The sequence below is a fragment of the Nocardia sp. NPDC051756 genome (assembly GCF_040681495.1).
GTDB lineage: Bacteria > Actinomycetota > Actinomycetes > Mycobacteriales > Mycobacteriaceae > Nocardia.
This window is the reverse complement of the sequence record NZ_JBFAYV010000007.1, coordinates 342764-398057: the sequence shown is the minus strand read 5'-3', so window position 1 is coordinate 398057 and position 55294 is coordinate 342764. Positions and strand designations below refer to the sequence as shown.

General features: G+C 66.4%; 56 protein-coding genes and 1 pseudogene (2 of these 57 cut by a window edge). 20 read left to right on the top strand and 37 right to left on the bottom strand.

From position 1 onward, the window contains the following. From AB0M22_RS32000 to AB0M22_RS31990, 3 genes are all read right to left on the bottom strand, one after another. Positions 1-51, bottom strand: partial view of a DUF5933 domain-containing protein gene (locus AB0M22_RS32000; RefSeq protein ID WP_364734835.1) — the 5' portion only. The gene continues 1314 nt to the left of window position 1, outside the view; 51 of the gene's 1365 nt are visible here — the first part of the coding sequence; its start codon is at positions 49-51; its stop codon lies off the left edge, out of view. A gap of 84 nt (positions 52-135) precedes the next feature. Further along, positions 136-273, bottom strand: a complete 138-nt coding sequence (locus AB0M22_RS31995) for a hypothetical protein (protein WP_364734833.1) — start codon at positions 271-273, stop codon at positions 136-138. Between the two features lie 84 nt (positions 274-357). After that, the gene (locus AB0M22_RS31990; protein ID WP_364734831.1) at positions 358-1878 is read right to left on the bottom strand and encodes a catalase; all 1521 of its coding nucleotides are present in this window, start codon (positions 1876-1878) and stop codon (positions 358-360) included. Between the two features lie 252 nt (positions 1879-2130). On the opposite strand from AB0M22_RS31990, the gene AB0M22_RS31985 reads away from it, so the two are divergent. Then, positions 2131-2643 carry a hypothetical protein gene (locus tag AB0M22_RS31985; protein ID WP_364734829.1) on the top strand — a complete coding sequence of 171 codons (513 nt, stop codon included), beginning with the start codon at positions 2131-2133 and terminating at the stop codon, positions 2641-2643. Between the two features lie 56 nt (positions 2644-2699). Continuing rightward, on the top strand, positions 2700-2924 hold the full coding sequence (locus AB0M22_RS31980; RefSeq protein ID WP_364734827.1) for a CDGSH iron-sulfur domain-containing protein: 225 nt from the start codon (positions 2700-2702) through the stop codon (positions 2922-2924). Here AB0M22_RS31980 and AB0M22_RS31975 read toward each other — a convergent pair. Both AB0M22_RS31975 and AB0M22_RS31970 read right to left on the bottom strand, forming a co-directional pair. Then, a complete protein-coding gene (locus tag AB0M22_RS31975) occupies positions 2880-3929 on the bottom strand; it encodes an iron-containing redox enzyme family protein (RefSeq protein WP_364734825.1) in 1050 nt (349 codons plus the stop codon). The genes AB0M22_RS31980 and AB0M22_RS31975 overlap by 45 nt on opposite strands. 103 nt (positions 3930-4032) lie before the next feature. After that, positions 4033-4791: a DeoR/GlpR family DNA-binding transcription regulator gene (locus AB0M22_RS31970; protein WP_364734823.1), complete on the bottom strand. Its 759-nt coding sequence runs from the start codon at positions 4789-4791 to the stop codon at positions 4033-4035. Between the two features lie 74 nt (positions 4792-4865). Here AB0M22_RS31970 and AB0M22_RS31965 point away from each other — a divergent pair, with 74 nt between their 5' ends. Both AB0M22_RS31965 and AB0M22_RS31960 read left to right on the top strand, forming a co-directional pair. Further along, positions 4866-6074 (top strand): MFS transporter, encoded by a 1209-nt coding sequence (locus AB0M22_RS31965; protein ID WP_364734821.1) that lies wholly within the window; start codon positions 4866-4868, stop codon positions 6072-6074. A 59-nt stretch (positions 6075-6133) separates the two neighbouring features. Further along, positions 6134-7054 carry an SDR family NAD(P)-dependent oxidoreductase gene (locus AB0M22_RS31960; RefSeq protein WP_364734819.1) on the top strand — a complete coding sequence of 307 codons (921 nt, stop codon included), beginning with the start codon at positions 6134-6136 and terminating at the stop codon, positions 7052-7054. A 4-nt stretch (positions 7055-7058) separates the two neighbouring features. Here the strand turns inward: AB0M22_RS31960 and murJ are convergent, their stop codons facing one another. After that, positions 7059-8735 (bottom strand): murein biosynthesis integral membrane protein MurJ, encoded by a 1677-nt coding sequence (gene murJ, locus AB0M22_RS31955; protein ID WP_364734817.1) that lies wholly within the window; start codon positions 8733-8735, stop codon positions 7059-7061. 323 nt (positions 8736-9058) lie between these two features. On the opposite strand from murJ, the gene AB0M22_RS31950 reads away from it, so the two are divergent. Beyond that, the gene (locus AB0M22_RS31950) at positions 9059-9262 is read left to right on the top strand and encodes a cold-shock protein (RefSeq protein ID WP_107655522.1); all 204 of its coding nucleotides are present in this window, start codon (positions 9059-9061) and stop codon (positions 9260-9262) included. A 63-nt stretch (positions 9263-9325) separates the two neighbouring features. Here the strand turns inward: AB0M22_RS31950 and AB0M22_RS31945 are convergent, their stop codons facing one another. Continuing rightward, a complete protein-coding gene (locus AB0M22_RS31945) occupies positions 9326-10144 on the bottom strand; it encodes an SDR family oxidoreductase (RefSeq protein ID WP_364734814.1) in 819 nt (272 codons plus the stop codon). A 175-nt stretch (positions 10145-10319) separates the two neighbouring features. On the opposite strand from AB0M22_RS31945, the gene AB0M22_RS31940 reads away from it, so the two are divergent. Together AB0M22_RS31940 and AB0M22_RS31935 are read left to right on the top strand one after the other, a co-directional pair. Beyond that, the gene (locus AB0M22_RS31940; RefSeq protein WP_150407349.1) at positions 10320-10511 is read left to right on the top strand and encodes a hypothetical protein; all 192 of its coding nucleotides are present in this window, start codon (positions 10320-10322) and stop codon (positions 10509-10511) included. An 87-nt stretch (positions 10512-10598) separates the two neighbouring features. Next, a complete protein-coding gene (locus AB0M22_RS31935; RefSeq protein ID WP_364734811.1) occupies positions 10599-12005 on the top strand; it encodes an amidase in 1407 nt (468 codons plus the stop codon). Here AB0M22_RS31935 and AB0M22_RS31930 read toward each other — a convergent pair. From AB0M22_RS31930 to AB0M22_RS31890, 9 genes are all read right to left on the bottom strand, one after another. Further along, complete coding sequence (locus AB0M22_RS31930; RefSeq protein WP_364734809.1) at positions 11995-14046, bottom strand: phosphocholine-specific phospholipase C; 2052 nt, start codon at positions 14044-14046, stop codon at positions 11995-11997. The two genes, AB0M22_RS31935 and AB0M22_RS31930, sit on opposite strands and share 11 nt — an antisense overlap. 409 nt (positions 14047-14455) lie before the next feature. Next, positions 14456-15283 (bottom strand): LLM class F420-dependent oxidoreductase, encoded by an 828-nt coding sequence (locus AB0M22_RS31925; RefSeq protein WP_364734807.1) that lies wholly within the window; start codon positions 15281-15283, stop codon positions 14456-14458. Positions 15284-15327: 44 nt separating this feature from the next. Next, entirely contained in the window at positions 15328-15840 is a 513-nt protein-coding gene (locus tag AB0M22_RS31920; RefSeq protein ID WP_364734805.1) for a hypothetical protein, read from the bottom strand. 1 nt (position 15841) lies between these two features. Next, positions 15842-19489 carry a CHAT domain-containing protein gene (locus AB0M22_RS31915; protein WP_364734803.1) on the bottom strand — a complete coding sequence of 1216 codons (3648 nt, stop codon included), beginning with the start codon at positions 19487-19489 and terminating at the stop codon, positions 15842-15844. After that, positions 19490-20671 (bottom strand): hypothetical protein, encoded by a 1182-nt coding sequence (locus AB0M22_RS31910; RefSeq protein WP_364734801.1) that lies wholly within the window; start codon positions 20669-20671, stop codon positions 19490-19492. It lies immediately after the preceding gene. 51 nt (positions 20672-20722) lie between these two features. Further along, the gene (locus AB0M22_RS31905; RefSeq protein WP_364734799.1) at positions 20723-22576 is read right to left on the bottom strand and encodes a glycosyltransferase; all 1854 of its coding nucleotides are present in this window, start codon (positions 22574-22576) and stop codon (positions 20723-20725) included. Then, a complete protein-coding gene (locus tag AB0M22_RS31900) occupies positions 22576-23322 on the bottom strand; it encodes a hypothetical protein (protein WP_364734797.1) in 747 nt (248 codons plus the stop codon). Before AB0M22_RS31900 ends, AB0M22_RS31905 begins: the two co-directional genes overlap by 1 nt. Then, positions 23319-24158 carry a DUF692 domain-containing protein gene (locus tag AB0M22_RS31895; RefSeq protein WP_364734795.1) on the bottom strand — a complete coding sequence of 280 codons (840 nt, stop codon included), beginning with the start codon at positions 24156-24158 and terminating at the stop codon, positions 23319-23321. Before AB0M22_RS31895 ends, AB0M22_RS31900 begins: the two co-directional genes overlap by 4 nt. Next, positions 24151-24291 (bottom strand): hypothetical protein, encoded by a 141-nt coding sequence (locus AB0M22_RS31890; protein ID WP_191094371.1) that lies wholly within the window; start codon positions 24289-24291, stop codon positions 24151-24153. Before AB0M22_RS31890 ends, AB0M22_RS31895 begins: the two co-directional genes overlap by 8 nt. A 237-nt stretch (positions 24292-24528) precedes the next feature. On the opposite strand from AB0M22_RS31890, the gene AB0M22_RS31885 reads away from it, so the two are divergent. Beyond that, a complete protein-coding gene (locus tag AB0M22_RS31885; protein WP_364734793.1) occupies positions 24529-25245 on the top strand; it encodes a response regulator transcription factor in 717 nt (238 codons plus the stop codon). A 147-nt stretch (positions 25246-25392) separates the two neighbouring features. Next, positions 25393-25725: a hypothetical protein gene (locus AB0M22_RS31880; protein ID WP_364734791.1), complete on the top strand. Its 333-nt coding sequence runs from the start codon at positions 25393-25395 to the stop codon at positions 25723-25725. Positions 25726-25795: 70 nt separating this feature from the next. Here the strand turns inward: AB0M22_RS31880 and AB0M22_RS31875 are convergent, their stop codons facing one another. Next, positions 25796-26131, bottom strand: coding sequence for an Lsr2 family protein (locus AB0M22_RS31875; protein WP_150407356.1), 336 nt, complete (start codon positions 26129-26131; stop codon positions 25796-25798). Between the two features lie 135 nt (positions 26132-26266). Here AB0M22_RS31875 and AB0M22_RS31870 point away from each other — a divergent pair, with 135 nt between their 5' ends. Continuing rightward, the gene (locus AB0M22_RS31870; RefSeq protein WP_364734788.1) at positions 26267-27328 is read left to right on the top strand and encodes a low specificity L-threonine aldolase; all 1062 of its coding nucleotides are present in this window, start codon (positions 26267-26269) and stop codon (positions 27326-27328) included. A gap of 4 nt (positions 27329-27332) precedes the next feature. Here AB0M22_RS31870 and AB0M22_RS31865 read toward each other — a convergent pair whose 3' ends face one another. Next, positions 27333-27812, bottom strand: coding sequence for a DoxX family protein (locus AB0M22_RS31865; RefSeq protein WP_364734786.1), 480 nt, complete (start codon positions 27810-27812; stop codon positions 27333-27335). Between the two features lie 211 nt (positions 27813-28023). Here AB0M22_RS31865 and AB0M22_RS31860 point away from each other — a divergent pair, with 211 nt between their 5' ends. Continuing rightward, complete coding sequence (locus AB0M22_RS31860) at positions 28024-28626, top strand: GNAT family N-acetyltransferase (RefSeq protein WP_364734784.1); 603 nt, start codon at positions 28024-28026, stop codon at positions 28624-28626. Positions 28627-28650: 24 nt separating this feature from the next. Here the strand turns inward: AB0M22_RS31860 and AB0M22_RS31855 are convergent, their stop codons facing one another. Together AB0M22_RS31855 and AB0M22_RS31850 are read right to left on the bottom strand one after the other, a co-directional pair. Continuing rightward, the gene (locus tag AB0M22_RS31855; protein WP_364734782.1) at positions 28651-29652 is read right to left on the bottom strand and encodes a hypothetical protein; all 1002 of its coding nucleotides are present in this window, start codon (positions 29650-29652) and stop codon (positions 28651-28653) included. 164 nt (positions 29653-29816) lie between these two features. Next, positions 29817-30134, bottom strand: a complete 318-nt coding sequence (locus AB0M22_RS31850) for a hypothetical protein (protein WP_150407361.1) — start codon at positions 30132-30134, stop codon at positions 29817-29819. A 363-nt stretch (positions 30135-30497) separates the two neighbouring features. Between AB0M22_RS31850 and AB0M22_RS31845 the strand changes: the two genes are divergently transcribed. After that, entirely contained in the window at positions 30498-30818 is a 321-nt protein-coding gene (locus AB0M22_RS31845) for a hypothetical protein (protein WP_364734779.1), read from the top strand. Here the strand turns inward: AB0M22_RS31845 and AB0M22_RS31840 are convergent. Then, a complete protein-coding gene (locus tag AB0M22_RS31840; RefSeq protein ID WP_364734777.1) occupies positions 30801-31478 on the bottom strand; it encodes an HAD family hydrolase in 678 nt (225 codons plus the stop codon). The genes AB0M22_RS31845 and AB0M22_RS31840 overlap by 18 nt on opposite strands. Positions 31479-31658: 180 nt before the next feature. Between AB0M22_RS31840 and AB0M22_RS31835 the strand changes: the two genes are divergently transcribed. Together AB0M22_RS31835 and AB0M22_RS31830 are read left to right on the top strand one after the other, a co-directional pair. After that, positions 31659-31880 carry a hypothetical protein gene (locus AB0M22_RS31835; RefSeq protein WP_364734775.1) on the top strand — a complete coding sequence of 74 codons (222 nt, stop codon included), beginning with the start codon at positions 31659-31661 and terminating at the stop codon, positions 31878-31880. 120 nt (positions 31881-32000) lie between these two features. Next, the gene (locus tag AB0M22_RS31830) at positions 32001-32603 is read left to right on the top strand and encodes a chitinase (protein ID WP_364734773.1); all 603 of its coding nucleotides are present in this window, start codon (positions 32001-32003) and stop codon (positions 32601-32603) included. Positions 32604-32608: 5 nt separating this feature from the next. Here AB0M22_RS31830 and AB0M22_RS31825 read toward each other — a convergent pair whose 3' ends face one another. The 3 genes and pseudogenes from AB0M22_RS31825 to AB0M22_RS31815 all read right to left on the bottom strand — a co-directional run bounded on the left by AB0M22_RS31825 (position 32609) and on the right by AB0M22_RS31815 (position 35028). Continuing rightward, a complete protein-coding gene (locus tag AB0M22_RS31825; RefSeq protein WP_364734771.1) occupies positions 32609-32974 on the bottom strand; it encodes a VOC family protein in 366 nt (121 codons plus the stop codon). Then, a complete protein-coding gene (locus AB0M22_RS31820) occupies positions 32925-34103 on the bottom strand; it encodes a hypothetical protein (RefSeq protein WP_364734769.1) in 1179 nt (392 codons plus the stop codon). The genes AB0M22_RS31825 and AB0M22_RS31820 overlap by 50 nt, the downstream gene beginning before the upstream one ends. Further along, positions 34100-35028 (bottom strand): annotated as a pseudogene (locus AB0M22_RS31815) (metal-dependent hydrolase). The gene AB0M22_RS31820 and the pseudogene AB0M22_RS31815 overlap by 4 nt, the downstream one beginning before the upstream one ends. Before the next feature lie 148 nt (positions 35029-35176). Between AB0M22_RS31815 and AB0M22_RS31810 the strand changes: the two are divergent. After that, on the top strand, positions 35177-35779 hold the full coding sequence (locus AB0M22_RS31810; RefSeq protein WP_364734767.1) for a TetR/AcrR family transcriptional regulator: 603 nt from the start codon (positions 35177-35179) through the stop codon (positions 35777-35779). A gap of 7 nt (positions 35780-35786) precedes the next feature. Here the strand turns inward: AB0M22_RS31810 and AB0M22_RS31805 are convergent, their stop codons facing one another. The 7 genes from AB0M22_RS31805 to AB0M22_RS31775 all read right to left on the bottom strand — a co-directional run bounded on the left by AB0M22_RS31805 (position 35787) and on the right by AB0M22_RS31775 (position 45780). Next, positions 35787-36767, bottom strand: coding sequence for a LacI family DNA-binding transcriptional regulator (locus tag AB0M22_RS31805; RefSeq protein WP_364734765.1), 981 nt, complete (start codon positions 36765-36767; stop codon positions 35787-35789). Between the two features lie 66 nt (positions 36768-36833). Next, positions 36834-38084: an alpha-hydroxy acid oxidase gene (locus AB0M22_RS31800; protein ID WP_364734763.1), complete on the bottom strand. Its 1251-nt coding sequence runs from the start codon at positions 38082-38084 to the stop codon at positions 36834-36836. After that, positions 38084-39538 (bottom strand): rhamnulokinase family protein, encoded by a 1455-nt coding sequence (locus AB0M22_RS31795; RefSeq protein ID WP_364734761.1) that lies wholly within the window; start codon positions 39536-39538, stop codon positions 38084-38086. The genes AB0M22_RS31800 and AB0M22_RS31795 overlap by 1 nt, the downstream gene beginning before the upstream one ends. After that, entirely contained in the window at positions 39535-41571 is a 2037-nt protein-coding gene (locus AB0M22_RS31790) for a bifunctional aldolase/short-chain dehydrogenase (RefSeq protein WP_364734759.1), read from the bottom strand. Before AB0M22_RS31790 ends, AB0M22_RS31795 begins: the two co-directional genes overlap by 4 nt. Positions 41572-41623: 52 nt before the next feature. Then, entirely contained in the window at positions 41624-42781 is a 1158-nt protein-coding gene (gene rhaI / locus AB0M22_RS31785; RefSeq protein WP_364734757.1) for an L-rhamnose isomerase, read from the bottom strand. Beyond that, positions 42781-44103, bottom strand: coding sequence for an MFS transporter (locus AB0M22_RS31780; protein ID WP_364734755.1), 1323 nt, complete (start codon positions 44101-44103; stop codon positions 42781-42783). Before AB0M22_RS31780 ends, rhaI begins: the two co-directional genes overlap by 1 nt. A 228-nt stretch (positions 44104-44331) precedes the next feature. Further along, positions 44332-45780 carry a carotenoid oxygenase family protein gene (locus AB0M22_RS31775; protein ID WP_364734753.1) on the bottom strand — a complete coding sequence of 483 codons (1449 nt, stop codon included), beginning with the start codon at positions 45778-45780 and terminating at the stop codon, positions 44332-44334. A 70-nt stretch (positions 45781-45850) separates the two neighbouring features. On the opposite strand from AB0M22_RS31775, the gene AB0M22_RS31770 reads away from it, so the two are divergent. Together AB0M22_RS31770 and AB0M22_RS31765 are read left to right on the top strand one after the other, a co-directional pair. Continuing rightward, a complete protein-coding gene (locus tag AB0M22_RS31770; RefSeq protein WP_364734751.1) occupies positions 45851-46477 on the top strand; it encodes a TetR/AcrR family transcriptional regulator in 627 nt (208 codons plus the stop codon). A gap of 63 nt (positions 46478-46540) precedes the next feature. Continuing rightward, the gene (locus AB0M22_RS31765) at positions 46541-47623 is read left to right on the top strand and encodes an ABC transporter substrate-binding protein (protein WP_364734749.1); all 1083 of its coding nucleotides are present in this window, start codon (positions 46541-46543) and stop codon (positions 47621-47623) included. 40 nt (positions 47624-47663) lie between these two features. On the opposite strand, the gene AB0M22_RS31760 is transcribed toward AB0M22_RS31765, so the two are convergent. Continuing rightward, on the bottom strand, positions 47664-47840 hold the full coding sequence (locus tag AB0M22_RS31760) for a DUF6011 domain-containing protein (RefSeq protein ID WP_364734747.1): 177 nt from the start codon (positions 47838-47840) through the stop codon (positions 47664-47666). A gap of 158 nt (positions 47841-47998) precedes the next feature. On the opposite strand from AB0M22_RS31760, the gene AB0M22_RS31755 reads away from it, so the two are divergent. From AB0M22_RS31755 to AB0M22_RS31745, 3 genes are all read left to right on the top strand, one after another. Then, entirely contained in the window at positions 47999-48868 is an 870-nt protein-coding gene (locus AB0M22_RS31755; RefSeq protein WP_364734745.1) for an AraC family transcriptional regulator, read from the top strand. Between the two features lie 170 nt (positions 48869-49038). Continuing rightward, positions 49039-49482 carry a GtrA family protein gene (locus AB0M22_RS31750; RefSeq protein ID WP_364735145.1) on the top strand — a complete coding sequence of 148 codons (444 nt, stop codon included), beginning with the start codon at positions 49039-49041 and terminating at the stop codon, positions 49480-49482. Between the two features lie 114 nt (positions 49483-49596). Beyond that, positions 49597-51354: an FAD-dependent oxidoreductase gene (locus tag AB0M22_RS31745; protein ID WP_364734743.1), complete on the top strand. Its 1758-nt coding sequence runs from the start codon at positions 49597-49599 to the stop codon at positions 51352-51354. Between the two features lie 38 nt (positions 51355-51392). On the opposite strand, the gene AB0M22_RS31740 is transcribed toward AB0M22_RS31745, so the two are convergent. The 5 genes from AB0M22_RS31740 to AB0M22_RS31720 all read right to left on the bottom strand — a co-directional run. Next, positions 51393-51707, bottom strand: a complete 315-nt coding sequence (locus tag AB0M22_RS31740; RefSeq protein ID WP_364734741.1) for a hypothetical protein — start codon at positions 51705-51707, stop codon at positions 51393-51395. 190 nt (positions 51708-51897) lie between these two features. Beyond that, positions 51898-52677 (bottom strand): alpha/beta hydrolase, encoded by a 780-nt coding sequence (locus AB0M22_RS31735; protein WP_364734739.1) that lies wholly within the window; start codon positions 52675-52677, stop codon positions 51898-51900. Between the two features lie 98 nt (positions 52678-52775). Beyond that, positions 52776-53957 carry a 4-hydroxybenzoate 3-monooxygenase gene (locus tag AB0M22_RS31730; RefSeq protein WP_364734737.1) on the bottom strand — a complete coding sequence of 394 codons (1182 nt, stop codon included), beginning with the start codon at positions 53955-53957 and terminating at the stop codon, positions 52776-52778. A 159-nt stretch (positions 53958-54116) separates the two neighbouring features. Beyond that, complete coding sequence (locus tag AB0M22_RS31725) at positions 54117-54887, bottom strand: helix-turn-helix transcriptional regulator (RefSeq protein WP_364734735.1); 771 nt, start codon at positions 54885-54887, stop codon at positions 54117-54119. 51 nt (positions 54888-54938) lie between these two features. Further along, positions 54939-55294, bottom strand: partial view of a hypothetical protein gene (locus tag AB0M22_RS31720; protein WP_364734733.1) — the 3' portion only. The gene runs 133 nt beyond the window's last position; the window shows 356 of its 489 coding nt (coding positions 134-489); its start codon lies beyond the right edge, outside the window; its stop codon occupies positions 54939-54941.

Here is a 55294-nt window from a genome sequence, read left to right as displayed (position 1 = left end):
CGTTTGTTCGGCGGGTGGGGGCGGACTTCCCGGTGCGTCGTGAATAAGCATTCGGACATCGTAAACACGATGTGAACACGACCATGCGGCCCGGTGAACCCGCGCCGCTCGGATGCACGTGCAACCCTCTCGGCCTCATAGCATCAGGACCAGCGCGGAGATGAGGCCGAGCGTCGCTGTCGCGGTGGCGCCGACCGAGTTGATGATCACTACCGCGGCGGTGGCGAACACGTGCGGCAGAGACTCGAGCCGGGCTGTCGTTCTCGCAGTCATGGCCCCCGTGCTACCCGGCGATATCGGGCTCAAACGGGACAACCGCAGGGCAAGCCGTGGCTTGCCCTGCGGTTGCCGGAATTGTCAGGCTTTGTCTTGTGCGGAGGAACGGGCGGGGTTCGCCTGCTTCTCCGCCTTCGGATCGAGCTCGTTCTGCTTGGCCTGCACGCCCGCTTCGATGCGGTCGCCGAGACCCTTGTCGACATTGCGCCAGTATTCGAACGCCCGGCTCAGGACCGGCGGCGTCACACCGTTGAGCAGATGCCCGACGATGTTGTCGACCAACCGATCTCGCGCCGCGTCGTCGAGCACGTCGCGGACCATCGTCGTGGCCTGGCTCCAGTCGTCGTCCTCGGCCCGCAATGTGTAAGCGGTGCGGACCATTTCACCGTCGGTGTGCCAGCCCACCGGCGGCCCGGACACCGAGGGATCCGCGTGCGGCCCGCCCTTCGAGTTGGGCACGTACACCGGGTCGCCCGGATTGTGGTGGCGCATCGCGCCGTCCTTCGAGTAGGACCGCGCGGTGGTCGCGTGCGCCGAATTGACCGGCAGCTCTTTGTAATTGACGCCGATCCGGTAGCGGTGCGCGTCCGGGTAGGAGAACCAGCGGCCGAGCAGCATCTTGTCCGGGCTCGGGCCGGTGCCGGGCACCGCGTTGCTCGGTTCGAACGCGGACTGCTCGATCTCGGTGTGGTAGTCGGCGGGGTTGCGATTCAAGGTCATCTTGCCGACCTCGATGAGCGGATAGTCGCCGTGCGGCCACACCTTGGTGAGGTCGAAGGGGTTGTAGCGGTAGGTCTTCGCGTCGTCGAACGGCATGATCTGCATGTGCAGCGTCCAGGTCGGGAAGTTGCCGCCGTCGATCGCCTCCCACAGGTCGCGGGTGTGGTAATCGGTGTCCATCGAGGCCATCTGGTCACCCTCGTCCTGGGTGAAGAACTCGATGCCCTGGTCGGTCTTGAAGTGGTATTTGACCCAGAATCGTTCGCCCGCGGCGTTGTACCAGAGGTAGGTGTGGCTGGAATAGCCGTTCATGTGCCGCCAGGTGCGCGGAATGCCGCGATCACCCATCAGCCAGGTCACCTGGTGCGCGGATTCCGGTGACAGCGTCCAGAAGTCCCACTGCATGTCGTGATCGCGCAGGTTGTTGTCGGCGCGGCGTTTCTGCGAGCGGATGAAGTCCTGGAACTTCATCGGATCGCGGACGAAGAACACCGGGGTGTTGTTGCCGACCATGTCGAAGTTGCCCTGCTCGGTATAGAACTTCAGCGCGAACCCGCGCGGATCGCGCCAGGTGTCCGGGCTGCCACGCTCGCCCGCCACGGTCGAGAACCGGGCGAGCAGCTCCGTCTTCTTGCCGGGTTGGAAGACATCGGCCCTGGTGTAGGCGCTGACATCGTGGGTCACCTCGAAGGTGCCGAACGCGCCGCCGCCCTTGGCGTGCGGCTGGCGCTCGGGCACCCGCTCGCGGTTGAATGCCGCCATCTTCTCGATCAGATACGCGTCATTGAGCAGAATCGGGCCGTCGGGGCCTACCGTCAGCGAATGTTCGTCACTGGGCACCGGGATTCCGGCGTCATCGGTGGTGTAGTTCGGATCAGACATGTCTCTCCTCTTCTACCAGCGGTAAGGAGCGCCCTGCGGCGAGCCGGTCGGAATGCGCCGACGACGGCGGGTGGCTGTGCCCGTCCGTCTCGGTTATCCGGTCGACTTCCCAGGTGCCTGAAGGTCAAACGTATCGCGTGGCGCTGGTTCCGTGGCTGAAACGGTCGATGGCCTGCCCGATCGCCGGCCCGATGTGATCCGCGTATGACTATCCTGACCTGGTTCAAGGCTTGATGATCAAGGTGGGTAGATATGCGGAGTAGGGACATTGAGCTGGCGGCTCGATGGTGGCAGTGGGCCATGGCGATTCCCACCGCCAGGAATCCGGTCAGCGATGAGACCGGGAAGTTCGCGGCCGAGGGGCAGCCTGCCGACGTCTGGTTCCTGGCCGGGACGTTCGGCGGCAAGGTCACCCGGAAGTGTTCCGTGCCGCACGGGCGGTCGATCTTCTTCCCGGCCTTCAATATCCTCCAGCGGGCCTCGCTGTTCGGCCGGCGCGTGCCGGAGGTGCCCACGGCGAGCGGGCACGCGGAGCTGAACGGCGTCACCTTGCCGCTGCGCGAGGTCGCCAACCGCAGCCCGTTTCTCATCGACGCGGATCCGGACGGTCCGTTCGGACCACCCGGGCGCTACCGGGCCAATGCCTGGGGCCTGTGGTGCAGCCTGGACGAGCTCAGCCGCGGCGACTACATCCTCACCCTCGGCGGCGAGTACGAGCCCGGCGGTTTCTGGACCGAGGTCACCTACGACCTCGAGGTCGTGTGAGGTAGTCGCCGGTTTCGTGGCCCGCCACCGGGTATCCGGAGCGCAGGAGGTACGACATGCCTGCACACCTGGAGCCCGCGGACGACGCCGTCGACCGGCGCCGGATCACGTTCGAGGCGGACGGTCCCGCGCTCGTCGAGGGTCCGGTCGAGTTGGTGCGCCCGGACGGGTCCGTGGTGTGTTCGGACCGGTTCCTCGTCGCGCTGTGTATGTGCCGGCGCAGCAAGAACTTTCCGCTATGCGACACCAGTCATCGGAAGCGGTCCCGGCGTACGGATTGAGTCCAGCAACGAGCTGTCGCCCAGCCGCCAGCTGCCGAGCACGTGGTCGGTGAACCGGTCCTCCAGCAGGTTCGTCACCTGGATGCCGAAGACGACCGACTCGGTGAGCGCGGGTTCGCGGGCGAGCAGACCGCCGATGACGTCGTGCCGCATGACCTGTTCGTGCACGGCGTCGGCCTCGACGTGTTCGGTGTAGAACAGCCGGCATTCGGGCGGGGCGCCGAGCTTGTCGAGCGCGGCCACCATGCGGCGCGCGGCCGGTGACGAGGTGATCTCCGCGGTGGCCAACTGACCGACCAGGGCGCCGCGCAGATCACGGTGTAAACCGAACAGCGACATCATGTTCACCAGGGCGAGCATCGGCGCGGGCACCACGTCGAGGTAGTGCAGATAACCGTCGTCCAAGCCGGCGGCGGCGAGCAGTTCGGCGTACAGGCGCGCGTGTACTCGTTCACCGCGGCCGCCGCCGAACTCGTCGTATTCGACCGCGACCAGCGACGCCTTCTCCTGCCCGAACAGGCGCGGAATCACCCAGGCGTGCGGATCGCCTTCTTTGTGGTGATAGATCGAGCGCTGCACGAAGTACTCGCGCAGGTGCCACCACTCGCCTTCGTCGTGCAGGTACCGCGCGATGTCGTTCGGTTCGAGCGGCTCGATCAGCAACTCCGCCAACGTGTGCGCGATGTCGTCGCCGCCCTTGACGTCGCTGTGCAGGGCGCGGCGGAACGCCAGCTCCAGATTTCCGCGGAACCGGAGCAGTTCCGGATCCCACTCCCAGCCGGGGTGGACCGCTTCGAAGCCGTGGTAGTGCAGTTCATAGCAGGTGTGCAGAGCGAGTTGCAGGTCGTCGCCGTACGGATCGGCGGAACCTGTCTCGGGAAACCGGGTCCGGGTGGACGGTGCCGTCCGCAGGATGTCGGTGACCGCGGCGGACAGCTCGCCGCGGGGTCGCGGGAGGACGATCGAGGATCCGGTCGTGACGGGCGGTGCGCTGGATGGGGTCATTGGTGATCACGCTCCCTTCCGTCGCCGCATACCCAGTGCCCGGGCAGCCAATCCACGGTGCGGTGCTGTTCACAGCGACACTCCGGGTCGGCGTCTTACCTGCTCACACCCGTCGCACGAGGACGCCCGCGGCTTCGAGCGCGGCGGTGTCGTCGGGCGCGGCCGACTCGTCGGTGACGATCGCGTGCAGGGCGGCGGCCGGCGCGACGAAAGCGAGTGCGGTATGGGAGAGTTTCGCGGCCTCGGTGACGACGATGACCCGGCGGGACGCGGCGATCGCGGCGCGTTTGACGGCGGCATCGTCGAGGTCGTAGGCGGTGAGCCCCTCGGTGGCGTCGAGTCCGCAGCAGCCGAGGATCGCGGTGTCGAAACGCAGTGCGGCCAGCGAGGCGAGGGTCAATGGCCCGGTCAGTGCGAGTTCGCCGCGGCGAGGTGTGCCGCCGGGGACGAGCAGGGTCAGCTGCGGTGCGCCGGTGAGGACGTTCACCGCGTGCAGAGACAGGGGGAGCACGGTCAGGCGGCGATGTTCGAGGACGCGGGCCACCTCGAGGCAGGTGGTGCCGCTGTCCAGGACGACCGACTCGCCGTCGGCGATCAGCGCGGCGACCTCGATGGCGATGCGGCGCTTGGTTTCCAGTCCCTCGCCGGCCCGCAGTGCGAAGGGTGGTTCGTCGCCGCGCAGCAGGAGGGTGCGCGCGCCGCCGCGATAACGCTCGAGGACGCCCTGACCGGCCAGGGTTTCGAGGTCGCGGCGGATGGTCATCTCCGAGGCGCCGGTGCGTTCGGCCAGTTCGGCTACGCCGATCTCGCCCGCTTCGCGGACGGCATCGGTGATCTGCTTCAGTCGGTCTGCGCTCGCCACACCCGCAATGGAACATCCTTCATGTTCGAAAGTCAATGTTTCGAACAGCAATCCTGTCCGTTATGTTCGTAAGCATGCAGGGATCATTGCGGGCCGCTCGGCTGGCCACGTTCGTCTTCTTCGCGTTGAACGGCTTTCTGATCGGGATGTGGGTCGTCCACATTCCGGTGGTCGAGCGACGGGCCGGGATCGGTCACCCGGCGCTCGGGTGGTTGTTGCTGCTGCTCGGCGCGGGTGCGTTCGTCGGCATGCGGTTGGTGGGGCCGCTCGCGGATCGGTTCGGTGCGCGCATCGTGGTGCCGATCAGTGCGGCGTTGTGTGCGGCCGCGGTGGTTCTGCCTGGCCTGTCCGCGAACATCTGGGCGTTGGGTGTGTCGCTGCTCGTGCTCGGGTTCGGCAACGGGTGCCTGGACGTTGCGATGAATGCGCATGCGGTGCAGGTCGAACATGGTTATCAGCGGTCGGTCATGTCCGCGTTCCATGCCACCTATTCGCTCGGCGGTGTCCTTGCCGCGCTGGTCGGCGCTCGCACGCTCAGCTGGGGTTGGAGCCCGGCGGCCGCGCTCGGTATGGCGGCGTTGCTCGGTCTCGTCTGCGCAGTGGTTGCCGGGCCTGCGTTGCTGCGACCCGAAAGTCCGAGCCTCACTGAGGGTTTCGAGACTTCAGTGCGGCGGACGACGCCGCGGCGGATCTGGTTGCTGGCCGGTCTCGCACTGCTGCTGATGTTGTGTGAGGGTGTGGCGAACGACTGGAGTGCGCTGCATCTGCGTGATGTGCTCGACGCGCCGGCCGCCACGGCAGCCTTGGCGTACGGCGCTTTTGCCACCGCGATGACCGTCGGCAGGCTGCTCGCCGACCGCGTTGCAACCCGCTTCGGGCCGGTGGCGATCCTCCGCTACGGAGCCGGGGTGGCGGCGCTCGGATTGATGATCGCCGCGCTGTCACCGTGGATTCCGTTGGCGCTGTTCGGCTGGACCGTGTTCGGCGCCGGGTTGTCCGGCTGTGTCCCGCAATTGTTCAGTGCCGCAGGGCATGCGGATCGAAATGCCGCGGGCGCCAACGTCGCTCGGGTCGCCGGGCTTGGTTACCTCGGTGTGCTCGCCGGGCCCGCCATCATCGGGCCGCTGACCCACCTCGCTCCGCTGAATGTCGTCCTGCTGCTGCCGGTCGCGTTCTGCGTGGTCGCCGCCGGCGCGGCCAACGTGCTACGCCCCCAGCCTGCTTCGGCGATGTCGACCCCGCAATCGGACTCTGCCGATGACCGTGGTGCGCTACGGTCGTGACCATCGCTGTTATCTGTTACGTGTGGTGACTGATTCTCGCTCGGCCACAACGACCGTCCATGCCGTCGCCACTGGACCGTGAAGGGCTGATTCCCATGGGCAACAACGACACCGACCTCACCGGGAAACGAATCGTCATCACCGGCGCCACCAATGGCATCGGCAAGGAGATCGCGCGGGCGCTGATCCGCCGCGGCGCGAATCTGACGCTGGTGGCGCGCAACGAGTCCAAGGCGGCGGCCACCGCCGAAGAACTCCATCGGGAGCAGGGAGCGACGAGCGTTCCCGACATCGTCACCGGCGACCTCGCCGATCTGGCGTCGGTCCGCCGCGCGGGCGAGGAGATCCGCACTCGCTACCCCAGCATCGACGTGCTCATCAACAACGCGGGCATCCACGCACTGTTCTCCCGCACGACCGTGGACGGTTTCGAATCCATGGCCGCGACAAACCATCTCGGCCCGTTCCTGCTGACCAACCTGCTGCTGGACCAGCTCATCGCGGCCGCGCCGTCCCGGATCGTCATCACCGCCTCCGAGGCTCATCGCAACGGCGGCCGCCCGGACCTCGACCACTTCGCCGAGCCCCGTACCTTCGGCCCGGTGGGTTCCTTCCGCAGTTACGGGCAGTCGAAACTGCTGAACATCCTGTTCACCCAGGAACTCGCCCGCCGACTCGACGGCACCGGCGTCACCGTGAACTGCTTCTGCCCCGGCGCCAATGCCACCGGCCTCATCAGCGACGCCCGCCTCTTCGCCGTGCCCATGAAGGCGTTGGCGCGCACGCGAATCATCAGGCGACCGGAAGTGGGTGCGCGGGCAGGCATCGATCTGACCATCGACCCGAAGCTGGAAACCACTACCGGCCAGTTCGTCACCTCGACGCCCGGCTTGAATCTGCTGCCACCCGTGGCCATTCGCCGCGACACCGACTATCAAGAACGCCTCTGGCTGCGCAGCGCCGAATTGGTCGGCCTGTAACCCGTCAGGCGGCCAGCAGCGCGCGGGCGTTGCGCACTTCCGGTATCCCGATTGCCTTGGCGGCCAAGAGGAATGCCGCGACCCCGATCAGCGTCCCGGCGGCGAGTGTGACGAGGTGCGCTATCCCTGGGTCGGGGACGGCATGGCGGGTGACCACCATGATCGCCAAGCAAGCCCACCCCGCGGTGGCGCTCGCCCAGATGACGCGCGTGAATGTCACCGCGACGTCGGAGAATCCGAGCAGCCCATAGCGTTGGCGCAGCAGCACATACCCCATGATCGCGCCGACCACGTAGGACAGCGAGCCCGCGACGCTGAGCATCACCACGACGGCGTGGTCGGGAAAGACGTTGACGGAGAACACGACCACCGCGACCTTGGTGGCCACCATCGCAACGTTGATGATCGTCGGCGTACGGGTGTTGTTGTTCGCGTAGAAGACTCGCATCTGCAACATGACCAGCGCGAATGGCGCAAGACCGAATGCTGACAATGCGATGGCCGTGCCGATCAACCCGGCCGCCTGCGCATCGACGCGACCGGTGAATACCACGGCGGCCAGCACCGGCCCGAGTAGACCCATGGCCATGGTCATCGGAACGAGCGCGACGGTCAAATACCGTGCGCCCCGGCCGAGATCGGCGATCACGGCATCCTGATCACCTGCTGCTGCCGACCGGGAAATGCGCGGCATCAACACCGTCAACAGCGACGCCGCGAGGATGCCGTACGGCACTTGGAACAGCAGGTCGGCATAGGTGTAGATGGATACGCCGTTGTGGGAGAACGCGACCCGCATCGTCACCGCGACGCCCACCTGGCTGATCGCGGCATACGCCAGAATCCAGCCGAGCACCGGCAGGCCCGCGCGCACCGGACGCCAGGTATACGGCACCGGCCGTACCCGCCACTTCCACTGGAACCCATTGCGGTGCAACGCGAAAATCACCCACACGGCCTGCCCGACGATCCCCATCGTGGTGCCGATCCCGATCGTGAGCACCTGCGCGGCCGTCATCGAGGCGGGCGTCAGCGTGATCGGATCGGGCAGCAGCGCGAAGATTCCGCATGTCGACAACACGATCACGTTGTTGACCACCGGCGCCCAGGCGGCCGCGGCGAAGCTGTCGCGAACATTGAGCACGGCCGTCAGCAAGACCGTCACGCCGTAGAAGAAGATCTCCGGCAGCAGCAGATACGCGAACCAGGTGGTCAGCTGCCGCTGATCGGAATCGCCCACGAAAACCCGCACGATCAGCGGCGCGCACAGCACGGTGACCACCGTGACCACGCCCAGGCCGAGCACGGCCGCCACCAGCACCCGCTGAGTGAATTCCCGCGAGTGCTTGCGTCCGTGCCGCCGTGCCCGGGTCAGCAGCGGCACCACGGCACTGGCGAACACGCTGCCGAGCAGCAGTTCGTAGACCATGTTCGGCAAGTTGTTCGCGCCGGTATAGGCATCGCCCACCGCGGCGGTCCCGAGCAGCGCGGCGAGCACGATCGTCCGGGTGAACCCGGTCAGCCTGCTCACCACACCGGCGAGTGCGACATGACCACCGGCCCGGGCGAGCGCACCTTTCGACGGCCGTGGTTGAACCCCCTTCAACCGCGGCGCTTCCGGAGCCCTCGACATCGTCCGCAGCGGCAACGGCTGCGTGGGTAAATTGCCGTAGTCGGTCATAGTCCTCACTCGCGTCAGCGGGTGGCAGCCCGGATGCCGGCCCCCTCAACAGCTCCCGCCATGATGCCAGCGCCGTTCCGAATCCTGTTCCGGCAGCACGATAACAGCTCGGTATGGTGGTAAAACGCTTGGTGTGCAACATGATTGGGAAGATGCAGGGTCGACGGCGATCGGGTCCGAACGGACCGCGCGAGTGTCGGTTAGCTCACATACTGGGATATTTCGTAGGGATTGCCACCGATCCGTGACATGGTAGTCCAGTGAGATCAAGCTTATCGACGTGATTCGTTTGGCTCATCTACAGAAAAGAAGAAGTAAAAGTAATGGCTCAAGGCAGTGTGAAGTGGTTCAACAGCGAAAAGGGCTTCGGCTTTATCGCACAAGATGGTGGCGGCGCTGACGTGTTCGTTCACTACTCCGCCGTGTCCGGCTCGGGATTCAAGTCCCTTGAAGAAGGACAGCGCGTGGAGTTCGAGGTCGGACAGGGACAGAAGGGGCCGCAGGCCCAGGACGTCCGCGCTATCTGATCGACATAGCGTGAAAGAGCCCCGCACCCTTTGGGTGCGGGGCTTTTGCGTTGGGTCGAACCGTCAGTTGCCTTGTGCGGCAGCGGAGATCGGCTGCCACTTCCGCCACAGCTCCAGCCGCGACTCGTAGTCCCTGGTGGCAATCGCGAGCGGTGCCTCGCCGAGGAAGATGCGCAACGGGGGCTCGTCCGCGTCGACCACGGCCAGGATCGCGTCGCTGGTAGCGGCCGGATCACCACTGCGTACCAACGCGCGCTGTGCCGACCTGGCTTCCCGGGCGGGGTCGTAAGCCGGGTTCGGGGTGGCGTGCTTGGACGACGGGCCCGCCCAGTCGGTGCCGAACCCGCCGGGCTCGATCAGCGTCACGTGCACGCCGAACGGCGCCACTTCCTGTGCGAGCGACTGCGAGAAACCCTCCAGCGCCCACTTCGACGCGTGGTACGCGCCCAGGTTCAGGAAGGCGGAGATGCCGCCGATGCTGGAGACCTGGATGATGTGGCCGCTGCCCTGCTCGCGCAGGATCGGGACCGCCGCCTGGGTGACCCACAGGGCGCCGAACACATTGGTCTCGAACTGCGCCCGCAGCTCTTCCTCGGTGAGCTCCTCGATCATGCCGAACTGCCCGTAGCCGGCATTGTTGACGACCACGTCGAGCCGCCCGAAGCGGTCGGCCGTCTGCTGCACGGCGGCGAAGTCGCCCGCCCGATCGGTGACGTCCAGCCGGATCGGCTGGAAAGTATCGGGGTACTTGGCGACCAGGTCGTCGAGCGTACTCAGGTCGCGTGCGGTGCCTGCGACACTGTCGCCGCGTTCCAGGGCGGCGAGTGCCCATTCGCGGCCGAATCCTCGGGAAACGCCGGTGATGAACCAAACTTTGCTCATGCCTCCACGGTAGCTACCTGGAGTGCACTCCAAGCAAGGGTCGCGGCGCGCGATTTCTCGCTGTGTGAGCCAGTCCACTCGATTTTCCTCCGCGTCGCCCTACGCGCCGGTATCGTCTGCGAATCTGAGGCAAAGCCTCTGCTCGGAACCGCTTTTTCCTGCCGAGGAGGTCGCAATGCGGCGCATCTCTCTCCGCCCGCTGTGGCGTCACGTGCAGCGTGGCCTGATCCTGTGCGGTGCGTGCACCGGTGGATCGGCCCGCTGCTACATCGAGTGGGCGCGGGCCAATCCCGTCGACCCGCCGAAGCAGGAATGCTGGGACTGGTCGGTGCCCCAGCAATGGTACGAGGCGGCACATCGGCACTGATGTAGGCATTCGGGGCGTGCGACCGGCCCGCTCTGCTGGAAGAATCTCCTTGTCGCGGTGACTGTCTCGCGCGCGAGAGGGGTCTCTATGAGTGATCCGGCCGACCTACCTGCCACCGTCATGCGGGCGGGTTACCGCGATCGGACGTTGTCTCCGGTCGAGGTCATCGACGCGGTGCTGGCGCGGATCGAGCGGTGGGAGCCGCATATCAACGCCCTGTACGCCGGTTATGCCGAGCAGGCGCGGGCGGAAGCGGTCGCCAGTGCGGATCGCTGGCAGCGCGGGGAACCGGCGGGTCCACTCGACGGGATCCCGCTCACGCTCAAGGAGAACATCGTCACCGCGGGCTGTCCGACGCCGTTCGGCACCGCCGGATCGGACCTTACGCCGGCGGCAGCGAACAGTCCGACCGCCGATCGGGTGCACGAGGCGGCCGGCATTCTGGTCGGCAAGACCACGATGCCCGACTACGGGATGTCGTCGAGCGGTCAGTCCAGCATTCACGGCGTCACGCGGAATCCGTGGAATCTCGCGCTCAATCCGGGAGGTTCGAGTTCGGGTGCGGCCGCGGCGGCTGCCGCCGGATACGGGCCGATCCACTACGGCACCGATATCGGCGGGTCGATCCGGTTGCCCGCGGGTTGGTGCGGCGTGGTCGGGTTCAAGCCGAGCTTCGGTCTGATCCCGGTGGTTCCGCCCTACCTCGGCCGCACGATCGGGCCGCTGACCAGGACGGTCGCGGATGCCGCGCTCGCGACGTCGGCCGCGGCGATACCGGACAGGCGCGATCACACCGCCGGCCCAGAGCTCGCCACCGATTGGGCCGCGGCTTCCAGACCACTCGCGCTCTCCGGTCTTCGGATCGGTCTGATGACGGACGCGGGCGCCGGATTTCCGGTGGAGCCCGCGGTGAGTGCCGCGGTCGGCGCGGTCGCCGAACTGCTGCAATCCCTGGGCGCCCACGTCGAGAAGGTCGAGCCGATCATGACCGACGACATGCTCGCCGGGCTGAACGACTTCTGGTGCATGCGGCAGTGGTCGGAGATCCGCGGACTGCCCGCGGCCCGCAAAGAAAAGATCGCACCCTTCATCCACGACTGGACCGCCGACGCCGAAAACCTGACCGGGGCGGCGGTTTTCGCCGGCTACTCGCAATTCGACACCATGGCCTTCGCCGCCGACCGCAGGCTCGACACCGTCGACTTCCTCATCACCCCGACCTCCCCGGTCACCACCTGGCCGGTCGAGCAGATCGTCCCCGACAACGATCCGACACTCCCGTTCAAGCACGTCTGCTTCACCATCCCGTTCAACCCCGCCGGCCACCCGGCGGTCTCGATGAACTGCGGCCGGGTCGCCGACGGCACCGCCATCGGCGTCCAGTTCGTCGGCCGCCGCTTCGACGATGTCCGGCTGCTACAACTCGCCGCGGCCTTCGAGGAGGCGCGCCCGGCACAGGCACCGTGGCCGAGCGCGCCGCCGGTCAGCCCGTGACGCTCGGCTGGCCGTTCTCGATGTGGCCGCGGAAGTGGCGCTGGTAGGTGGGGTCGATGTCGACGGTGAGGGAGAGGTCGTACCAGCCCTTGCCGTAGCTGAGGGCGTTCCAGGTGTCGGTGGTGGTCTTGCCGGGGGCGATCTTGAAGGTCCAGGGGCCGTCGGTGCGGTAGCTGTTGGCCTTGACCGTGACGACGGCAGGGGCGGTGCCCTTGTTCGTCATCGTCAGTTGCAGTTTGTTGTCCGCGGAGTACGCGGCAGTTACCTCGAGCGGGGAGGTCGAGGTTCCGTTCATCCGCCAGAGGAAGCGATTGGGGCCGTGAATGGCGATGCCGTATTTCTTGTCGGGATAGCTCTGGACGTTCCAGGTGTCGCTGATCGTGGCACCGGATTTCACGTCGTAGCGCCACGGGCCGTCGGTGCGGCCGTCTGCCCGATATGCGGCTAATTGGATATCGGCGGCGCCGGTGTTGCGGAATGTAGTGGTCAGCGCGCCGCTGGCGAGGAGGGTCGCGTTGGCGACCGGGGCGTAGGGCAGGGCGCGGGCGGGCCGGGTGCCCGATTCCTGCTCCGGCGGGTGCTGGCTGCCGATGGCCGGGGGAGCGGGCTTCGGCAGCTTGCTCTGGGTGGCATCGGCTTGTGCGCGAAGGGCATTGGCGTCGGGCAGCATCGGCACGGTGGTGTTGGGCTTGACGAAATCGAAGCAGCCGGTGAGGTCGCCGCAGATGGAGCGGCGCCAGGCCGAGATGTTGGGTTCGTTGACGCCGGTCCACTTCTCCAGGAAGCGGATAACCGAAGTGTGGTCGTGCACTTGGGAGTTGACCCAGCCGCCGCGGCTCCACGGGGAGATCACCAGCATGGGGACGCGCGGGCCGAGGCCGATGGGCTGACCGTTGACGTATTCGCCCGGTGTGCCGGGTGGCGCCATCGGCGGGGGAACATGGTCGAAGAAGCCGTCGTTCTCGTCGAAGTTGATCAGCAGGGCGGTCGAGTTCCACAGATTCTGGTTGCCCCACAACGCTTTCAGCACGGCCTGGGTGTAGGCGGCGCCGTCGACGGGGCGGGCGGCGGGGTGCTCGGAGTATCCGTAGGGGGCGACGACCCAGGAGACCTGGGGGAGGCGGCCGCCGGAACAGTCGGCGATGAAGTCGGCGAGGACGTGGTCCACCTGCTTGCCCTGACCCGAGTCCGGCTTCCAGTTCTGTGCGCCGAATACCTTTGCTCGCGAAGCCAGTTCGGTGTTCTTCGGATCGTGGTAGGCGTCGAAGAGCCAGAGCGGGTTGTCGCCGTAGTCGCCGACGAAGGGATGGCCACCGTCGTCGCCCACCTCGTCGTTGGCGTAGACCTTCCAGCTGATGCCCTTGTCCTGCAAGCGTTCCGGATAGGTGGTCCACCGGTAGACCGGCTTGTAGTCGGCCGGGTTGCTGATCGCCGGACCGCCGAATTGTCCCGCGGGGTCGATGGTTCCGGTCCAGTGATAAAGCCGGTTAGGGGTGGTCGGGCCGAGGACGGAGCAGTAGTAGTGGTCGCAGACGGTGAACGCGTCGGCGAGGGCGCGATGAAACGGAATGTCCGCGTCGGTGAAGTAGCTCATGGCCATCTCGCCTTTCGCCGCGGTCCAGCCGTCGCTCCAGCCGCCGCGGACCGCGCGATGCTGATCGTCCCAGCCGTGCGGCAGATCGCCGAGGTCCTGACCGTCGACCACCTTGGTGTCGACGTGGAACGGCAGCAGGTAGCCGCCGTCGGATCGGCCCGGATCCGGTTGATAGTAGACATTTCGGCCATCGGCCTTCGTCACGACCGAGGCGTCGGCGAGCCCGCGCACGCCGCGCATCGTGCCGAAATAGTGGTCGAACGAGCGATTCTCCTGCATCAGGATCACCACGTGCTCGACATCGCCGAGGGTCCCCTTGCGGCTGGGCGCCGCGAGGGACTCGGCCATCCCGGCGGGCAATATTTGCAGGCCGCCGCCCAATGCGGCCGCGCCGAGCGCCCCACCGATGAATCGTCGCCTTGGAAAACCCGAACCTATGTGGGGCACAGCATTCCTCTCGATACGACATGAACTGACGTGCAGAGTAAAGAATGTTCGCTTGCTATAACCATCAACGATGTTTTCGGCCGGAGGCAACTGGGCAATGAACAAGCTGTAACTGGGACCCGAATGGGCGGGTACTACGCGGGTTTGGGCAAACATCCCGTTAATTGCCGACGGACGGCAGAAGAATTGATCAGCGCGGTAGTGGCTCCGCCGGCACACCAGCCCTCGACTGACGTAGCCGCCAGGCACTGACCTGCAACACCGTTCCCCAGTCGGAAACTCGGATCCGCATCGCGGAGTCGGGCAAATGGAACGCTCCATGATGTGCCGAGGCCATCTGGCTCGGCACCTCATGGAGCGTCGGTTCCGCACCGCGACCAGCGCGGAGATTCGGTCTAACGCGGCAGCATCAGCCGCGGGACAGGTAGGGATCGGCGAGTTTGGCGAATTCGTCCAGTTTGCGCAGGGTTTCCGATTCGGGGCGGGTGGGCAGGGTGAGGGAGACCCGGCCTACGCCGGCTTCGGCGTAGGCCTCGAGCAGAGCCGGGTCGGGTTGGGCGCCCAGGACGGTGATCGGAAGGTCGTTGCCTTCGAGCAGGGCCAGTTGGGCGGGAATCTCGGTGGGGTCGGACACGGCGAGGGGGACCCAGCCGACGCCGTGGCGGATCGCCCGCTTGGCGGCGGAGTCGCCGCCGCCGATGAAGATCGGCGGGTGTGGCTGCTGGACGGGCTTGGGCCAGGAGTAGATGGGGTCGAAATCGACGAAGCGGCCGTGGTATTCGGCGAGGTCCTTGGTCCAGATCTCGCGGATGGCCTCGAGCTGCTCGTCGACCAGTGCGCCGCGGGTGCGCGGGTCGGTGCCGTGGTTGGCCATTTCTTCCCGGTTCCAGCCGATGCCGACGCCGAAGACGAAGCGGCCGTTCGAGATTCGGTCCAGCGTGGCGATCTGCTTGGCGGTGTGGATGAGGTCGCGCTGAACCAGCAGCGTGACCCCGGAGGCGAGGATCAAGCGCTCGGTCACCGCCGCGACGGCTGCCAGGGTGACGAACGGATCCTCCACCCGGAAGTACATTCGCGGCAGGTCACCGCCGCCCGGATAGGCGGTCTCGCGGCTCGCGGGTATGTGCGAATGCTCAGCGAGGAAAAGGGATTCGAATCCCCGCTCTTCCAACGCCGGGCCAAGCTTCGGACCACTGATTCCCTCGTCTGTGACGAAGGTATTGACACCGATCTCCATGCGCAGACCAACCGAGGACCGGCCGCCGGATATTCCGCGCTACCTCATTCGCCGAGCGATCGGGAACGGAAGAACTGCATCGCGGCCTGCAAGATGCTGCCGAGATCGTTCACCCCGCGTACTTCGAGTTGGACGTCGAGGTCGCTGCTGTTCTTCTTGTTGATCTTGCGCACCGCGATCCGGGGGCGCAGGATCGCCGCCGCGGTGGCGATGGCGAGGATGTCCATCGCGGTGTCCGGGTTGAGCGGCAGGGTGGTACCGGCGGCCACCGTCGCGACGGCCGCTTCGATGACCGGGGCCGTCTCGGGGACGCCCAGCGCCAGCGCGACCACGAGTTCCCTTGTGTCAGGGGTTGTCTCGGTGGAGTCAACCGCGGTGGCAGCTATCAGTTCGTCCAGGAACGCTTGATCGAGGCCGACTTTGACGTCGATCTCGTCCTGCGTGATCGCGGGTTCGGGATCCTCGTCGAAGCGGCTCAGCAAGTGTTGCAGGACTTGGCGAACCTGCTCGTCGTCGAGTTCGCGCAGCGTGGTGGCCAGTGCGGCACCGTCGGTCATATCAGACCCCCGTGAGCTTGAATGCTGCCCAATGGTACATGTGCCGCAAGGCGTTTTCGCCGTCCGCGGCCCGGTACATGTCGCGTTGGGCCTGGGTGAACGCCTGATCCTTGGGCAGGCCGTCGACCAGCCAGGAGGTGTAGAAGCGGGTGATCAGTTCGGTGGAGGAGTGCAGATCCACGTCCCATTGCGGCGCGAGCACGCTGTCCGCGCCGCCGAGCAGTCCGGCGCGGACCGGTCCCCACTGGTCGTCGCCCGCCGAGAGCACCACCCGGCCCATCGAGCAGGCGTGAAAGGTGATGTGCCCGGCGGAGATCGGCTCGGTGAGCAGATCGCGGCCGGTGAGCAGGCTGCGTCCGGTGCCGATGCTGCCGGGAGACAGCGCGAGCCCGGAATCCATGGCCGCGGCGCCGTCGCGGTACCAGCCGTGGGACAGCACGTGCAGCACGTCCGTCTGCCCGAGGACGGACCGTACCTCGCCTGGCGTTGCGTCGTGGCCACGGACCTGGTCGATGTCGAGGCCGGCCGAGTGCAGCGTGTCGACGATGCGGCGGTGGCTGTCGCCGAACAGGGTGTCTTCGGCCGGGTCGCGGCCCGCGGTCACGACGGCGGCCCGGCCGGGTTCGAAGGGGCGGCGGGTGGCTCGGCGGAACAGGTCGGCCGCGACGCCCAGGCTGGGGACGTAGGTGAGGGCGGGGTTGCGGCCGGTGTCCCACAGCGGCGGGAGCAACAGAGCATGGATGGGGATGTTGTGCCAGGCGGCATGCGGCGCGATCAGGATCTGCGGGGCGTCACGCACGAGCGGAATCAGTTGCTGGATGAACCAACCCAGGTCTCGGACGGGTTGCAGCAGCCGGTCGTCGAGGTCGAACGGGTTGGCCGGGTCGATGCGGCCGTACAGCCCGGTGCCGGAGAACCCGGCTTGCAGGGCGAGCGCGGCCCGGTTGAGCGAGCGCAACGGCATGTCGATGCGGAAGCCGAGGGTGCGGTCCGGAGTGACGCACTGGATGTAGGTGCGGTCGCGAGCCGCGTAGAACGAGACCAGCGCTGCGCCTTTCCGTAGATGCTTGCGCAGCTCGGCGGTGCGTAGTTCGGGGAACGCCTCGGCGACTTCGGGGATCGTCAAAATGGCTGGAGAACTTGGGTTTTCATCCGGGGCATCCGGTCTGGCGATGAGTCTTTCGTCGATGCCCTCCTCGATCGAGTCGTGCACGGGGCGGTACCCGATGATGCCTTCGGCGTCGGTGCTCAACCCCTGACGTACATCTCGGCGGAACCAGCGGGACTTGGCGCTCTCGACGGCCATCATGCAGATCCGGAACAGCTCGTCGAGTTCCGGATCCGGTCCGGCGGCTTCGCGCCACTCGTACCAGCGCCGATACAACCGGCCGAGGGTATCGATATCGAGCCAGCCGACATGCCGGTCGCCCGGTCGGGGCAGCCGGACCTGGCCCTGGTCGGCGGCGAGCTGATTCTGATGCGCGGCCAATGCCCACTCGAACGCTTCGGCCGGCTCGCCCCGACGCGCCACCCGGTCGCTGAGCAAGGTGAGATACACGCAGCGACGATCGATGGCGCTGATCTCGTGCTGCTCGTCCAACGTACGGTCGTATCGGTCGTGCCAGGCGGGGTCCTGGTCGGCGAGCTTGCACAGCGCCATCAGCCGAAACACCAACGCGCTCTGCGTCAGTGGTCCGTGCGGTCGCAATGCGGGATCGTCGAGCAGCTCGGTCAGCCCGTCGGCGGCCGCCTCGTGCTCGCCGGCCAGATCGCGCAGCCGCCAGGTGTAGACGGCGATGGCCGATCGGGCCCACGCGCTGGCCTCGACGCTCTCCGCGGCCACCAGGGTTCTGGCTTGCTCGAGATGCTCAGCGGCCCGGCGCAGCAGTTGCGCGGCGACCGGCTCGAACGGTGCTCGGTACAGCTCCTCGGCCTCGTGATCGGCCATCAGATTGAGCGTGGTGGTGACGAAGTCCAGGTGCAGATCGCGCTCCAGCAGCGGCCGCTCGAACGGCTCTTCGAGGCTGAAGGCTTCCGCGTAGTACTCGAGTGCCGTGTCGCGCTGCGTCATCGCCTCGGCGGCAATTGCCGCGTAGCGCAACAGGAAACGATAGGTATCCGCGTCGCCGAACTGCTTGGCGACCGGCAGGGAGCTGGTCGCCGCCCACTCAGCGAGATCGTAAAGGCCACCGTGATAGAGGGTTTCGCAGATGGCGAGCGCGCCGGAGGTCGACCAGCGCGCGGCGTCGGCGGTGTCCGGGCGGTACAGGTGGCGATGCAACGAGAACATGCGAAAGGCGTCACGTCGCTTGCTCTGCTGGGCGAACTCGATCGCCTCGCGGAGGTAGGATTCCGCCGATTCCTGTTGCATCACATCCCAATTCGCCGCCTGCCAGGCGCGCCATTCGGCACTGGGCGGGAAGAATTCGACGGAGCCCACCGACCACGGTTCGTCCGGGTCGCGGCGGCAGTTCACTTGATTGCCGTAGTCGTTGTCGGGGGCTATCCAGCGATAGTTCAGCCCGTCGGCGCGGAAGGTGGTCGCGACGGTGAGGACGGCCGTGGCGAATTCGGACGGGGCGAGATCGGTCGGTTCGTGGGAGGCAAGGGGTTCAGGGTATTCCGGCCATTCGAATGCGGGGACCGGTGGTTCCACGATCCAGTGGCTGCCGATGCGGGCGGAGGGTGCCAAAGTTTGGTAGAACAACGTCCTGGCCAGCAGGTCGTTGATCGCCACCGGGTGCTCGTCGGTGGTGGTGGCGATGGCCATGCGGCGGGTCTGCCCGGAGAAATGGCCGGTGAGGACGTAGGCCACGGCGATCGACCATGGGACGCGGTAGGGGCCGCGGACCTCCACCGGTGTTCCGGTGGCGTGCAGCGCGTCCGCGGCCAGGTCGATGCCGTCCTCGGGTGGCAGGTAGGGGGCGACGAGGAATTCGTCATCGAGTCCCTCGGCGGCGATGACCAGTAGCACCTCGGTGTCCTGATCGGGGTCGGCCTCGCTCCATACAGTCTTGAAGAACGACTTCTCGTCCGGCTCGACGAGACCGGCCGCGCGCTCGTCGGGGGCGATGACTACCAGCCTGCGAGTGCGGCGCAGCGAGGTCGCGGTGAGCACGATGGCTTGCCGGTTGTCGCCGGGCAGCGATACCGCGGGTTCGCGTTGGAGATCGGTGGGGGTGGCGCGCAGCAGCGCGGCTCTTTCCTGCGCCGCGGCCAGGACGAAACCGGGGCGGCCGTCGTTACCGCGTTGGGCGACAGCGGCTTCGGCGATCGAGACGGCGACGATGATGTCGTCGCTGTCGCCTTTCCAGTCGAATCTGGTGACGAGGGTGAAGGCCAGCTCGGTCATCGCGTCGAGGGCGATCGCGTCTTCGTTGATGGCGGCCTGGTCGAGGGTGGTCAGCGCGCGTTCCAAATCGGCTGCGTCCCTGGTGATCTCGGTTGCTCGGCCGAACCAGGCCAGGCCGAGCCGGTAGAGCGCGGCGGTGTCGATCGGGTGGCGTTGCTTGATCATCTGGTCCACGGCGGCCGCCGGGTCGGTGTTGTCTCGCTGTGCTTGTAGGTGCACCGCGCGGTCCAGCGCGTGAGCGTCGCCGGATTCGGCTGCCTCGGTGATCGCTCGGGTTACCCGGCGTTCGGCGAACATTCAGGACCGTCCGGAGGGATGTTCGAGTGCTGCGGTGAGCTGCTCGAGTGATTGCTGTATTGCGTTTCGCCGCCGGTAGTCATCGGGGCCGTCGTCGAGAACCTTTCGGTACCAAGCGATTGCGCTATCGCGATTGCCGCGGTGTTCCTCGATTGCGCCGAATGCCGCCCAGATCTCCACCTGATAGGGGTTGTCGGCGGAGGTGAGGGCGACGTGGCCTGCCGCTGCCGCCTCGTCGAGGTCGGCCGCGGTGCCTCGTGCGGTGAGCAGCACCATCAGTTGGGCCGCGTGCAATGGGCTCATCGCGGGGCCTGCGGCGGGGGTGGCAGACCGGCGGCCGGCGTCGATGGCCTCGTCCAAATACGTTGTGTCGCCGGTGGTCTGCCAGCGCGACCACAGTGCGATGGACAGGTTGTGCAGGCAACCGGCCAGCGGCGGGTCGGATCGGCCCGCCGCTGTGACGGCCGCACGGTTCAGCGTGATCGACCTGTCGAGATCGTCCGGGTTGTCCAGGGCGGCATAGCGTTCCCAGAGGATCAGGCCGAGCCGCGAGAGCAAGACCGCCCGCCCTGGGTGCGTTGGCGCCATCAGTGCCAGGCCCTGTTCGGCCGCTTCGACGGCAAGCCGGAAGTCGTCGGCGTCGCCCATTGCTTGGCGGCGTAGATCCAGCGCGATGGCCAGTTCCGACAGCAGCTCGGGGCGATCCGGGTGGTCGGTCGGCAAGGTGACCAACATGGTTCGCAGCAGGAGTACCGCGACTTCGCCTTGGTCGGCGCCAACAGCCATGATCGCGGTTGCCTCGGCGACCAGCTCGGCGGGTGACAGCACGGCGGGGCTCAGTTCGACGAAAACGTCCTCGATCTCGGCGATCCGACCCCACAGCGCCTCCGGCACGGTAAAGCGATCGGCCCGGTACACCTTGGTGAACAGGCAGATCGCTGCCGTCAGGTCGGCGCCGTCGCGGTGCTGGAGGTTGGTGAGGTGACGTTTCCAGTACAGCCGGCCGGCAGCGGTCAGTGCGGCGATCGCGTCGTCCGGATGTGTTCTGGCGTAATCGAGTAGGTCGGCGGCCGCGCGAATCGTCTCCTGGTCGAAAAGTATTGCGGCATCGCCGGTTTCTTCTACTTCGGCCAGCCCGGATCGGACCGTGGCGAGTGCCTGCTGGTAACTCTGCGGATCCATCGCACTCCCCGGAACTTCGCGGACCTTGTTCAGCGTAAGTCCGAGCGGGAATCAGCGCAGCTGCACGACGTGATCGATGGCGAATTGCCGTAACCGTTCCCGGGCGGCGGTCGGTGCCGCGCCGTGGGCTCGGGCGGCGAGGCCGGCGAGTTCGTCGACCGTTCGGGTGCCGTCGCAGAGGTCGAGCAGGTCACGGGTCGCGGGGGTCAGGCGGAAGATCCGGCCTTTGAGGCTCGGGCGTTTGTGGAACGCGCACAGCCAGGGTTCGCCGTGGACGTACTTGCCGCGGGTTGTCAGGGAATCCATGGCGAGCGTGAATTCGTCTATTCGGAGCAACGAGCTGCGGGTCGGACACAATCGGCCGAAATCGGGGTTGCGTCGTGCGCTCGCTGAGCGGGCGAAGGCCGGGTGGACTGCGTCGTGGTCCGCGTCGACCGCCAGCCACAGGCGGTGTTGCTCGAAGCGGATGATTTCGCGGACGGTGTCCAGTGGGAGGTCGAGGGCTGTGTCCTTGTCGACGGATTCGGCAAGTAGCGCCGCGAAGTCCTGCACGCTCGCGGGAGCGTGCCGGTGTAGGAGTTTCTCTACTCGGCCGTTGAGGATCGCCAAGGTCTGCGGCATGTTCTTGCGCAGCAACGGAAGTACCGCGTCGGCGGTCGGTTGTAGTGGTCTGCCGTTGATGACGGCGTCGAACATCGTTTCGTATGCTGCGCCGAGTTCGTCGTTGTCCGCCAATGGAATCCGTTCGGCGCTCTGTCGTCCGAATTCGACTGCGGCTACCGGGTCCGCGATCACTTCCGCGAGCACCGTGGCCAGCCCGTCGATATCGCGAGGGTCTTCGACGACCTGGGCGTTGTCGCGCAGCTCCGGCCAATAAGGCTGGGTGCGAACCACTTCCGCGGACAGCACCGCGCAGGTTCCACTGCTGAGCAGTTCCATCGGCAGTCCGGGACGGTGTACCTCGACCGGGAAATCCCGTTCCAAGCCGCACACCGCCGTGCAGGCCCGCAGTATCTCGGGAACGCGCCAATGCGGCAGGAAGGGGAGCGTCCACGTCACGTCGGTGAGGCCGAGTTCGGCTACCGCGGTGAGGAAGCGCCGGCGCTCGGTGCCGCCCGACATCACCACGAAGTTGAATCGCATGCCGCGCCGGCGCAATCGGGAGAGCGCCTGGATCAGGTCGTACGAGCCCTTGGTGACACCGAGCTTGCCGTAGACGCCGATCGTGGCTACCTGGGGATCGAGGGGTGCGGTATTGCGCACCCACGGGGAGTCGCTCAGCCGCGCGACGAGCGCCGACAGATCGGCGACCGGGCCATCGGGCGTGAACTCCGGTGGCAGTGAAGCCTTTGGGATGGGCGCGATTCGATGGAGTGGAATCCCCAAACCGGTCAGATTCCGGTCGCCGACAACAAGATCCGCGCGCCGCAGGACTTCCCGGTAGGCCTGGCCCAACTCCGGGTGATCGAGCAGTCGCGTCCGATCGCTGCCCGCGTGCTGGACAACGTGCGGAATACCGGTCCAGGACGCGGCCAGATGGGCGCTCAACCCATAGGGCTCCAAGTAGGCCGAGAACACGAGATCCGCGCCGTGCAGCCGGATTTCCTCGGTGGCCAGCGCGGCGAGCTTGGTCGCGAACGGATTGGCGGCAGGGATGTACGCCCGTGCACGCTCCCACCGGCCGGTCGAGATCACCCGAACCGCACCGCCATTGGGAAACGTCGCCTCGAGTCGCTGGAAGTCGCTGTCGTCGAGCTGGATTCGATAGTCGTCCTCGACCTCGTCGGCATTGGTCACCACGTCCACCTGGTGCCCGCGTTCGGCCAGCGACCGCGCCATCCAGTAGCAGTGCGCGCTCACCCCGCCCTGGATCGGCGGGTACTTCATCACCGCGCAAATGCGCATCAGCCCACCCGGTTTCCGTCGAGCAGCCGTTCCTGCCGCGCGAACCGCACCACCGGCTCGGCCGCGGGCGGATACGGTGCGCCGGACCGCAGGACGCGATAAGCCTGCTCGCCCAGGCGATAACAGGCCAGGGCGGAGCGTCCGGCCACCTTGACCAACGCGATGCGAATCGGCGTCGCCGTGACGTCACGGGGGAGTTCGCCGGTGCGCATCCAGTCGTTGTGCTGGGCAACCACATCGGTGTCGAATTCGGCGAGCCGCACGTGCGCGCCGAGGTGCGAGCCATCGTTCGTCGCGTGCTCGGCCGCGAGCGTGGCTGCCGGGTCGTACAACAACTCCAAACGCAGCACCTCGTACCTGGCCAGGTCGGCCATGTGCTGCCGCCCGCTGGTCACCAGGTAGTCGAGAAACCTGGTCCCCTCGGCCAATACGCGCTTGTGGTTCTGCTGACCCTCGACGTGCACCGGCGGATAGCGCCGGATGAAGTCACCGAGCAGCTCGTGCTGATGCGGGGCCGCGGACAGGGTGGCGGGCAGGCAGCGGGCGAGCATGTCCAGCCGCTTGTTGGTCACCGACCGCACGTTGAGGTCGAGCTGCTGACGATCGGCGGCGACCAGCAGCGCCAGCTCGGCCGGGGTGAGCCCGAATCGAGCGGCCAGTTCGGCCGGCCGCTCGTCCAACAGGATTCGGGCGTCGTCGGCGGTGAGCAGCTCCGCCAGCGCCCGCTGGAAACCGCTGCCGGTCATCGGCGCACCGCCGCCCCGATCGTCTCCCTGGCCCGGCGCAGGTCCGCGGTGAGTTCGTCGAAGTCGTCCGGAAACTCTTGGTCGCGTTCGAGGATGACGCAGCGCAAGGCCGGCGTCCGGTCGGACACGAACTCCAGCAGCTCCCACACCTCCGCGGGCACCGGAGCCGAATGCGAGTCCAGCAGTGTGCCTTCCGACCAGTAACCGCCGGCCAGGTGCATCTGCACCACCCGTTCGAGCGGGATCGAGTTCAGGAACTCGATCGGGTCGTACCCGTGGTTGGTCGCGTTGACGAAGACGTTCGTGAGGTCGAGCAGCAGTCCGCAGCCGGCCTTTTCGACCACGTGGGTGATGAACCCGGCCTCGGACAACTCGGCCGGGAAATCGAGGTGATAGGTGATGTTCTCCAGCAGGAACGGTGTGCCGACGTGCTCCTGCACCTGCCTGGCCTTGGCTGCGATGTCGTCGGCCAGCTCCCGCGTGCGCATCAGCGGCGTCAACTGACCGATCGAGACGCCGCCGGCCCGGGTGAACGAGAGATGGTCGCTGCACCACGGTGCGTCGACCCGCGCCACCAGCTGGGCGAGATCATCGAGATAGGTGGTGTCGAGCGGTCCCTCGGTGCCGATCGACATCTCGATTCCGTGCGGTACCAACGCGAACTGGTCGCGGAGCTGTTCGAGGGGGCCGCCCACCGGCGTATCGAGAAAGTTCTCGGTGATGATCTCCAGGCAGTCGATCGGTTCCTGGTTCGCCATGATCGCGGCGTCCAGTTCCCGGCGATATCCGAGACCTACCCCGAGGGCAGGCAGGCGGCCGAGGTCGAAATCAGGCATAGCACATGCAGCAGCCACCGCAGCTGCAGCAGGGGAGCACGCCCATGATGCGGTTCTCGGTGGCGCCCTCGTCCTCCGCCAGCTCCACGCGCTCGAAGAGATAGGGATCCATCAGCTCTACTGCGACCGACATTGTTCTCACCTTTCATCGGGTACCGAGCAGCCAGCATGGGCCGGTCGGCGGCCGTCGGACAGGGAGCACGGACCCGGGTGTGCCGGGAATCTTTCCCGGATCGCTGGGAAGGGCGCGGGCGCGCGGGTTCGGTCAGCGGTCCGACATCTTCCCATCCGGCCCAGGTCAGAGCAGTCTCGAGCGGACAGCGCGGGGAACCGGGCTGATATCCAGGACTGGGCCAGGGGGTTGATCACTGTGCTGTCGAAGGCCGCTCCCCAGCGGCGAACGTTCGGGCCGGAGCTTTCGGTCATCGACGGCATCGGTGCGACGTTGACCGGAACGCGGCCGTTGACCGTGGTGCTCGCCGACGACCACGCGGTGGTCCGGGCGGGTTTGCGGTCGCTGCTCGGTTCGGTCGACTGGATCGAGGTCGTCGCGGAGACCACCGCGGACGGTGCGTTGCGCGAGGCGGTGCTGAGCCGGCCGGATGTGCTGATCCTCGGGCAGTGGCGGCATCCCGAAAGCGATGCGGTCCTCGGCGAATTGGCGCGGTCCGCGCCGGGGGTCGCGGTATTGGTGTTCAGCGTCGGCGAGGACGACGAGTCGGTGTTCGCCGCGATCCGGGCCGGCGCGGGCGGCTGCCTGCGCGATGCGGCCGACCGCGACGACCTCCTGCGCGCGATCTGCGCGGTGTCGGCGGGGTGGGTCGTATTGAGTCCACACATCGGCAGCAGGCTCGCCGCCATGCTGGCCGACCCCGCTCGGCATGCCCGTCCGTTTCCGGATCTGACGACCAGGGAATTCGATGTACTCACCCATGTCGCCGCCGGGTTATCGAATGCGGCTATCGCCGCCGAACTTCACTTGGCGCCGAAAACGATCAGTAACTATCTGTCCCGCATCTTTACCAAACTGGGTGTCGCCGATCGCGCCAACGCGATCGTGCGCGCACGAGACGCGGGCATCGGATGAGTACTGGGCGGTCGGCTGTGAGTGTCGGTTGTTCGACCGACAACAGGCTTCCCGGTACGTATTTCGGTGTATGGTTCAACTACTTTCATCGGGTCCCGAAGCGCGGCTCGCTGCGTATTGGTGCCGTCTCTGGAGTTGTGCATACCGATGAGTAGCGATAAGACCGATTTGCGCTCGTCGCGCAAACGTACGGAATACGGGCCGATATCTGCCGCGCCCAGCGTCGGTGGTGGGTCGGGCAAACTGGAACCGGATCTGGTGTGGCAGTGGGTGAAGTCGATGACCGCCAGTCGGGTGACCGCCCAGCGGCTCGGCGGAGAATTCCCGACGGTGTCCCCGAATGTAATCCAGGCGGCCGTCGCGCAGGCTCGCGCCGAACTGCACCCGCTGCTCGCCGACTCGCTCACCGAAATGACCGAATTGCTTGCGCGCGAACGAATTCGGCGAATCACCCGATCGATGAACGGCCGGCTCGGATGAGAAAGCCGCGGGCTCGGCAGGGCAGCACCAGGTCTGCGCGGCCGAGCCCGACTCGGCGTTTCGGGTGGACCTACATGCTCGCCTTCTTGTAGGCGTCCACGACCTCGGCCGAAATCCGCCCGCGGCTCGACACATCAATACCCTTCTGGCGTGCCCATTCACGGATGACACCGGTCTGCTCCCGCCCGGCCGCCGGCTGCGAGCGCGTGCTCGTACCCCGCGGTGCGCGTCCGACCTTGCGGGCCGTCGCGGTCCACTCCGCGAAAATGCCGCGGAGTTGCTTGGCGTTCAGTGCCGACAGATCCATCTCGTAGGCTACGCCATCCAAGGTGAAGTGCACTGTTTCTTCGGCCTGAGACTTGCCGTCGTAGTCGTCGACCAGTGTCACAACGACCTTGCGTGCCATGGAGTTTCCCCTTCGTAGATGCTCGAATGTGTAGAAGCGACAATCGTAGACCTACGGAATGACGCGTGGACTTCGCGGTATCCGTGTTTGAACAATCCGAACTGGATGAGAAGCTGATCTGTGCTCGAAACTTCGATGACCGATGCCGTTCGCAGGCACGATCCCGCGGTGCGCGGGTTCGCCAGCGACAACCATGCCGGGGTGCACCCGGAGGTGCTGGCGGCGCTCGCGCTGGCCAACGGCGGGCACCAGATCGCCTACGGCGGCGACGAGTACACCGCGCACCTGCAACAGGTGTTCGCGCGGCATTTCGGCGAGCGGGCCACCGCGTATCCGGTATTCAACGGCACCGGCGCGAATGTCGTTTCGCTGCAAGCGCTGCTGCCCCGGTGGGGTGCGGTGATCGCGGCCGAGTCGGCGCACATCACCATGGACGAGTGCGGTGCGCCGGAGAAGCTGGCCGGGATAAAGATTCTCACCGTCCCTACTCCGGACGGCAAATTGACCCCGGAGTTGATCGATCGGCAGGCCTACGGGTGGGGCGATGAGCATCGCGCGCAGCCGCTGGCCGTGTCGATCACGCAGAGCACCGAACTCGGCACGCTGTACACCGCCGAGGAAGTGCGCGCGATCTGCGACCACGCGCACGAGCGCGGCATGCTCGTGCATGTCGACGGCTCCCGGCTGGCCAACGCGGCCGCCTCGCTCGGTGTGCCGATGCGCGAGATCACCACCGAGGTGGGGGTGGATGTGCTGTCGTTCGGTGGCACCAAAAATGGTCTGCTGCTTGGCGAATGCGTTGTCGTGCTGAATCCCGAGGCGGTGACGGACCTGGTCTATCTGCGTAAGATGTCGATGCAGCTGGCCTCGAAGATGCGGTTCGTCTCGGTGCAGTTCGAGGCGCTGCTCGGCGGGGACCTGTGGTTGCGCAGTGCCGCGCACGCCAACGCGATGGCGACGCGGCTCGAAGCGGCGGTGCGCGGAATCGACGGTGTGCGGGTGGTGCGTCCCGTGCAGGCGAACGCGGTTTTCGCGATTCTGCCGCTGGAGGTGACCGAGCGATTGCAGCAGCGTTATCGGTTCTACCTGTGGGATCCGCACACCGGCGAAGTCCGCTGGATGTGTGCGTTCGACACCACCGAGGACGATATCGATGGGTTCGCCGAGGCGATTGCCGAGGAGATGCGCAAGGCCTGATCCGCTAGCCGCGGGTGGGCGCCACGTCTGCCGGAGTCGTGCGTCGTTGTGCGCGGCTGGGGCGCGGAATCAGCGCGCCGGCCGCGAATGCGCCGGGGCCGAGAATGGCGATGAGGAAGAACGCCCAGCAGAACATCACCGCGGCTTCGCCGCCATTCTGGATCGGCAGGATGCCGGTCTTCAAATGCACGAACAGGAACGCGTAAGCCATCGAGCCCGAGCAGAGCAGCGCGGCGATCCTGGTGCCGAGGCCGAGGGTGACCAAACCGCCCGCGACCAGCTGAATCGCCGACGCCCACCAGCTCGGCCAGCTGGCGAACTCGGCGACATGACCGCTGTGCGGCGCGACCGGCCAGGCGAACAGGCCGGACATGCCGTGAATGGTGAACGAGAGTCCGACGAGAATGCGGAACAGGCCGAGCACAATCGCACCGGGACTGCCCGGGGCGGGACCGGCGTTCGCTTCGGAAGACAGCAGATGCATGACACGACCTCGAATCCGTAGTTTTTCGGATGATCGGAAGCGCCACCCGTATCTGTCACTACGATCCGCAGGCGCGAATTGTTCAGCAACTGGCGACGTCGACTATGCGACGCCGTGTCCTCCCCACTTGATTCGCCGGTATCCGAAGCGGCGGAGTGCCTGGTCGAAAAGCCTTCGGCAGCGGCGCAGTCGGCCGCTACAGTCGGAAGCTGTGCTACGCCCTGACCTACCGATCGAGACCGAGCGACTAATCCTGCGCACCGCGACCGCCGCGGACCTGGATGACATGTACGCGTACAAATCACAACCGGATGTGTGCCGCTATCTGCCCTATGAGCCCATGTCGCGCGACCAGGTCGCCGAGCGGCTCGCCGGGGTGTGGGCGCGAACCGAGCTGACCGAGGTGGATCAGGGGCTCAACCTGAGCGTCGAGGACAAGGCGACCGGGCGGTTGCTCGGCGATGTGGTGTTGTTCTGGCGGGATGCCGAAAGTCGTAGCGGTGAAATAGGTTACGTGTTCTCGCCGTCCGTCGCGGGGCGCGGGTACGCCACCGAGGCGGCGCGTGCGCTGTTGCGGCTGGGGTTCGAACAGCTTTCGCTGCATCGGATCATTGCGCGCATCGATGCGCGCAATGATGCGTCCGCCCGCGTGCTGAGCCGGCTCGGGATGCGCCGTGAGGCAGTGCATCTGGAGGATATGTGGTTCAAGAACGAGTGGAGCGACACCGTGATCTACGCGATGCTGGAGGACGAATGGCGTAGTCGCAGCGCCACACTCGGGGAATCGGCGAATCTCGGCGCCGGCCGTCCCTGAGTCGGCATTGGTTCGTGCGGTTCGTCAGCGGGGGAGTTGGTGGTAGAGCCGGACGAGTTCTTCGGCGGTGGTGCGCGCCGCGGCGCAACCGTTGGCGGCCTCGATCGAGATGACCTCGGTGCTCCACGCGTCGCTCATCGGGTTGTAGCGATCGGGGCCGGGTTCGGCCGGTTGGGAAGTGGTCGAGACGTCGAGCGTGCAGGAGTTCGGGGCGCGCAAGGCATTGGACCCGGGGCTTTCGAGGGCCGATAGACCGCCGACTGTGCTTTCCTGCTCGGCGCTGCCCACTCGAGCGGTGAAGCTGCGATTGGTGAATTGGTATCGGATGGTCTGCAACGTCGAGTCGTCGCCGCTGTCCAGCCGGAAGGTGCAAGCCCACGGATTCACGGTGTTCTGATAGGACGATTCCAGCGGAGGTTGGTCGATCGATGCCAGCGCCGGGTGACGGCCCTGACCGACCCGGCCGAGCACGGCACACGGATCGAGGGTGGCGAGGCGGGAGTTGATGTGTGCGCGTGCGGAGGCCGTCCGTAGTGCGCGCTCGGATCGGTGTGGAACGGCTGATCGAGCGATGTCCTGCACCACCGTGCACTCGATCTTGCCGTCGGCGATCACCATGATGCTCAGCCGGTCGGAGACGGGCACGTTCGCTCCGCACCTGGCTTGGGGTGGGTTCGGTGAGTAGGCGATTTCGTCGAGCGGGGTGCCGATGCCGCGGAACGTGCTGACGTGGATCGATCCGAGGAGATCACCATCAGGTGACTTGAAAGATGCTACGCAATTGTTGAAGTCGAAGAGCGCGCCGACGTAGGCGGGTGTCCCGATCCGGTGGAGCGCGGCATTGTCGAGGTAGGCGCACGGATCCAGCGGGCGCAGGGTATCTCGATAGGCGATCGTCGCCTGGTCTTGCGCCGAAAGGGATTTCGGATACGCGATCCGCTCGACCGGCGAGGTCGCCTCCGGGTTCGGCGACGCACACGACGAAATGGTGACCAGCAATGCCACCGCGACGATCAATTTCCGCACCGCGCGGATGCTACGGCGTTTCCGCCGTAGCGGTCCGGTTCGTTCGTCATCGATCGGTCATCGCCAGATCATGAATCCACGGTCGGGAACGTCCCTACGGGAGCTTCAGCCGGCCAGGAGCAGTCCCACCGGAACGAGCCTTCCGACGGATTATCGGGGACGATCTACGCTTGGATAACCTCGATGCGGACCATCGCGCCCAGGGAGTCGCAGCTGGCCCAGGATTGATTCTGGCCGTATTGGATCGGGCCGTATTTCCAGTAGGTGAAGGGGACGGGCCAGGCGACGCAGGTGAGTTTCGCTTGATGCCAGGTGGGCAGCTCGCAATTGACCATTCCGCCGGTGTTGAAGACGTTGTAGACGTGACAGTTGGCTTCCGGCACCGGGACGTCGGCCTGGGCCACGCCACCGCCTGCGAGCACTGCGGATGCCGCTGCGGTGGCCACGACGGCGCCGGCGGCAATTCGCTTCGCTGAGAACATTTCGAACCTCCTGAATTGGTGTTGCCTGAAACATCGCATACGGGTCGCGCTTGTTACGAGGAAATATTCGTAACTTGGTCTGTGGGCCATTGACGGCTAAGAATGCACTTGGGTGATGGCCAGGATTGCGACATGTCGTGGCATGCGACGTAACAAAGGTTCTATGAATAACGATATCGCGATTCGGCAGGCGTGCGCGCTGTCTAATGGCGGCCTCTCCGAACAATGAATCTCGCAGTGTTCGCTACACCGCAGGCACCTGCCGGTGTGGCGGCTGGTCCGGACCATGCCCGGGCCGAACATGGCGCTCGACACCACCGTGCCTAACCGCCGATGTCGGTGCTCGACCATATGGTTGGACGTATGACCGACATAGCTCCACTTGCCGCGTCCTCACGGGCCACCTTCGGCGATCCAGGCGTCCACGCCGTCGTTCGATCAGGGCGCACCGTGCACGCGGTCAGCCTCGGGCAATGGGTCGGCGACGAAGAAGTACCGGAACTGCTGTGTCACACCGGTGTGGCCGGCTGGTCACCCGCGGCGCTGGAACCGACCCGCGAAGCCGTCACCTGCGCGCGATGCTTGCGCAGAACCGGGAGGCAAAGCCTCGCCTCGCAACAGCTTCCGCTGTTCGGCGAGGTGGATATCGCCGATGACGACGGAAAGCTACCGGTCTCGGAGTAGGGGCGCGATCGGGCTCTGCTCGAGCTCGCGCAACAGGTGGGCGACGTCATCGCAGACGAAGGCAGCACCCTCGTCTTCGAGTTCGGCCCGCGAGATTCCGCCGCTGAGCACCCCGACGGTCGGCACGCCGACGGCGGCGCAGGCGCGGACGTCCCACACCGTGTCGCCGACGAAGACCGCTCGCTCCGGTGGGACGCCGGCTCGATCCAGCGCGATCTGCACGATGGTTGGATCGGGTTTGGCGGTGTCGACGTCTTCGCCACCGGTCACCGCGTAGAGCACGGATTCGCTGTCGAGCAGTTTGCGCAGGACGGACAACTCGTCCGGCGGCGCGGACGTCGCGAGCACGACGCGCAGGCCACGGTCGTGCAGGGCGGCCAGCGCCTCCTGGGCGCCCGGCAGCAAGGTCAGCTCGTCGGCGCTGTCCAGGTAGAAGCGGGAATGCAGGTCGTCGGCCCGCTCGGCGGCGGCATCGTCGAGGTCACCGGCGAGGGTCTCGATCAGGGTGTCGCCGTCCATGCCGATCGCGCGGTGGATACGCCAGCTCGGCACGATGGCCCCTGCCTCGCGAAATGCCCGATGCCAAGCTCGGGCATGCAGGTAGTTGGAGTCGACGAGGGTGCCGTCGATGTCGAACAGGACCGCCGCAGGCTCGGGCAACGAGAACTCCTCAGCTCGGGGCCGTTGTGGTGCCGGCCTGTCCACGATCTACCCCGGAAACTCCAGTCGAACCGTTCGGCCGGTTGGTGTGTTTCGGTTCGCGCCATGAATAGCTCTGTCCAATGAATTGCGGGCACCTGAGCACGCAACGCTCGGATCTCGTGCCGCGATTAGCCCAGCATGATCACTCGTAAACTCATGGCCGGCGGATTGCTCTGCGCCGCCTCGCTTTTCCTCGCCGCCCCGGCCGCCCAAGCGGATACGGGCAGCTCGTCGCTCGGTGCGCTGATCAATGTGGGCTGCCTCCTGCAATCGCTGTCCGCCGAGTCGCCGACCGCAGACTGCAAACCGCCGCAGATTCCGGTCGCCGGAATCCAAAACCAGGCCCCCGCCGCCCGCTGAGTCGCGGAACCGATTTGGAACCGCATCGGCGCAATCGGAGTCCGCCGCCGGCCGCAACGGCAGCCTGGCAATCGGTCGAAGTTGGTAACGAGATCGCTTGGCGCAGGTCATGATTGGTTGATGACAGCTGAGGGCACTCTGATCTCCGAAGAAGAGTTCGTGGCGGCCGTGACCAGCGCCGGTTATCCGACCCCGACGACTTCTCAGTACCAGGGCATGTGCGCCGCAGCCCCCGCCGGGGACGTCTCGAGCCGGAAGGATCTTGCCCAGTTCCTGGCCCAGATCCTGTGGGAATCAGACGGTCTCAGGAGCAAGGAAGAGTATCTGGCCGCGAACGACCCGGCGGCAGTGGCGACCGCATACGCCGGCCCGGACGACAACGGCAAGGTCTTCTACGGCCGCGGCTATATCCAACTCGCCTGGGCGGACAACTACCGGGCGGCGTCGCAGGACATCTTCGGTGACGACCGTCTGTATCGCACGCCCGAGGTGGTCGCCGAGGACGAGTACACGGCTTGGGCGGTGTCGTTCTGGTACTGGCGCGCGCGTGTCGCCATCGCCGCGGGCTACGGGGAGGGATTCGGTTTCACCACGAAGGCGATCAACGGCGCGCTCGAATGCTCCGGCGACAGCACCAAGGCGGAGCGGCGATACAAGACGTACACCAAAGTGGCCGCCGCGCTGGGCGAGACTCCGCTCGGGCCGGAAGGCTGTTACTCCTAGACCGCTCAGTCGAGGCAGAACTCGTTGCCTTCGATGTCCTGCATGACCAGGCACGACTCGTTGACTTCGTCGGCGCGCAGTAGTTGTACGCGTACGGCGCCGAGAGGGGCCAGTCGGGCGCATTCGGCTTCTAGGGCGGCTACGCGCTCTTCGCCTACGAGCCCGGTGCCGACCCGCACGTCGAGGTGCACCCGATTCTTGACGACCTTGTCTTCGGGAACGGGCTGGAAGTAGAGCCGCGGGCCGACGCCGGAGGGGTCGACAGCTGACGAACCTTGCTGCTCGTACCCCAATACCGCGCACCAGAACTGAGCGACGCGCTCAGGTTCCGCGCAATCGAACGTTACCTGGATCTGTCTGACCGCTGCCATCGGTCCACAATAGAGCGCCGGATGTTTCGTTGTCGTGCGACTTTCCGCGCGGCACGAGGAAGGCGGCGAGCACGGTGGCGATCGCGATGACGAAGCAGGCGATGGTGTACCAGAGGTTGCCGACGGGGTCGCCGTTGGGCGTGTGGCCATCGGTGGCGTTGAAGTAGTCGGGTAGCGCGGTGACCCAGAGCACGGCCATGACGGCCAGGTAGACCACCGCGTACCACTGGACCAGCGGGTTGCGGTATCCGTCGGTGGTCTTGGCGCGCAACTGGCGGTACAACACCACTGCGGCGACCACCGAGAGCGCGAAAAGCTCTGCCGCGTAGAGGAATCCGCGAACGGAATCGCTACCCATGCCGAAAATCGTGGCCGGCAGCGGCAGCACGAAGGTGCCGACCGAGGCGAGTAGCCCGATCACTATCGTGCGCCACACCAGTTGCAGCCCAGTGAATTTCGTTCCCGCCTCGACGTGCCGCCCGACGAAGTACCGCACGCACAGCGCCAGCGACATCGGCCACAACGCGGCGAAGACGACGACGCTGGGCAGCGGCACGGAATCGAACATCGGCTGATTGATCGGATTGTCCACCGACCACTCCCACCAGCGCAGTTGCGGCCCGATCTGATCGAAGATCTCGTAGAACGCGTGGTGCACGAAGCCGACGCACGCCGCGCCGAGCAGGAGGCCTTGCCGCTGGAAAATGCCGAGCATGCGCACGAGTTCGTAGGCCATCGTCGCCATCAGCGGATAGATCGCGACGATGTAGAGCGGGAGTCTGCCCCACAGGAAGTCCACGGTGAATACGTTGTGCGCGAACATCGTATCGACCTGCTCGGCGATCCCGAACGCGGACGGAAAGTACAGCGGCGGTTCGATCACGAACAGATAGGCGGTCGCGCCGAACCACAGCACCAGGTTGGTCGGGTCACCGTGCCTGCGCAGCCGCACAATCGCGTAGATCAGGGCGAGCACCGAGCCGAGCACGATGGTCACCTCGAGGACCGGCAGCGTCCAGTTCTCCAGCGCGGCCGGATTACGGAACTCGACGAGCCCGCCAGCTTCGCCACACGAAAAGCCCAGTCGCGCCGCGAGATCGGCGAAGGTCGGCGTGCACAATTCGCTCATCGGTTCGCCGCCACGCTCTGATCCGCGGTGTACCAGCGCGTGCAGTCGTAACCCGCGGCGTACCGCTCGAACCACCGGCCCGCCAGCTCGGGCAACTTCTCGTGCGTCGGATCATGTTTGGGCAGCTGGCTGCGGACGACGCCGGCCAGCGCATCGAGCTGCTCGCGACGCGAGAGCCCATCGAACGCGCGCGGCATCGGACCCTTGCTCAGATACGGCGCGACGGCTCGCAGCACTCGCTGCTTGGCCCGGTGGGTGGCGAACATGGACAGCGAGTCGACCTGCCGATCGGCAAGCGGGACATGCAGATTGAACCCGGTGCACGCGATCCGGATCACCTTCATCACATGCGCGAAGATCGACGGCGCCATGCGCATCCGGTAAAGCTCGTTCCCGACAACGGAATTGAAGATGATGAGCGCGGAACTCCGGTGCTCGACCTCCTCGACGAATGCCAGATGAACAGGGACGCGACCCGGTCGTCACCCGGCCGGAACAGCGTCGCCTCGTTGTCGAGCATCAACTTGAACACCGGCGTGAAGGTGGCCTCCAGATCCGCGGTGTAGGCGAGGCGGTACTCGCGCGAGGTCGCCTCGGTGAGCAGATCGAACTCGCCGATCACGGCGTCGAGCGTGTTCTGTAGTCCCGGATACTGTTTGATCAGCGCCTTGACGTGCTGGCGATGCGCGGTCGAATGGTGCCCCTCCTGGCGCATGAACGCGACCGCCTCCTGCGCCACCTCCGGATCGGTGAGCACCGGCTTGAGCTGCATGATCAGCTTCACGATCATTTTCTCGAAGCCGACCGCCAGGAACGACACCGCGTTGGACATGCTCGACCACGCCGGGTTCTGCGGGTTCCACAGGAACGGGACATCGGCGTCCTCGAAGCCGAAATCCATCTTTCGGGGCTGCAAATTGGTCACGGTGGGGTTACCTCGCGTCGGTGAGTGGTCGTCCATGTGCTGTGCGGGAGAAGCACATTGAAGGTCACCATACACATGCGCGTCAATGTGTATGATTGCTTTCGTGAGGTCGCCCGGACACCGTCATGGCACTGGTATCGTCCGGTCGGTGGCGCGCAGACGCGGGTGGGGCGGGAGTCCGCCGAGGGACGACGAGGAGGCGCATCGGCGCATCGTCGCCGCCGCGGTCGAGTTGATCGGGCAGACCGGCAAGGCGATCAGCATCGCCGACGTCGCGGACGCGCTGGGCGTCATCCGCCAGACCGTCTACCGCTACTTTCCGAGTTCCGAGTCGCTGATGGCGGCGGCCGCGATCGCCTCGGTCGACGGATTCCTCGATCGCTTGACCGCGCACGTGGCGGGTCTCGCCGATCCGGCCGAGGCGATGATCGAGGGGGTGGTCTACACCCTCACCGAGGTGCGCCGCACCCCGCACCTGGGCATCCTGCTGTCCAGCTCGTACTCGAACGTCGACCCCGACAGCCTCACCTCGGCGCAGGCCAAAGCCTTCGGCATGACGATGATCCATCGCTTCGACGTCGACTGGGAACGCCACGGTTACGACGAACCGGCCCTCGGCGAACTGGTCGAATACGTGCTCCGAACCATGCACTCCTTCTTCGTCTCCCCGGGTAACCCGCCACGCACCGACGACGAACTCCGCGCCTACCTGCGCCGCTGGCTGGGCACCGCGATCGCGGCCCAGGGATAAGCAGGCTCTAGGCGGAGTCGGTCGAGGCTCGGGGGACCAGGGTGGGCTGGAAGGAGATGTGTTCGGTGGGGGCGCCTTCGGCGGCGGCGGTCAGCAGGTCTATGGCCGAGGAGCCGATGAGGGCGCTGGGTTGGCGGATCGAGGAGAGCGGGACGATGGTCGATTCGGCGAAGTCGATGTCGTCGTAGCCGATCAGTGCGATGTCCTCGGGGACGCGCACGCCGTGCATGGTCAGTGCTTGCAGGACGCCGATGGCCAGGAGGTCGTTGGCGCAGAAGATCGCCTCCGGGCGGTCGCCGGGGGCGGCGATCTGCTCCCCGGCTTTGCGGCCGGCCAGAACTGTCGGCGCGGCCGTGTCGATCACGGCCAGAGTCGCGCCTGGACAGTCCTGAACGGCCGCGCGCGCTCCGGTCAGTCGGTCGGCGACCTGATGCAACGAGAGCGGCCCGCCGACGAAGGCGATGCGGCGACGTCCGGTGCCGCACAGGTGCTCCACCGCCAGCCGCCCGCCCGCCTTGTCGTCGACGGCGACCGAGGAGAACGGGGTGCCGTGTCCGTCGCGATCGACCAGGACCACCGGCACGCCCCGGCTGTGCAGGGCGCGCAGCCGGTCCAGGTCGTCGCCGGAGGGGGAGATCAGCAAGCCGAAAACGCGTTGCTCGTCGAAGGTTTCGAGGTAGAGGCGCTCACGCTCGTGATCGTCGTCGGTGGAGCCCAGCAGCACGACCAGGTTGTTGTCCGCGGCACGCTGTTCGGCCGCGCGGGCGATGTCGGAGAAGAACGGGTTGCCGATGTCCAGGACGACCAGTCCGACGCAGCGTGAGCGCCCGGCGCGCAACTGGCGGGCGGCGTCGTTGCGCACGAAACCCAACTGCTCGATCGCGGTGTGCACGCGTTCGACGGTGGCCGGGGCGACCTTCTCCGGCGCGTTGAGGACGTTGGAGACGGTGCCGACCGAGACCCCTGCGGTCGCGGCGACCTCCTTCATGCTCACCACCGGCGACCAGGCCTCCTCGTGTGCTTCGCGGCCCGGGCACGAGATGTGCGTGGGGACTCAGCTCCGATCTTGTCCGGGGACCGGCCGGGGAGCAAGTCTGACCAGCTGGGTGACGTGTCGCGGGGTCAGCTCGTCCAGACTGCCGACGCCGAGCAAGCGCATAGTGCGTTCGATCTGTTCGGACAGGATCGTGATCGCGCGGTCCACACCGGCCTCGCCGCCGGCCATCAGCCCGTACAGGTAAGCGCGACCGACGAGGGTGAAGCGGGCGCCGAGGGCGATCGAGGCGACGACGTCCGCACCGGACATGATGCCGGTGTCGAGCATGATCTCGGTATCGCGGCCCAGTTCGGCGGCGACCGACGGCAACAGATGGAACGGAACCGGCGCTCGATCCAGTTGCCGCCCACCATGATTGGACAGCACGATGCCGTCCGCCCCGACCTCGACCACCGCACGCGCGTCGGCGAGCGTCTGCACGCCCTTGACGACCAGCTTGCCCGGCCACTGGTCGCGGATCCAGGCGAGATCGGCGAAGGTCACCGTCGGGTCGAACATGCTGTCCAGCAACTCGGCGACCGTGCCCGACCAGCGGTCCAGCGAGGCGAACGCCAGGGGCTCGGTGGTGAGGAAGTCGAACCACCAGCGCGGGCGGGGGAGCGCGTTCAGCACGGTCGCCGGGGTCAGGGCCGGTGGGATCGTCATGCCGTTGCGCTTGTCCCGCAGGCGCGCACCGGCGACCGGCACGTCCACAGTGACCAGCAGCGTGTCGTACCCCGCCGCGGCGGCGCGCTCCACCAGCGCCATCGACCGGTCGCGATCCTTCCACATGTAGAGCTGAAACCAGTTGCGGCCGTGCGGGTTCGCGGCCGCAACGTCCTCGATGGACGCGGTGCCCATGGTGGACAGGCAGAACGGGATCCCGGCGCGGGCGGCCGCGCGGGCGCCGGCGTATTCGCCTTCGGTCTGCATCATCCGGGTGAAGCCGGTCGGTGCGATGCCGAACGGCAGCGACACCGGTCCGCCGAGCACCTGCCGGTCGGTGCTGACCTTGGACACATCGCGCAGGATCGCGGGCTGGAATTCGATGTCGCGGAACGCCTGTCGCGCGCGGGCGAGCGACAGTTCGGCCTCGGCCGCGCCGTCGGTGTAGTCGAATGCGGCTCGGGGAGTGCGGCGTTCGGCGATCGTCCGCAGGTCCTCGATGGTCAGCGCGCGGTCAAGGCGGCGCTGCCTGGCGTCGAGTTGTGGCTGCTTGAACCGCAGCAGCGGCGCGAGGTCGCGGGGTTTGGGGAATTGCCGTTTCATCAGCCTGCCTTCCTGGTCGAGGTGTCGCGGCGCGGGGTGTAGCGGCGCGGGGCGAAGGCGGCGGCCACCGCGGTCCGCAACTCCGCCAGGTCGCCGGTCAGCAGCCCGTGCGTTCGCGCTTGAATCAGTATGTTGCCTATCGCGGTCGCCTCCACCGGACCGGCGATCACCGGCAGCCCGGTGCGGTCGGCGGTAAGCTGGCACAGCAGCCGGTTCTGTGCACCGCCGCCGACCAGGTGCACGGTGCGCACCTCGGTTCCCGACAGCGTCGCGGCGGTGTGCACGGCGGAGGCGAAGGCCGCGGCGAGGCTTTCCACGATGGCGCGCACCAGGTCCACGCGGGTGCTGGGGGCCGGAAGGTCGTGTTCGGTGTACCAGTTCACGATGCGGGCGGGGATGTCCCCGGGAGTCAGGAATCGAGGGTCGTCGACGTCGAAGATCGCGACGGGGGCCGGGCGGGTGGCGGCCTGTTCGAGCAGTCGGGTCAGGTCGACGTCGGCGTCGTCGCGCTGCCACCGGCGGACCGATTCGTTCAGCAGCCACAGGCCCATCACGTTGTGCAGGAACCGGATTCGCCCCTCGGCACCGGTCTCGTTGGTGAAGTTCGCCGCCCAGCTCGCCGCGTTGATCACCGGGTCGGCCAGCTCGACGCCGACGAGTCCCCAGGTGCCGCAGGAGATGTAGGCCGCCGATTCCGGGTTCATCGGCACGGCTACGACGGCGGATGCTGTGTCGTGCGAGGCGACCGCGGTGATCTGTGTCGAGGGACTCAGGCTCAATGGTGCTGCCACGGTTGGCAATACGGATCCCAGGGGTGTTCCCGGGTCGACCAGGTCGGGGAACAGGTTCGGGCGGAGTCCGAGGCGGGTGTGTAGTTCGGTGTCCCAGTTGCCGTTCGGCGCGAGGAGGCCGGTAGTGGAGGCGTTGGTGCGTTCGGCGGCGAGAGTGCCGGTGAGCCAATAGCCGATCAGGTCCGGGATCAGCAGGGCATGCTCGGCGATGTCGAGGTCGCCGCCGAGTCGGTCGGCCGCCAGTTGGTAGAGGGTGGTGAACGGCAGGAACTGTAAACCGTTGCGCGCATGCAGTTCCGACGGCTCGATCGCCGCGTGTACCGCGTCGACACCGGCGCTGGTACGAGTGTCGCGGTAGTGATGCGGAAGTCCCAGGAGTCGTCCGCCGCGCAGCAACCCGTAGTCCACTGCCCAGGAATCTATTCCGACACCCAACAGCGCAGGGGCTTGGCGCGCGGCTTCGGCGAGTCCGGTGCACACCTGCGCGTACAAACCCGCGATATCCCAATGCAGACCCGCGCTGCGCCCGTTCCAGATCTGGACCGGTTCGTTGGCGAACCGCGCGACCTGCCGGAGCTCGAGCCGCCCAGGTCCGACGGTGCCGAGCATGACGCGCCCGCTGGTGCCCCCGAGGTCCACCGCCGCGACCTGCCCGGTGCTCATCGCAGGAAGGCCGCGGCCACGCCCGCATCCACCGGTACGTGCAGGCCGGTGGTGTGGGAGAAGTCGTTGCTGCACAACGCGAACGCCGCGTTGGCGATGTGCTCGGGCAGCACCTCGCGCTTGAGCAGCGTGCGCTGGGCGTAGAACTGCCCGAGGTCGGCCTCGTCGACGCCGTAGACGGCGGCGCGTTGCGCGCCCCAGCCGCCGGCGAAGATCCCCGATCCGCGCACGACTCCGTCGGGGTTGATGCCGTTGACCTTGATGCCGTGCTCGCCGAGTTCGGCCGCGAGCAGCCGAACCTGGTGTGCCTGATCGGCTTTCGTCGCGGAGTAGGCGACGTTGTTCGGACCGGCCACGACCGAGTTCTTCGACGAGATGTAGAGGATGTCCCCGCCGAGGCGTTGGGCGATCAGCGCCTTCGCCGCGGCCTTCGACACCAGGAACGAGCCGCGCGCCATCACGTTGTGTTGCAGATCCCAGTCCTCGACCGTGGTGTCCAGCAGCGACTTCGACAGGGACAGACCGGCATTGTTGACCACGAGGTCGATCCCGCCGAACGCGAGCACACACGCGTCGACCGCCGCCCGCACCTGCGTTTCGTCGGTCACGTCCGCGCGGACCCCGATCGCCACATCGGCGGAACCGATCTCGGCGGCCACCGCGACCGCCTTGTCCCCGTCCAGGTCCGCGACCACCACGCACGCGCCTTCGGCCGCCAGCCGTCGCGCGACCGCCTTCCCGATACCCGAGGCCGCGCCGGTGACCAGCGCGATCCGCGTGGCCAGCGGCTTGGGCGCGGGCATCCGGGCCAGCTTCGCCTCCTCCAGCAGCCAGTACTCGATCCGGAACTTCTCCGACTCCTCGATCGGGGCGTACCGGGAGATGGCTTCCGCGCCGCGCATCACGTTGATCGCGTTCAGGTAGAACTCACCCGCCACCCGGGCGGTCTGCTTGTCCTTGCCGTAGCTGAACATGCCGACGCCCGGAACCAGCACGATCGCCGGGTCCGCGCCGCGCATCGCGGGGGAGGATGGGGTGGCGTGGCGCTGGTAGTAGGCCGCGTAGTCCGCGCGGTAGGACTCGTGCAGCTCGGTGAGCCGGGCCCGGATCTGTTCGAGGCCGGCGTCCGCGGGCAGATCCAGCACCAGCGGCTTGACCTTGGTGCGCAGAAAGTGATCCGGGCAGCTGGTGCCCAGGGCCGCCAACCGCGGATGTTCGCTGTGGGACAGGAATTCCAGCACCGCGTCGCTGTCGATGAAGTGCCCGACCTGTGTCTTGTCGGTGGAGACCAGACCACGGACGAACGGTGCGAGCGCGGCCGCCCTGGCCCGGCGCTCTGCCTCCGGCAGCGGCCCGTAGCCCGGTATCGGAGTGCCGAAAGGTGCTGTGCGGCCGTTGCTTCGGATGAACCGCTCGATGGTGTCGATGATCTCCAGCGAATGCGCCTCGGCCTCGTCGGAGGTGTCGCCCCACGCGGTGATCCCGTGCCCGCCCAGAATGGTGCCGATCGCCTGCGGGTGCTGCCTGCGGATCTCCGCGATGTCCAGGCCGAGCTGAAAACCCGGTCGCCGCCAGGGAATCCAGATCACCCGGTCACCGAAGATCTTGCGGGTCAGCTCCGCGCCGTCGGCGGCGGTGGCCAGCGCGATCCCGGAATCGGGGTGCAGATGGTCCACGTGCGCGGCCTCGACGAGACCGTGCATCGCGGTGTCGATCGACGGCGCCGCCCCGCCGCGGCCGTGCAGGGTGTAATCCAGGGCGGCGACCATCTCGTCCTCGCGGTCTACGCCCGGATACACCTGCGCCAGCGCACGCAGCCGATCCAGGCGCAGCACCGCCAGCCCCTGCTCGGTCAGCGTGCCCAGGTCGCCGCCGGAACCCTTGACCCACATCAGGTCCACCTCGATGCCCGTGACCGGGTCGAGGTCGGTCCCCTTGGCGGAGGTGTTGCCGCCGGCGTAATTGGTGTTCTTGGGGTTGGCCCCGAGTCGGTTCGACCGGGCGATCAATGCGGTGATCGTGGGATGGGACATGATGGGCTGCTTCCTCATTTCACGTAGCGACCGGGTTCGGAGTGTCGGGTCCTCAAGCGCCCCAACCGGATTGGTTGCCGTCGGCGCGCGCGGTCTCGATCTGCCGCTGGTATCCCGAGTGGGCGAACGCCGCCATCGGATCCTCGGGCAGGCCGTGCTCGGCCCGCCACTGCGCGAGCCGCGGGCGCACGTCGGTGTAGAAGGCATCCATGAACACGCCGTTGGCGGCCAGGACGTCACCGGCGTCCTGTGCCCGGGCGAGGGCATCGAGATCTACCAGCGCGGCGCGGGCGGTCATCTCCTGCACGTTCAGCACCGAGCGGATCTGGCCGGGGATCTTCGCCTCGACGTTGTGGCACTGGTCCAGCATCAACGCCACTCCCGAGCCTGCATCGAGCCCGCCCCCGCGCAGGACCTCGAACAGGATCCGGAACAGCTGGAACGGGTCGGCGGCCCCGACGATGAGGTCGTCGTCGGCGTAGAAGCGCGAATTGAAGTCGAACGAGCCGAGTTTCCCCAACCGCAGCAGCTGGGCGACGATGAACTCGATATTGGTGCCCGGTGCGTGATGGCCGGTGTCCAGGCACACCATCGCCCGCTCGCCCAGCGCGCTGGTGTGCGCGAACGCGGTACCCCAGTCCGGGACGTCGGTCATGTAGGTGGCGGGCTCGAAGAACTTGTACTCCAGCACCAGCCGCTGCTCCGCGCCGACGTGCTGATAGATGCTCGCCAGCGACTCGGCGAGCCGGTCCTGCCGTCCCCGAATGTCGCCCTGCCCAGGGTAATTCGTGCCGTCGGCGAGCCAGATCTTCAGATCCGCGGAACCGGTCTCGGTCATCACCTCGAGGCACCGCAGGTGATGGTCGATGGCCTTCTGGCGCACCTTCTTGTCCAGATGGGTGAGGCTGCCGAACTTGTAGTCCTCGTCCTGGAAGGTGTTGGAGTTGACGGTGCCCAACCCGACCCCGAGGTCCTCGGCGTACCCGCGCAGGATCCGGTAGTCCGCGACCGTGTCCCACGGAATGTGCAGTGCCACAGTCGGTGCCAGCCCGGTGAGGCGGTGCACGGTGGCCGCGTCGGCGATCTTCTCCTCGATGGTGCGTGGGGTGCCGGGCGTGCCGAACACCTTGAATCTGGTGCCGGAGTTGCCGAAAGCCCAGGAGGGCAACTCGATCCTGAGGTTGTCCAGCACGGTGTCGAATTCGCTCATCAGTGAACTCCCAGTTGCTTGTCGGGTACGACCGGGACCGCGTCCGGTGCGGCGAGACGGCCGTAGCGTTCGATCTCGATCTCCTGCAACGTTTTTCCCTGGGTGCGCGGCGCGCACACCGCGCCGATCGCCAGGGCGACGGTCAACAGCCCGACCAGCAGCAGGCCGACCGCGGTGAGGCCGGTCGCGGCGAGCATGGTCGGGAAGAAGTAACTGAGCAGGCCGGTGGCCGAGCGCACCACCAGGAACATGAAGCCCTGGGCGCTGGCGCGATAGGAGGTGGCGAACAACTCGCTGGTCCACAGGCTGTAGAAGGCTTGGGCGCCGATACCGCTGGACACACCCCACAGCACCGCGAACACCAACAGCGTCGGCATTCCGGCGTCGGTGAAGAAGACCAGCACGCACCAGGCCAGCACGCCCAGGGCGGCGCCGATCACGTACAGCAGGCGCTGTGAGACGCGGTCCGCGTACGCCATGAACCCGAAGTAGGTGGCCGCGACCGTGCATCCCCATACCAGCACCTGCAACAGATTCTGCTGGACCGCGCTGTGCACGCCGGCGCTGTCGTACACCCGCGGCATGAAGATGCCCGCCTGTCCGGCGACGGTGTTCCAGAAGCCGTAGATGCCCATCAGCACCAGCAGCGCGGTGATATTGATCCGTCGCGAGAACAGGCCGCGCAACCCGGCTCCGCCGACGGAAGTGGTTGCCGTGGTGTTCGATTCGTCCTTCCAGATCTGGGATTCGGCGAGTCCCTGCCGAATCCACCACACCACCGCCGCGACGAAGAACAGGTGCAGGAAGACCAGCCGCGACCCGGTCAAGCCCAGTGGCGCGAGCGCCGCGGCCAAGGCGAACCCGATCAGCGGGCCGATCGACCAGGCCAATTGGGCGGTGCCGACGTGCCGGGCGCGTTCGGTCATCGGAGCCTGCTCGGCGATGTAGGTCCACGACGCGGGCACACCGGCACCCACCGCCAGGCCGGTGATCACGAACGCGGCCAACAGCATCGGGAAGCTGACCGCGCACGCCGCCAGCAGGACTCCGGCCAGGTAGACGAGCAGGTCGTAGGTGTAGATCGCCTTGCGGCCGAAGCGATCACACAGCGGGCCGCCGATTCCGGCGCCGACCGCGGCCCCGAATGCGTTGGCGCTCAACGCCGCCAGCAGTCCGACCGCGAAATTGCTGATGCCGAAGGCGTCCTGCCAGAAGGTCAGGCTGGTCGCGATCGCGATGATCGATCCGGCTTCGATGTAATTGGACATCGCGACGGAGATCGTCGCTTTCCACCCGGTGGTGGACCGTGCGCCTACCTTCATGGTTTTCCTCATCGATCAAGAGCGTCCCCGACCCGATCCGGCGCTGATCCCAGCCGGAAGCAGACGTGTCTACGAGTGGTGGACATCGGTAGCGTCACTGATTGAAACGTTTCAATCAGTGACTGCCATCACTGTAGGGGGACGGTGTGATCGAGTCAACGGGGTGCTGCGTGGTCGAAGTGGCGCGCTGATCGCCGGGGCTCGGGGTTGATGCGGTCGGCCGCGCCTTCAGTCGGCGTCGGCCGAATGTCGGCGGCGGGTGAAGGTTCCGTGGAAGCCCCACGGGATGTGGTGCTCTAGCCATGCGGTGGCCAGTGGGCCGCGCTCGAGGTCGCGGGCGTCGAGGACGACCAGCTGTGAACGGTGTTCGGCCAGGTCATGATTGAGTGCCAGCAGCCAGCCGTCGTCCTCGGCGGCGTCCGGGGTGCGGGGCACGAACAGGGGTTCGCCCACCGAGCCCGCGGTGAAGTCGCAGCTTGTCTCGGTACCGGTTCGATGGTCGAGCTTGATGATCGAGTCGTATACCGTTGCGCCCGCGCTTTTGCCAGAGAGGTAGCTGTAGCGGTGTCGGCGAGTGGAGCGGCGCCAGTCGTACTGCGGGAACTCGACCGAGCGGTCGGTGAGTTCGCGTTCGATTACCGTGCCGCCCTGGGTGATTCGGTACTGCATCAAACGGGATTCCGGGAATTGCGGGCTCTCGGGCGAGCCCGGGTTCACCGCGTTGGTCAGTCTGCGCACCTCGTTCCATCTGGTGTCGAAGCGGACCAGCTCGACCACGACATCGTTGCCGTCGTCGTAGGCGTTGGTCAGGTGGAAATGCAGCAGCGCCTCATGTTCGACGATGCGCGGTTTCCCACCGGCCTTGGGCACCAACAGGAATCGGGTGCCCTTGGACTTCTTGAATTGCAGTGAGTCGATGAACGAGTGGGTGGCGAGCGCGACCTTGGGGATGTCGGGGATCAGCGGATCGAGCGCGAACACCAGATAGCGCTGGGTGAGCGCGAAGTCGTGATTCCACGCGAGATCGAGCATCGGAACCGTCGCGAGCCGGTGCAGCGTGCCGGCACGGTCCACCTTGTAGGTGCGGATGCGCGGGGTCGGCAACAGGTCCAGGCCGAAGTTGTACATCTCACCGGTCACCGGGTCCCACTTCGGATGCGCGGAGAACGCGCCGAGGAAGCCGAGCTTGCCGTCGAAATCGAAGGGACCCAATGTATCCAGGGTATCCGGGGCGATTCGATGCGGGTTGCCCAGTTCCCACAGCGCCAGCAGGCCGCCGTCGTAGTTGACGATGTTGGTGTTCGCCACGTTGGCGGGTAGTCGCCCGATATTGGCCACCGGACCGCCCGAAATCTGGGTGCCGACACCGCGATAGCGGATGCGGTCGCTGCGTTGGCCGTGCTCGAAATGCCGGGTGCGGACATACCGGTTGCGGTAGTGCACCGAGGTGCCGTCGAGGACGAACCGCGACACCATGCCGTCACCGTCGAAGATGCTGTGCAGCAACGTGCGACCGACCTGATGCCTGCCCGGCCCGATCCGGTACAGCGTGCCGGTCAGTTCCTTCGGCAGCGTGCCGTCGATCTGCGCGACGCGGTAGTCGCGTTCGTCCAGCAGCGGCTCGTAGATCCGCTGATAGGGGTTTCCGACCGGGGTGGTGACGTCGTTGACCGTCATGATTCTCCTTTGAATCGGAATTCTGGTGACGTTCGTCATCCAATCTACGGTTGGGCCTAAAGTGGTGTCAATGACCAGGGCAGAAGTTGTGCGACCCTACGGCGGCATCAGCGCCGAGGACCGGCGGGCCGATCGCCGGGCGCGTCTGCTCGCGGCCGGCCGTCAGGCTTGGGCCGAATCCGGGCCTGCGGGAGTGAAAGTGCGCGGCGTCTGCGCGCTGTCCGGGCTGAACGACCGCTACTTCTACGAGCAGTTCGCCAATCGCGAGGCGCTGTTGCTCGCCATCGCCGACGACGTCCGGGACCAGCTTCTCGCCGCGATGGTTGCCGCCGGACTGTCCCGCGACGGTGATGCCGCGGAGAAACTTCAAGCGGCGTTGCAAGCCTTCCTCGACACCGTCGCCAACGACCCGCACATCCTGCGCATCGTCACCAGCGACACCGCGGGCGTTCCCGGATTGGCCGAACGACGGCACGACGTCCTCACCATGATCGCCGACCTCGTCGTCCAGCACGCCCCCGAAGTGCTCGACGCCGAACAACCACCAGATCAGCTTCGCCGCGCGGCCATGTTCGTCACCGGCGGGGTCAACCAGCTCATCGAAGGCTGGCTCGACGGCACCATCACCATGACCACCACCGAACTCGCCGCCGAATGCACCCGCATGTGCCTCAGCGTCCTGTCGCCGAACTTCTGATTCGGCAGCCAGCACTCCTGACGGTCGCTCTGGTCCGAATCTGCATACGGCAGAATCCAATTCATGAGCACATCGACTGACGGATCGTCCGTTCGGATCGGCGGTCTCGTTCCGCTGACGCGGCCCGGTTGGGTCGAGGCGGGCCGTCATTTGCTGGCTGGACTGGAGTTGGGTGTTCGAGAGATCAATGAAGCCGGTGGGATCGGTGGGCGGGCACTCGCGTTGGTGGTCCGAGATACGGCGGCTGATCCTGAGCGGGCCGCTGCGGCGGTGACGGAGTTGGCTGAATCGGGTGTGGTTGCCATCGCGGGGGAGTATCACAGCGTTGTTGCGCGCGCTGCTGCTACCAGGGCGGATGCCCTCGGTTTGCCGTTCCTCTGCTCGTCGGCGGTGCTCGATTCGCTCACCGAACAGCCGACGGAATGGGTTGCGCGCCTTGCCCCGGCGCAGTCGCGCGGCTGGCAGACCTATGCGGACTTTCTCCTCGGCGCGGGGCACACGCGTATTGCCGTGGCGGCGGCGCCGAGTGTCTACTGGGCGGCCGGGGTGGGCATTCTGCGGGACTATCTCGCGCCGCGCGGCGGCACGGTCATCGAGTTGCGCGCGCTCGATCCCGCGGACGTCTGCGACGAACTCGTCGACAATCACGCGACCGTCCTCCTGCTGCTGGTCGGCACCCCGGAGCCGGCCGTGCCGCTCGTGCAGGTCGTACGCCGCGATCCGCGCCTCGCCGACCTCCTGATCGGTGCTCCGGCCGGACAACCGGAGTTCGCCGAATGGTCGAGGTTGCTGGGTGACGACGGCGCCGCGATCCCGTTCCTGCGCTACCTGCCCGAGCGCCTCACCCCGCTGGGTGCCCGAGTAGAGACAGCTTTGCGCGAGCGGCTGACCGAAGCCCCCTCCTTCGTCGCCTTCGAGGGCTACGACACGATCGCCGTCCTCGCCGACCTGCTGCGCGCGCACGGCGTGGACCGGGGGCGGATCGCCGAATCCTGGTGCCGCGTCGCGGTCGAAGGCACGCGCGGGCAGATCCAGTTCTCCCGCACGCCGGATATCGGTGTGTGGCAATGGGTTTGGCCGCCGGTCCAAGTCGTCGACCGAGATCCGTCGGACCCCGGTAGGTTCCGGATCCTGCATTCCCGCTGACGCCGTATATCTGTGGCGCAGCGGGAATTTCGGCGCTGTTTCAGGCAGAGATGTCGAACAGGGTCAGCGCTCGACTGGCACGTTGCTCGGCGCGTTCGCGCATCGCGCAGGTCGGTCCGATGCCCTGGGTGACTGATTCCGCCGACAGCAGCCAGCCGTGACAGCGCCGGCAATGCGCGACGAGTCTGGCCTCGGGTTTGTTGTCGGTCTCGGCCATCTCGCTCTCCTCCGGCCGTGGGTCGATATGTCGTCAGCCTGACACAGGGGTACGACACTCCCGTTTCAGTTGACGGGTCCGAGGATGATCGGATCGGTTCGTAGCGGTCGGGTACAGCGGGGATTGTTCCGCGAGAGTTGAGGTCGAAGGGAGGCCGCATGATCTCGGCACTGAATCAGCTTGTCGACCTCGTCGACGCGCACCTCACCGAGGAGCTCGACATCAGTGGGTTGGCGAAGACGCTCGGTACGACGGAATACCATCTGCGACGGATGTTTTCGTCGCTGGCGGGGATGCCGCTGTCGGAGTATGTGCGGCGGCGGCGGATGACGGTCGCGGCCGCGGATGTGGTTCGCGGCGAGGACGATTTGCTGAGCATCGCGGTGCGGCACGGTTACGGATCGAGCGAGGCGTTCGGTCGCGCGTTCCGGGCGGTGCACGGCGCTGGGCCCAGCGAGGTTCGCCGGGACGGCGGCCCCCTTCGCACACAACCGCAACTCAGGTTTCGCCTGACTGTCGAAGGGAGCATTCCTATGGACACCCGCATTATCGATCGATCCGCGTTCCGGCTGGTCGGACACGCGGCTCGGGTTCCGCTCATCCATCAGGGCGTCAATCCGCATATCGAGCAGCACATCGCCGCGCTGCCGCAGGAGGAGCATCTGCGGCTGAAGGCACTCGGGGATGCCGAGCCCGCGGGACTGCTGCAAGTCTGTGACGACCTCGATCCGGACAGCACCGAGGGCAGTGAACTGACGTACCTGCACGGAGTCGCGGTCTCGCCGGACACCGCGGTCGCCGACGACCTCGACGCCATCGAGGTCCCGACCGGCACCTGGGCGGTCTTCCGTACTGCCGGAGAGTATCCGCAGGCCTTGCAACAGACGTGGGCCGCGACCGCGACCGACTGGTTCCCGTCCAATCCGTGGCGGTTGCGGAGGGGGCCCTCGATCGTCGCGGTGCTCGACCGCGCGGACGACTTCAGCACCGCGACCTGCGAGCTGTGGTTGCCTGTCGAACCGGCCTGACCAACGGGTAGACGACTGCCTGGTCACCACGTGTGACCAGGCAGAACGTCATGTCAGCGGACGTGTCAGCTCGGGGTCAGGTCGGTATCAGCCGGGCTGGCGACAGTACTCCTGTGAACAGCACAGCATTGGTCGCCTCCGGGCTGCGGACGGCATACGCGGACAACCCGATCCTCGGCGACTCGGTGCTGCGCGCGGAATGGTTCGCCCGCGTGGGGCGGTTTCTGCGCGGGGATCACGCGTTCGCGCAGTTGATCCGCTTCGCCCTGGTCGGCGGGGCCAGCAACCTCGCCTATGTGCTGCTGTTCCTGGTCATGAACGGGATGGGCACGATGGTCGCGAATATCGCCGGCTCGATCGTGAGCACGGTGATCGCGAACGAACTGCACCGGCAGCTCACCTTCCAAGCCGCCGGACGGGTCGACTGGTTCACCGCGCAGTGGGAAGGCGGCGGGCTGGCTCTGGTCGGCTTGCTGATCAGCACGGCGGCGCTGGCCGGGCTCGAATTCTGGGCGCCAGGACTCGGTGCGCTGGCGCAGACGGGTGCGGTGATCATCATCATGGCGGCGGTCGGCGGCATTCGGTTCGTGGTGCTGCGCGGTTTCGTCTTTTGACCTACGTCACCGGGCGACCCATCCGGGTTGCTGTCGGATCCGAATATCGGGAGGTGCGGAGGATCTTCCGCGGGCAGAGGTGGGGCATTGCCCCTGGTTCCGGGAGGATCGGGAATGTCGGACAGGGTTTCTCGGCGGCGATTGTTGAGTACGGCTTTGGCTGCCGGTGCTGTCGCTTCGGGGGCGGTCGCGAGTGCCTGTGCGCCGGCCTCGACCGAGAGCATCGGCGGTTCCGGCGACCGTAGTGAGTTGCTTGCGCGGGAGTTGTTGGGGGTCGACGAGAATGGCGCCGACCTGACGCTGGCCTATTTGAAGATCCTCATCGACAGCGGTTTGCCCGCTACGGATCGGCGTAAGAAGGTCATTGTGGTCGGGGCGGGCCCGGCCGGGTTGAGTGCCGCCGGCCTGCTTGCCGACGCGGGGCATGAGGTTACGGTGTTGGAGGCCAACGGAAATCGCACTGGTGGGCGGGTCAAGACGTTCCGGGGAGTCTTTTCCGATCCCGCACTGCATGCCGAGGCCGGGGCGATGCGGTTGTCCAGTGTGCATCCGATGGTGTTGGCGTTGGCGGACAAGCTCGGTGTGCCGCGGAGGCCGTTCTACAACTCCGATGTGCTTGCCGAGACCGCGACGCCTCCCACTCCGGCGGTGTTCTACCGGTCGTTCACCGGCGAGGAATGGTCCAACGGGCCTGAGACGCACTATGTTCCGCCGCCTTCGGCCGGGCGCAGTCTGATCAAGGTCAACGGAATGACCGTGACCCGTGGGGAATACGCGGCGAACCCGGGCGCGGTGCACGCGGGTTTCGGTTGCGAGTTGCGTGAATCCAGCGGTGCGGTCATGGATAGCGTGCTGCGCCAAGCCACGGCGCTGTCCGGGCAGCCGATCGAGCGGCAAGTCGAGGGCTGGACCCGGTTGCTGAGCAAGTACGAAAACCATTCCCTGCGTGGATATCTCATCGACCAGGGGTGGACGAAGGAACGAATCGAGGCCGTCGGCACGCTCGAGAACATGACCGCGCGGATGCGGCACAGCGTCGTCTTCCCGCTCGTCGACCACACGCTGATCCCGTCCGATGCCACCTATTGGGAGTTGGCGGGTGGCATGGCGTCGCTCACCGATGCGCTGGCTCAGCGGATCGGGCCGTCGATCCTGATGGGTAAGCGGATGATTCGGCTGGAACAGACCGAGCACGGGGTGCGGGTCTGGACGACCGCGGAGACCGGGGACGAGAGTTCCGACGGTAGTCCGATCGATCCGGTCGAGTCGTTCGAGGCCGACTACGCGATCGTGGCGATTCCGCTGACCGCGGCCCGGTTCTGCGCTTTCGAGCCGCCGCTGTCTTATGACAAGCGATGGGCGATCATCGAAATGCACCATGATGCGGCGACAAAAGTGTTGCTGGAGTTCAGAAGCCGGTTCTGGGAGCAGGGCGAGAACGGGTTTCGCGGCGGGCGCTGCACCGTCGATCTGCCGAGCCGGTCCATGTATTTCCCGTCGCATGTCGAGGGTTCGGACGGTGGTGTGGTGCTGGCTTCCTACACCCTCGCCGAGGATGCGATGCGGTGGGATTCACTCACCGAGGGTGAGCGGGTGCATTTCGCGTTGGCGGGGATGCGTGAGTTGTTCGGTCCGCGGGTCGATGCCGAATTCACCGGAGTCGGGATCACCCAGAGTTGGGTGCGCGCACGGTATGCGCTCGGCGAGGCTGCCATGCCGACGCCAGGCCAGTTGCACGATCATCATCTCGCGACCCGGGCGGTCGAGGGGCGGGTGCATTTCGCCGGCGACCACACCAGTCTCAATACCGCTTGGATCGAGGGTGCGCTGGAAAGCGGAGTTCGCTCGGCGCTCGAGGTTCACCGGCGCTGATTCCCGCTTCCACAGCGGGAAGCGGGAATTCGCATCGACTATCGGGGCTGCTGGAAAAGGCAGAAGGCCTCGGACGATGCCGCCGCGGAACCGGTGCCGCCGGTCTGGCAGGGACGGTTGGCGTCCTTGGTCTCGAGGTACAGCACGTAGTTGTAGTCGCCGGTCGCCGAATTCGGCGAAGTGGCACTGCACCGGTAACCGATCACCTCACCGTGCAACTGCGCCTTACCGGCGCTTTCGCACGCCGCCCGGGTCGAGTAGGACCCACCGTCGATCGTGCGAGCCCCCGCCGCGCCCACAGCGAGCCCGGTGATGGCAATACCGGCCAAGGCCAGGGTGATAACGCGCTTCAAACGAATTTCCCTCCGTTCCAACCTGTTCGGCGACCTACGCGCCTACTGAGCCGAACGGTATCAATGGATCTCCGCGAATCACAAGGCGAGGAATTCCCGAGCTATCACTACGCATTAACCAAAGTGCGCCAAGCGAATTGAGTCTTTCGCCGGTGGGTTCGCACGCGTACCGAATACTCAGAAATTGGGGTCAGCTGGAGCGTTCTACGCGGGTGAGCCATTCGGTGAGGAGGGCGCGGAGGAGGGCTGGTTGTTCGTGGGGGAGGGCGTGGCCTGCGTCGTCGATTACGGCTAGGGAGGCGTGGGGGTAGTGGTTGGCTTGGTCGGTGGCGGCGGCGTAGCCGACTGTGGAGTCGAGTCGGCCGGCGATGATGATGGTCGGGGCGGAGTAGGCAGGGGCGGCATTGGTTGTGAGGGACCATTTTTCGCCGATCCGGTCGAGTGCTTCGTGGTCGAAGAGTTCGGCTCCCGGGACTACGTAGCGTTCGTATCGTTCGAGCATTTCTGGGGTTTGGATGACGAAGTAGCCGCGGAATTCGTCGTCGCCGATGTCGCCCGATCCGACGACTACGCGGTGTTCGGGGATGTCGCGTGATTCCGACAGCAGCGGGCAGATGAGCGCTAGGCCGGCTACTTGTGCGGGACGTTTCGCGGCCATTCCTTGGGCGAAGTACGCGCCCGCCGAGTGGCCGATCAGCAGCGGTGCGGACCCGGCGCTGACCTCGTCGGCGAATCCGAGCAGGGTGTCGACGACATCGTCGGCGCTGCGCAGGGTTTCGGGGGCGGGTGTCCGGCCCATTCCGGGGAGGTCCGGATAGATCCGTCGAAACCCCTCCGTGCCGTCGAAGGCCTGCTCGAAGCAAGCCTCGGTTTCGCGGTGGTCGACGCCGGCGCCGTGCAATATCAGAACAGGTCGGCCGGTCCCGTGCTCCACATAGTGGACCGGCACCTCGCCCACTCGAATCTCCATTTCCGCAAGCTACCGTGTTGAAGGTATTTGCTGCCAACGGAGTTTCCGTTGCCACCAAATATGGGGTATCGAGTGAGCTACGCCACCGACGACGTGCGCTAGTTCATCCCGGTGATGAATTCGCCGAACAAACGGTTCGCCGAACCGGACTCGAACAGGCGCTTGAAGTCGGCTCGGGCGATCTGGTGGCGGAACTCTCCCTGATAGGAAACGTCTCCGGCGTTGTGTACCAGCTCGGTCCACCAGGCCGCGAACGCTTGATAGTTCCACACGTGATCGAGGCAGGTCGACGAGTAACTCTCGAGCGGGCTCGAATCGTGATCGTTGGCCTGGTAATGGACTATGGCCTTGGTGAGTACCTCGGCGTCGTGCAGGGCGAGGTGCATTCCTTTCGCACTCATCGGCGGGACGATGTGCGCGGCGTCGCCGAGCAGATACAACCGGCCGTAACTCATCGGGCTGTACACCACGCTGCGCAGCGGCACCAGTTGGGTATTGACGATCCGGCCCTTGTCCGCGACAGGTTCACCGAAGCGGGTTTCGAGCTCGGCCCAGATTTTCTCGTCGGTCCACTGTGTCGCGGAAGTGTCGAGCGGGCATTGCAAATAGAAGCGACTCGCGTGCGGGCCGCGAGCGAATTGGCCCGCGAATCCGCGCGAATGTAGCGACATCATGGACTGATGATTGGGCGCGACCTCGGCCAAGATGGTCAGCCACGCGTAGCCGTATTCATGGGCGTATCGGGTCAGGGTCTCGGCCGGGATGGCGGCCCTGCTGACGCCACGGTCACCGTCGCAACCGGTGATGAACTCGCAGGTGAGCGTCCTGCTCGTGCCGGCGCTGTCGCGATAGTGCACGCGTGGATGTTCGTCGGCGATGTGCACCGAGGAGACGTCGGCCTCGAAGCGAAGGTCGCCGCCGTCGCTGATGAAAACGTCGATGAGGTTCCGCACGAGGACCTGCTGCGGGCAGAAACGTCCGTCCGCGTAATCGTCCGAGGCGAATTCGAGCGGACGCGTCTCGCCGTCGATCCGGAAATTCATCACCAGTTGCAGTGGTGCCCCGCCGAGTACCCGATCTTCGAGCCCCCATTCGCGGAACATACGTACTCCGCGAGTGTCGACGACTCCGGCACGCTGTCGCTGTTCGACATAATCGCGGCTGCGCTTTTCCACGATGACGCAATCGATTCCGCTGCGCAGCAGGAAGTTTCCGAGCGTCAGTCCGGAGACTCCCGCTCCGATGATCACTACGGTGGTGTTCTCGTCCGTTATGGACATTATCGGGTGCTCCTTTGGTGGCTCTATTCGAAAATCAGCCGTGGGGCGAAAGTCCTTGAACTCGAGGAATTCACCGAGGCGGAATACCAATACGGTATGCGCGGCCGAACCTGCTCACCACCGGCATCCTGTCACTCGATACCGGAAACCCGCCAAGTTCTAGCGCGCCCGCTGAAGGTCGCTCTGGTAGCGGCCGGGAGTCTGTCCGACGATGGCGGTGAACGCCTCGATGAAGCTGGTCGGATTGGACCAGCCGCAGGCCAGCGCGGTGCTGGTGACCGACCTGCCGTCGAGCAGATGCACCAGAGCGTGCTGGATGCGCAGCAGCGTTCGCCACTGATGGAAGCTCATGCTGAGCTCGGCCTGGAACAGGCGGCTGAGCGTGCGTTCGCTGGCGCCGGCCGCACGTCCCAACTCGGACAGCGTGGCGGTGTTGCCCGGGTCGGCGTGCAGCAGATCGGTGACGGCGCGCAGCCGGTCATCGCGCGGCTCGGGAAGATAGACGAGCTGTTCGGGTATGTCGGTCAATTCGTCTATCACGATGTGGCGCAACCGTTCCCGGGCGCCGGGCTGGAACGGGCGATCGGTGGTGAGGGCGACCAGCGCTTCCCGCAGCAGGGCAGTCACCGCGAAGACCGTCGGCTGATCCGGCAGCCTGCCGCACAGTTCGCGGGGCAGATTGAGGATGCGGATCTCGGTTTCCCCGTAGGCGCGGTGGCTGTGCGCGAAACCGGGTGGCGTCCAGGTGAGGCGGTCCGCCGGCGAGACCCAGGTGCCGAGTTCGGTCGTGGTGGCGAGCACGCCGGTGGACGGATAGAGCAGTTGTCCCTGGCGGTGCCGGTGCACGGCGACATGCGTGCCGTGATCCATCCATCCGCGCTTCGTCGAGGTGAAGTCGAGCTCTGGAGGTATCCGGCGGGTTTCTGGCATCTCGCGCCATGTTACCGGAATTGCGTTCGCCTTAGAAAGGTCAGACGACAGTTATTGCTGCGGAGGTCCATCCGGCTGGGGCGAATCGGAGTCGCCGGAATCCGTGCTGGGTCCGATCCTGCGCGGCCTGGCCCGGCGTCGGATGCCGGCGGCCGGAGCATCGTCACGTGCTCGTTTGCGCCGTACCGCGCCGAGATCGATGACGCTTCCATCCTGTTCGCCGCTGTCCGGATCGGGCACCTGGCCGGGATCGGCCGTCCACCATCCGGTGTCGCGCTGGAGTTCCGATCGCAGCACGGGCCTGGTCGGCGGCGCTTCGTGGATGGCGTCGCCTTCCGTGCGCCAGGTTTTGCGCGGACGTTCGCCGGGTTCTTCGGTCATGCGCCGCGGGCTACGCGGCAGCCGGG

Bases quoted from the DNA above. Each gene is read 5' to 3' on its own strand.
- AB0M22_RS31995 (WP_364734833.1), bottom strand. From the start codon at position 273: ATGACTGCGAGAACGACAGCCCGGCTCGAGTCTCTGCCGCACGTGTTC.
- AB0M22_RS31990 (WP_364734831.1), bottom strand. From the start codon at position 1,878: ATGTCTGATCCGAACTACACCACCGATGACGCCGGAATCCCGGTGCCC.
- AB0M22_RS31985 (WP_364734829.1), top strand. From the start codon at position 2,131: ATGCGGAGTAGGGACATTGAGCTGGCGGCTCGATGGTGGCAGTGGGCC.
- AB0M22_RS31980 (WP_364734827.1), top strand. From the start codon at position 2,700: ATGCCTGCACACCTGGAGCCCGCGGACGACGCCGTCGACCGGCGCCGG.
- AB0M22_RS31975 (WP_364734825.1), bottom strand. From the start codon at position 3,929: ATGACCCCATCCAGCGCACCGCCCGTCACGACCGGATCCTCGATCGTC.
- AB0M22_RS31965 (WP_364734821.1), top strand. From the start codon at position 4,866: ATGCAGGGATCATTGCGGGCCGCTCGGCTGGCCACGTTCGTCTTCTTC.
- AB0M22_RS31960 (WP_364734819.1), top strand. From the start codon at position 6,134: ATGCCGTCGCCACTGGACCGTGAAGGGCTGATTCCCATGGGCAACAAC.
- murJ (WP_364734817.1), bottom strand. From the start codon at position 8,735: ATGACCGACTACGGCAATTTACCCACGCAGCCGTTGCCGCTGCGGACG.
- AB0M22_RS31950 (WP_107655522.1), top strand. From the start codon at position 9,059: ATGGCTCAAGGCAGTGTGAAGTGGTTCAACAGCGAAAAGGGCTTCGGC.
- AB0M22_RS31945 (WP_364734814.1), bottom strand. From the start codon at position 10,144: ATGAGCAAAGTTTGGTTCATCACCGGCGTTTCCCGAGGATTCGGCCGC.
- AB0M22_RS31940 (WP_150407349.1), top strand. From the start codon at position 10,320: ATGCGGCGCATCTCTCTCCGCCCGCTGTGGCGTCACGTGCAGCGTGGC.
- AB0M22_RS31935 (WP_364734811.1), top strand. From the start codon at position 10,599: ATGAGTGATCCGGCCGACCTACCTGCCACCGTCATGCGGGCGGGTTAC.
- AB0M22_RS31925 (WP_364734807.1), bottom strand. From the start codon at position 15,283: ATGGAGATCGGTGTCAATACCTTCGTCACAGACGAGGGAATCAGTGGT.
- AB0M22_RS31920 (WP_364734805.1), bottom strand. From the start codon at position 15,840: ATGACCGACGGTGCCGCACTGGCCACCACGCTGCGCGAACTCGACGAC.
- AB0M22_RS31915 (WP_364734803.1), bottom strand. From the start codon at position 19,489: ATGTTCGCCGAACGCCGGGTAACCCGAGCGATCACCGAGGCAGCCGAA.
- AB0M22_RS31910 (WP_364734801.1), bottom strand. From the start codon at position 20,671: ATGGATCCGCAGAGTTACCAGCAGGCACTCGCCACGGTCCGATCCGGG.
- AB0M22_RS31905 (WP_364734799.1), bottom strand. From the start codon at position 22,576: ATGCGCATTTGCGCGGTGATGAAGTACCCGCCGATCCAGGGCGGGGTG.
- AB0M22_RS31900 (WP_364734797.1), bottom strand. From the start codon at position 23,322: ATGACCGGCAGCGGTTTCCAGCGGGCGCTGGCGGAGCTGCTCACCGCC.
- AB0M22_RS31895 (WP_364734795.1), bottom strand. From the start codon at position 24,158: ATGCCTGATTTCGACCTCGGCCGCCTGCCTGCCCTCGGGGTAGGTCTC.
- AB0M22_RS31890 (WP_191094371.1), bottom strand. From the start codon at position 24,291: ATGTCGGTCGCAGTAGAGCTGATGGATCCCTATCTCTTCGAGCGCGTG.
- AB0M22_RS31880 (WP_364734791.1), top strand. From the start codon at position 25,393: ATGAGTAGCGATAAGACCGATTTGCGCTCGTCGCGCAAACGTACGGAA.
- AB0M22_RS31875 (WP_150407356.1), bottom strand. From the start codon at position 26,131: ATGGCACGCAAGGTCGTTGTGACACTGGTCGACGACTACGACGGCAAG.
- AB0M22_RS31870 (WP_364734788.1), top strand. From the start codon at position 26,267: ATGACCGATGCCGTTCGCAGGCACGATCCCGCGGTGCGCGGGTTCGCC.
- AB0M22_RS31865 (WP_364734786.1), bottom strand. From the start codon at position 27,812: ATGCATCTGCTGTCTTCCGAAGCGAACGCCGGTCCCGCCCCGGGCAGT.
- AB0M22_RS31850 (WP_150407361.1), bottom strand. From the start codon at position 30,134: ATGTTCTCAGCGAAGCGAATTGCCGCCGGCGCCGTCGTGGCCACCGCA.
- AB0M22_RS31845 (WP_364734779.1), top strand. From the start codon at position 30,498: ATGACCGACATAGCTCCACTTGCCGCGTCCTCACGGGCCACCTTCGGC.
- AB0M22_RS31835 (WP_364734775.1), top strand. From the start codon at position 31,659: ATGATCACTCGTAAACTCATGGCCGGCGGATTGCTCTGCGCCGCCTCG.
- AB0M22_RS31830 (WP_364734773.1), top strand. From the start codon at position 32,001: ATGACAGCTGAGGGCACTCTGATCTCCGAAGAAGAGTTCGTGGCGGCC.
- AB0M22_RS31825 (WP_364734771.1), bottom strand. From the start codon at position 32,974: ATGGCAGCGGTCAGACAGATCCAGGTAACGTTCGATTGCGCGGAACCT.
- AB0M22_RS31820 (WP_364734769.1), bottom strand. From the start codon at position 34,103: ATGAGCGAATTGTGCACGCCGACCTTCGCCGATCTCGCGGCGCGACTG.
- AB0M22_RS31805 (WP_364734765.1), bottom strand. From the start codon at position 36,767: ATGAAGGAGGTCGCCGCGACCGCAGGGGTCTCGGTCGGCACCGTCTCC.
- AB0M22_RS31800 (WP_364734763.1), bottom strand. From the start codon at position 38,084: ATGAAACGGCAATTCCCCAAACCCCGCGACCTCGCGCCGCTGCTGCGG.
- AB0M22_RS31795 (WP_364734761.1), bottom strand. From the start codon at position 39,538: ATGAGCACCGGGCAGGTCGCGGCGGTGGACCTCGGGGGCACCAGCGGG.
- AB0M22_RS31790 (WP_364734759.1), bottom strand. From the start codon at position 41,571: ATGTCCCATCCCACGATCACCGCATTGATCGCCCGGTCGAACCGACTC.
- rhaI (WP_364734757.1), bottom strand. From the start codon at position 42,781: ATGAGCGAATTCGACACCGTGCTGGACAACCTCAGGATCGAGTTGCCC.
- AB0M22_RS31780 (WP_364734755.1), bottom strand. From the start codon at position 44,103: ATGAAGGTAGGCGCACGGTCCACCACCGGGTGGAAAGCGACGATCTCC.
- AB0M22_RS31775 (WP_364734753.1), bottom strand. From the start codon at position 45,780: ATGACGGTCAACGACGTCACCACCCCGGTCGGAAACCCCTATCAGCGG.
- AB0M22_RS31770 (WP_364734751.1), top strand. From the start codon at position 45,851: ATGACCAGGGCAGAAGTTGTGCGACCCTACGGCGGCATCAGCGCCGAG.
- AB0M22_RS31765 (WP_364734749.1), top strand. From the start codon at position 46,541: ATGAGCACATCGACTGACGGATCGTCCGTTCGGATCGGCGGTCTCGTT.
- AB0M22_RS31760 (WP_364734747.1), bottom strand. From the start codon at position 47,840: ATGGCCGAGACCGACAACAAACCCGAGGCCAGACTCGTCGCGCATTGC.
- AB0M22_RS31755 (WP_364734745.1), top strand. From the start codon at position 47,999: ATGATCTCGGCACTGAATCAGCTTGTCGACCTCGTCGACGCGCACCTC.
- AB0M22_RS31745 (WP_364734743.1), top strand. From the start codon at position 49,597: ATGTCGGACAGGGTTTCTCGGCGGCGATTGTTGAGTACGGCTTTGGCT.
- AB0M22_RS31735 (WP_364734739.1), bottom strand. From the start codon at position 52,677: ATGGAGATTCGAGTGGGCGAGGTGCCGGTCCACTATGTGGAGCACGGG.
- AB0M22_RS31730 (WP_364734737.1), bottom strand. From the start codon at position 53,957: ATGTCCATAACGGACGAGAACACCACCGTAGTGATCATCGGAGCGGGA.
- AB0M22_RS31725 (WP_364734735.1), bottom strand. From the start codon at position 54,887: ATGCCAGAAACCCGCCGGATACCTCCAGAGCTCGACTTCACCTCGACG.